Source organism: Streptomyces sp. ISL-66, assembly GCF_018614135.1.
Taxonomy (GTDB): domain Bacteria; phylum Actinomycetota; class Actinomycetes; order Streptomycetales; family Streptomycetaceae; genus Streptomyces.
In genome coordinates this window covers 1-56338 of record NZ_JAGGOW010000038.1, presented here as the reverse complement: position 1 = coordinate 56338, position 56338 = coordinate 1, and the positions used below count along the sequence as shown (strand labels likewise).

The window sequence follows — 56338 nt, the reverse complement described above, 5'->3', positions numbered from 1 at the left end:
GGCGGCGAGGGTCCCGGCGAGCGGGGAGAAGGAAGGGAAGAACAGCGGTCCGAGCACCAGGGCGGCGGCGGTGCCGTAGACGAAGAAGTCGTAGAACTCGATGGCGGTGCCGGCGAGGGAGGCCGAGGCGAGCCGGAGCATCGAGGGCCGCGCGGGGGCGCCGGCCCGGGCCGCGCCCGGGGTGGGGGAGGGGTCGTGTTGCATGGTGCAGCAACTACCCCGCCCCGCACCCTCAGGACAGGCGTTCGGCCATCATCGACCGGAAGGGAGTGCGGTCCGGATCGAGGTTGACGTGTGGCGCCCGCTACCAGCCGCGCTCGCGCCATTCGGCCAGGTGCGGGCGCTCGGCGCCGAGCGTGGTGTCGTTGCCGTGGCCCGGGTACACCCAGGTCTCGTCCGGCAGCACCGCGAAGAGCTTGTGCTCCACGTCGTCGACGAGCCGCGCGAAGGCCTTCGCGTCGCCCCACGTGTTGCCGACGCCGCCCGGGAAGAGGCAGTCGCCCGTGAACACGTGCGGGTGGCCGTGCGGGTCGTCGTAGATGAGCGCGATCGAGCCGGGGGTGTGGCCGACCAGGTGGCGGGCGGTCAGTGTGACCCGTCCGACCGTGATCGTGTCCCCGTCCGCGACGAGCACGTCGGTCGCGACCGGGATGCCCTCCGCGTCGTGGACCCCCGCGTACGTCCGCGCGCCGGTGGCCTCGACCACGGCCTGGAGCGCGCCCCAGTGGTCGCCGTGCCGGTGGGTGGTGACCACCGAGGCGATGCCGCCGTCGCCGATCAGGCTCAGCAGGGTCTGCGGCTCGGCGGCCGCGTCGATCAGCAGCTGCTCGTCGGTGGCCCGGCAGCGCAGTAGGTAGGCGTTGTTGTTCATGCCCCCCACCGCGACCTTGGAGATCATCAGGTCCGAGAGTTCGTGCACGTCGGCCGGACCGCCGACCTTGACCGCTCCGCTGTACGTCATGTCCGCATCCTAGAGCGGGGGGAGCGCGGGCAGGCCGTCGCCCGCCAGGACGGCGAGGTGGGCACCCCGCTGGCCGCGCCCGGCCAGCCAGCCGAGCAGCTCGTCCGCGGGGCCCTCGACGACCACCGGGGTGCCCTGCGTGCCGCCCGTGTGCCAGGTCTTTCCCGTCGTGGTCCGCAGCGTCACCGGCGGTACCTCCGGTCGGCCCGACCAGCGGTCGGCGAGGAAGGCGGTCTCCCGGTCGGTGAAGTCCTCGGAGAGGTCCGCGAGCTCGTAGCCGATGTTCAGGTCGACGTGGTGCAGCTCGACCTCGATCAGGCGCCGGAAGGGGACGCGGGCGGCGACGTCGGTGACGCCGCCCCGCAGCTCGACGACGCGGGTCCAATCCTGCGGGCGCTCGGCCACGGCCTCCCAGCGGGCGGCGGAATTCCGGAGGTCCTCCAGCTGTTCCACAAGGGGCCGGTCGCAGTCGCGCTCGATGTCCGCGTCGCGGGCGTCGCCGCTCTCGTACATCGGGCGGCCCTCGAAGACGTTGACGAGGGCGTCGGCGTTGCGGGCGAGGTGGGCCAGGATGTGGCCCCGGGTCCAGCCGGGCAGACGTGACTCTTCGGCGAGGGCGGCGTTGTCCAGCTTCGCGGCCGCGGTCAGCAGCCGGTCCGTGGCTTCACGTACAGATCGCAGGTCGTGCACATGATCAATCATGCGGCCGAGCCTAGTACTTCAAGGGCCTGCGCCACACGATCGGGTGAAGCGGTCGGCGCAGTGCCCAAAATCGAATGCACGTGCTATACGCTCGGAGTCCAGTCTCCAAGTCCACGGCAGAGGCGCCCCCCAATACCCTGGGACGGGGCCCGTGCCCCCCGCTCTCTCAAGAAAGGTGCGGACCGGCGTGACCGACCGTCTCATCGTTCGTGGCGCTCGCGAGCACAACCTCAAGAACGTCTCGCTCGACCTGCCCCGCGACTCCCTGATCGTCTTCACCGGACTCTCCGGTTCGGGCAAGTCCTCCCTGGCCTTCGACACGATCTTCGCCGAGGGCCAGCGCCGTTATGTCGAGTCGCTCTCGTCGTACGCCCGCCAGTTCCTCGGGCAGATGGACAAGCCCGACGTCGACTTCATCGAGGGCCTCTCCCCGGCCGTCTCCATCGATCAGAAGTCCACGTCGCGCAACCCGCGCTCCACCGTGGGCACCATCACCGAGGTCTACGACTACCTCCGCCTGCTCTTCGCGCGCATCGGCAAGCCCCACTGCCCCGAGTGCCGCCGGCCGATCTCGCGGCAGTCGCCGCAGGCGATCGTCGACAAGGTGCTCGCACTGCCCGAGGGCAGTCGCTTCCAGGTGCTGTCGCCGCTGGTGCGCGAGCGCAAGGGCGAGTTCGTCGACCTCTTCTCCGACCTCCAGACCAAGGGCTACAGCCGTGCCCGGGTGGACGGGGAGACGATGCAGCTCTCCGAGCCGCCGACGCTGAAGAAGCAGGAGAAGCACACCATCGAGGTGGTCATCGACCGCCTCACCGTCAAGGAAGGCGCCAAGCGCCGGCTGACCGACTCCGTCGAGACCGCCCTCGGGCTGTCGGGCGGCATGGTGATCCTGGACTTCGTCGACCTCGCCGAGGACGACCCCGAGCGCGAGCGGATGTACTCCGAGCACCTCTACTGCCCGTACGACGACCTGTCCTTCGAGGAGCTGGAGCCGCGCTCCTTCTCCTTCAACTCGCCCTTCGGCGCCTGCCCCGAGTGCACCGGCATCGGTACGCGCATGGAGGTGGACCCGGAGCTGATCGTCCCGGACGAGGACAAGTCCCTGGACGAGGGCGCGGTCTCGCCGTGGTCGCTCGGCCACACCAAGGACTACTTCCAGCGGCTGATCGGCGCGCTCGCCGCGGAGCTGGGCTTCCGCACCGACATCGCGTGGGCCGGGCTGCCGCTGCGGGCGAAGAAGGCCCTGCTGTACGGCCACAAGACGCAGATCGAGGTCCGCTACCGCAACCGGTACGGCCGCGAGCGGGCCTACACCACCGCCTTCGAGGGCGCCGTCCCGTTCGTCAAGCGACGGCACTCGGAGTCCGAGAGCGACGCCAGCCGCGAGCGCTTCGAGGGCTACATGCGCGAAGTGCCCTGTCCCACCTGCCAGGGCACCCGGCTCAAGCCGATCGTGCTCGCGGTGACGGTGATGGACCGGTCCATCGCCGAGGTCGCCGCGATGTCGATCAGCGAGTGCGCGGACTTCCTCGGGCGGCTGAAGCTCGACGCCCGTGACAAGAAGATCGCCGAGCGGGTCCTCAAGGAGGTCAACGAGCGGCTCCGCTTCCTCGTCGACGTGGGCCTCGACTACCTCTCGCTCAACCGCGCCGCCGGAACCCTGTCGGGCGGTGAGGCCCAGCGCATCCGGCTGGCCACGCAGATCGGCTCCGGCCTCGTCGGCGTGCTCTACGTGCTGGACGAGCCCTCCATCGGCCTGCACCAGCGCGACAACCACCGGCTGATCGAAACGCTCGTGCGGCTGCGGGACATGGGCAACACCCTCATCGTCGTCGAGCACGACGAGGACACCATCAAGGTGGCCGACTGGATCGTGGACATCGGCCCGGGGGCCGGCGAGCACGGCGGCAAGGTCGTGCACAGCGGCTCGCTGAAGGACCTGCTGAAGAACAGCGAGTCCATCACCGGGCAGTACCTGTCCGGCAAGCGCTCCATCCCGCTCCCGGACGTACGCCGTCCCGTGGACCCGGCGCGCAGGCTCACGGTCCACGGCGCCAAGGAGAACAACCTCCAGGACATCGACGTGTCCTTCCCGCTCGGCGTGCTCACGGCCGTGACGGGCGTATCGGGCTCGGGCAAGTCCACGCTGGTCAACGACATCCTGTACACGCACCTGGCGCGCGAGCTCAACGGCGCGCGGTCGGTTCCGGGACGGCACACGCGGGTGGACGGGGACGACCTCGTCGACAAGGTCGTGCACGTCGACCAGTCGCCCATCGGGCGGACCCCGAGGTCCAACCCGGCGACGTACACCGGGGTCTTCGACCACGTCCGCAGGCTCTTCGCGGAGACGATGGAGGCGAAGGTGCGCGGCTACCTGCCGGGCCGCTTCTCCTTCAACGTCAAGGGCGGCCGCTGCGAGAACTGCTCCGGCGACGGCACGATCAAGATCGAGATGAACTTCCTGCCGGACGTGTACGTCCCGTGCGAGGTCTGCCACGGCGCCCGGTACAACCGGGAGACGCTGGAGGTCCACTACAAGGGCAAGTCCATCGCCGAGGTCCTGAACATGCCGATCGAGGAGGCCTCGGAGTTCTTCGAGGCGGTCCCGACGATCGCCCGGCACCTGCGCACGCTGAACGAGGTCGGGCTGGGGTACGTCCGGCTCGGCCAGTCCGCGCCGACGCTGTCGGGCGGTGAGGCGCAGCGCGTGAAGCTGGCTTCGGAGCTCCAGAAGCGGTCGACGGGGCGGACGGTGTACGTCCTGGACGAGCCGACCACGGGTCTGCACTTCGAGGACATCTCGAAGCTGATCAAGGTGCTTTCGGGGCTGGTCGACAAGGGGAACTCGGTGATCGTCATCGAGCACAACCTCGACGTCATCAAGACCGCGGACTGGGTCGTGGACATGGGCCCCGAGGGCGGTTACGGCGGCGGCCTCGTCGTCGCGGAGGGCACTCCGGAGCAGGTCGCCTCGGTGAGCACGAGCCACACCGGCAAGTTCCTGCGGGAGGTCCTGGGGGCGGACCGGGTCTCGGACGCGGTGGCCTCGGAGTCGGTCCGGCCGGCGAAGAAGGCCGTGGCGAAGAAGACGGCCGCGAAGAAGACGGTCGCGAAGAAGGCCGTCGCCAAGAAGGCGGCTCCGGCGAAGAAGGCGGCCGGGGCCTCCCGCACGGCGTAGCCGTGGTCCGGCGCCGCGCCCAGCGCGCGGCGCCGGACCGGGGCGGAGCCCCGGGCGGCTATGTGGCGATGCCGATGGCGTGGCCCGCGGTGGAGGGGTCGCCGAGCGTGGTCAGGAGGGCGTCCGCCACGTCCGCGCGGGGGATGGAGCGCCCGCCCGGCACGTTCCCGTCCACCGCCCGCCGGTAGGTGCCCGTCCGCGGCCGGTTCAGCAGCCGCGGCGGCCGCACCACCGTCCACCCCGTCCGGCTGCCGGCGATCGCCGCCTCCATGACCGCGAGATCGGCGTACACGTCCCGCAGGAGCCGCCGCAGGACGGGAAGGACGACCTTCCGCGCGATCACCCCGTCCGCCGGGGTCACCGGCCCCAGCGGGGCCGCGCTGACCGCCGACAGGCGGGTCACCCCCGCCCGGTCCATCGCCGAGACGACGGCCCGCAGGGCCGGTCCCGCGACCGGGGTCAGCCTGGCCTGCTTGTTGCTCGCCGCGCCCAGCGCCGAGACCACGGCCTCCCGCCCCGCCAGGAGCGGGACCAGCGCGTCCTCGTCCGTCAGGTCGCGCACCACCGCCACCCGGAGCCGGTCGTGCGCGGGCACGCCCAGCCGCGCCGGATCGCGCACGACCGCCGTGACCTCGTGGCCCGCGTCGAGGGCCTGCCGGACGACCTCGCGGCCGACCCCGCCCGTGGCTCCGAACACCGTGAGTTTCATCGTGCTCCCGCGATCGAGAGAGGTGGGTGAGCGTTTACTCACCTCTGCCTCCGTTAGGGTGAGTGAATGCTCACCTCCAAGTCAAGCCGGCCCACTCCCGAGCGCCTGCTGGACGCCGCCGAGACCCTGATGCGCACCAGCGGCCTGGCCAACGCCACCACCAAGGCGATCGCCCGCGAGGCCCGCTGCTCGGAGGCCGCGCTGTACAAGTACTTCGCGAACAAGGAAGAACTGTTCGTACGCGTGCTCATGGAGCGCCGCCCCAACGCCGGCGCGATGATGGCCGCGCTCACCACCGACCCGGGGGAGCAGCCGGTCGAGGAGCGGCTCGCGGTGATAGCCCGCCACGCCTCGCTCTTCTACGCCGATGCCATGCCCCTGGCCGCCTCGCTCTTCGCCGACCCCGTTCTGCTCACCCGCCACCGCGAGGGCGTACGGCAGATCGGCGCGGGCCCGCACGTGGTGCTGGAGGCCCTCCAGGGCCACCTGGTCCGCGAGCTCGAACGGGGCCGGCTGCGCCCGGACGCCGACCCGCGGGCCGCTGCCGCGCTGCTGCTCGGCGCCTGTTTCCAGCGGGCCTTCTTCCTGCACTTCTCCGGCCCCGACACCGTCGAGCCGGTCGAGGAGTTCGCCCCCGCCGTGGCCCGGACCGTCTGGGCCGCTATCCGCTGAGCTCGGACGCGTACGGAGGCTCCGCGCCCGCCCGCGCACAGGTCAGCGCGGCCGCGCGGGCGGCGTAGGACAGCGCCTCGGGCCAGTCCACCGGACCGGCGCCCGCCCCCGCACCGTCCCAAAGCCGGTGCAGCAGGGCCGCGTTCACGGTGTCGCCCGCGCCGATCGTGTCGACCACGCCGACCCGGCACGCGGGTGCCGAGTGCTCCGCGCCCTCCCGCGTCCACACCGTCAGCCCTCCGGCCCCCCGGGTCAGCACCACCGCGGACGGCCCCGCCGCCAGCCAGTCGCCGGCCCGGCCGCCCAGCCAGGCCGCGTCCTCCTCGGACAGCTTCAGGACCGAGACGTACGGGAGCCAGGACCGCAAGCGCTTGCGGTAGGCGTCCGGCTCCGCGATCAGCGCCGGCCTGATGTTGGGGTCGAGGAAGGTGAGCAGGCCGCGCCCGGACTCCCGCCGCAGCAGGGCCTCGTAGGCGCTCGCGCCCGGTTCCAGCACCAAGGAGCAGGTCCCGAGCGCGAGGACCCGTACGTCCCGCGGAAGCGCCTGCGGCAGGCGGAACAGCCGGTCGGCCGTCCCCTCGACGTAGAACCCGTACGCCGCCGAGCCGTCCGGGGCCAGGGAAGGAACGGCCAGGGTGGTCGGCTCCGGCCCGCGCTGGACCAGGGACAGGTCCACGCCGGCCGCCCGCAGCCCGGCGAGCAGGGAGGCGCCGAAACCGTCCCGCGAGACCCGGGAGCAGAAGGCGGCCCGCGCACCCAGCCGGCCCAGGGCGAGCGCGGTGTTGTACGGTCCGCCGCCCGGCCGGGGCAGCAGCGCACCCGGCGGCTCCGCGACGGGCACCAGGTCGATCAGGGCTTCTCCACCGACGACGATCACGCGGGGGAAGGTACCCCATCGGTCGGCGGTATCGTCGGACGGGCCCAGCCGAGCCTGAACCCGGGAGAACCGCATGTCCGCGTCGCAGTCCGCCGCCCGCCGTACCGTGCTCAAGGGCGCCGCCGCGCTCGTCGGGGCCACCGGGGCCGGAGTGACGCTCGGGGCCTGTTCCACCGGGGGCAACAGCGGCGCGGGATCCCCGGCGGTCCCCGACGGGCCCGTGGAGCTGGGCGCCGCGGCCGACGTGCCGGTGGGCGGCGCGAAGCTGTTCCGGGAGCGGAAGGTCGTGGTCAGCTGCGCGGAGGCCGGGCAGTACAAGGCCTTCAGCGCACAGTGCACCCACGCCGGCTGCGTCCTGGACAAGATCGTCGAGGGTGAGGGCAACTGCCCCTGCCACGGCAGCCGCTTCGACGTGACCACGGGCAAGGTGCTGCGCGGCCCGGCCACCGACCCGCTGCCGGAGGTCCCGGTGAAGACCGAGGGCGGCAAGCTCATCGCAGGCTGATCCGCGGGCTGGTCCGCGGCCGGACCTGCGGGCGACCGGCGACCCCGGCGACGCGGCGACCCGGCAGCCGGTCGGCCGGGCCTGCGGGCGACGCGGCGGCCGGACGGCCGTCCGCGGCGGCTCACTCCCAGTCCCAGCCGATCCCCAGGATCCCCCGCCGCACCCCCTGTTCCACCAGGTGCACGGCCCGGTGCGGTCCGCTCGGGGGCAGGTCCGAGAGCTGCCCGCGCGGTGCGCCCGGCCCGCTGCGGGTGAAGCGGCGGCAGCGCACGGGCAGCGCGGCCTCGTCGAAGCGGACCTGGAGCACGTACTGGCCGCCGGTGTAGCTGAAGCCGCGCACGTACTCGGTGCTGCGGCCGGCCGTGCCGTCCTCGAAGCCGTAGCCGAAGACGTAGGTGTCCCCGGCGCGCAGCCGGGCGTCGAAGAGCAGCTCGGCGACGACCACCCCAGACTCGGGATGGCGGCGGATCCGCCCGGTCCGGCAGTTCTCGTCGGCCCGTACCCGCACGCGGGCGGGATCGCACCCCGGGTCGCCGTGATGGACGGCGAGGTACCGGTCGACCCCGTCGCGGTGGGCCCGTACGACGTGCTGCGACTCGCGGCCCAGCAGCTCCCCGGCGGGCCCGATCCGTACCCGCTCGTGGTGCCCGACGGTGTGCAGGCCGCCGTCGGCGGGCAGTTCCATGCCGGCCAGCAGTCCTTCCACGGCCGCGCCCACGCTCAGCAGGGCCCGGTACGAGCGCGCCTGCGGCCGCGGGGTCTCGGCTCCGGCGCCGGGCTCCGGCGCGGCGAGCAGCCGCAGCAGGGCGCCTTCGGGCAGCTCCAGGATCTGCTCCAGGGCCCGTACCGCCTTCAGGGACTCGGTGCGGCGCGGGCGCCGGGCGCCCTGCTGCCAGTAACTGAGGCTGGTCACGCCGAGCTTGATGCCGCGGGCGGCCAGCCGGTTCTGCACCCGGTGCAGGGGGAGTCCGCGCGCGGTGAGGGCCGCGCGGAGCGCGAGGTGGAAGGGCCCGGTGCGCAGGACGTCGGGTAACTCCCGGGCTCCGGCGCGGCCGTCGTCCCGGAATGACCTGATCGCGCTGTCCGCGCTCGACCGCATGACGGCTCCCCCTGTGAACGTTCACGCAACGAGGTGTGGACGGTCCCGCGGGCGACGTCCGAGGTCCTGGTGGGTCCAGGTGGGGTGAGGGCGGACGTTCACACTTCGGCCCCACCGTTCACACCGCGATGTCACGGCGTATTGAAGCGTGTTGACCTGTTCCCGACAACACCTGATGCTCCTCCACAGCGTCCGGACGCGCTCCTCCACCCCCACTCCCCACTTCGGGAGGAACGCGATGCGCAACCCGAACCGGCGGCTTTACCCGGCCGCCCTCATCACCGCCATGCTCTTCGCCCTGCTCACAGGTACCGCCACCGCCACCGCCGCCGATGCCGGTACCGCTCCGGGCACCGCGACCGCCGCGACCACGACCAACACGACCACCGCGACCGCCCCCGTCGCGGCGACCGCCGATGGCGCCGCCCTGGCGTACAAACGGCTGAACATCACCATGCAGGCACAGCAGAAGACCAACTGGTGCTGGGCCGCGGCGGGCAACACCATCGCCACCTGGTTCGGCCGCACTTACAGCCAGAACCAGTTCTGCAACGCCGCCTTCAACCGCCAGCAGGGCTACGACTGCCCGAACAACCAGGCCACCCTGGGCAACGTGCAGACCGCCCTGCGCTGGGCCGGCATCAACTCGGGCTCCTACGTGAACGGCTGGCTCCAGTACTCCACCGTGCAGAACGAGATCAACGCCGACCGCCCGGTCGAGACCCGCATCCAGTGGTCCAACGGCGGCGGCCACATGCACGTCGTCTACGGCTACGACACCGCGAACAGCTGGGTGTACTGGGGCGACCCGTGGCCCTCCAGCGACCGCTACAACTGGGCCTCGCACGCCTGGTACGTGGACAACAGCACCTTCTCCTGGACCCACTCGCTCTACCGGATCGGGGCGTGACCTCATGAACCCTCGCCTCGCCGCGGCCGTGGTCGCCGCGACCGCCGCACTCGCCCTGGCCCCCACCCAGGCGGGCGCGGCCCCGGTGCCGCAGCCCCAGAGCGCCACCGCCGAGAACCGGGCCGCCGCCGCGCAGGCGGCGACCGCCCCCGACACGCTCGCCACCCTGTCCCGCTTCTTCGCCCGTGAGGGCAAGGTCTCGCCGGCCGCCGCACAGCCCCGCATCGAGGGCGAGGCGATCGCGGTGAACCACCTGTCACCGGACTTCGTCGCCGGGAAGGCGGACGCGGGCGTGGCCCGGCTGGAATTCCTCGCCAGCAAGGCCGTCTCCTCGGACGGACAGCAGGCATCGCTGTGGACCGCGAAGACCGAAGCGGGCTGGCAGGTGGTGAACATAGCCACCGGTGACGACGAGTTCCGCTACGCGCAGCTCGGCGCGGCGAAACTCCCGGGCGGGACGGTCTTCCGCGAGCCGCAGATCGACGCCTGGTACGTGGCCCAGGGCGGCAGGGTGCTTCCCCTGGACGAGGACGCGGTGCGGGCGGTCGGCGCGCAGGGCACCAGCCTCGCCGCCTACCGGGCCCGGGTCGTGAAGGCGTACGGGGACAAGCTGCCCGGGTCCGCCTATGCCCGGTCCGGGAAGGCCGGTGGCTTCGCCCCCACGGGAGCCACCACCGCCTCCGGGTCCGCCTCGGGGGCCGCCTCCGGATCCGTCGGGATGCCGGCGGCGGCCGCCGCCGTGGCGCTGGCGCTCGGCGCGGCCGGTGCGCTGGCCGTGCGGCGCTCCCGGCGACAGCGGGTGGTGCGGGCGTAGCCACCCGGGGGTCCGGCCTCCGGCCAGGCGGCCGGACCCCTTGCCCGGCCGCCGCCCCGCGCCGCCCCGCCCCGCCCCGCAGCAGGGGAACGGCTCGGTTGTCGGCGGGCGACAGTAGGGTGGTTGGCATGGCCGACCCTTCCAGCTACCGTCCCCAGCCGGGACAGGTCCCCGACTCCCCGGGGGTATACAAGTTCCGCGACGAGCACCGCCGGGTGATCTACGTCGGGAAGGCCAAGAGCCTGCGCCAGCGGCTGGCCAGCTACTTCCAGGACCTCGCCGGACTGCACCCCCGTACCGCCACGATGGTGACCACGGCGGCCTCCGTCGAGTGGACCGTGGTCTCCACCGAGGTCGAGGCGCTCCAGCTCGAATACTCCTGGATCAAGGAGTTCGACCCCCGGTTCAACGTCAAGTACCGGGACGACAAGAGCTACCCCTCCCTCGCCGTGACGATGAACGAGGAGTACCCCCGGGTCCAGGTCATGCGCGGGCCCAAGAAGAAGGGCGTGCGCTATTTCGGCCCCTACGGGCAGGCCTGGGCCATCCGCGAGACCGTCGACCTGATGCTCCGGGTCTTCCCCGTCCGCACCTGCTCCGCCGGGGTGTTCAAGCGCTCCGCCCAGATCGGCCGCCCCTGCCTCCTCGGCTACATCGGCAAGTGCTCCGCGCCCTGCGTCGGCCGGGTCACCCCCGAGGAGCACCGGGAACTGGCCGAGGACTTCTGTGACTTCATGGCCGGGCGCACGGGCACCTACCTCACCCGCCTCGAGCAGCAGATGCACGAGGCGGCCGAGGAGATGGAGTACGAGAAGGCCGCCCGGCTGCGCGACGACGTGGGGGCCCTGCGCCGGGCCATGGAGAAGAACGCGGTGGTGCTCGCCGACGCGACGGACGCCGACCTTTTCGCGGTCGCCGAGGACGAGCTCGAAGCGGCCGTGCAGATCTTCCACGTGCGCGGCGGCCGGGTCCGCGGGCAGCGCGGCTGGGTCACCGACAAGGTCGAGGCCGTGGACACGGCCGGGCTCGTCGAGCACGCCCTCCAGCAGCTCTACGGCGAGGAGACGGGCGAGGCCGTGCCCAAGGAGGTGCTCGTCCCCGCCCTCCCCGAGGACACCCCGGCCCTGAGCCAGTGGCTCGCCGAGCGGCGCGGGTCGCAGGTCAGCCTGCGCATCCCGCAGCGCGGGGACAAGAAGGCGCTGATGGAGACCGTCCACCGCAACGCCCAGCAGTCCCTCCTCCTGCACAAGACCAAGCGCGCCGCCGACCTCACCACCCGCTCGCGGGCCCTGGAGGAGATCGCCGAGGCGCTGGAGCTGGACGGCGCGCCGCTGCGCATCGAGTGCTTCGACATCTCGCACCTGCAGGGCGACGACGTCGTGGCCTCGATGGTCGTCTTCGAGGACGGGCTGGCGCGCAAGGGCGAGTACCGCAGGTTCCAGATCAAATCGTTCGAGGGGCAGGACGACGTCCGCTCCATGCACGAGGTGGTCTCCCGGCGCTTCCGCCGCTACCTCCACGAGAAGCTGAAGACGGGGGAGTGGTCCCCCGAGACCGGCGAGGTGGAGGCGGACGCGCCCGAGGAGGACGGGCGGCCCAAGCGCTTCGCCTACCCGCCCCAGCTCGTCGTCGTCGACGGCGGACAGCCGCAGGTGGCCGCCGCCAAGCGGGCCCTGGAGGAGCTCGGGATCGACGACGTGGCCGTGTGCGGCCTGGCCAAGCGCCTGGAGGAGGTCTGGCTGCCCGGGCAGGACGACCCGGTGGTGCTGCCCCGGACCAGCGAGGGCCTGTACCTGCTCCAGCGGGTGCGTGACGAAGCCCACCGGTTCGCCATCCAGTACCAGCGCAACAAGCGGGGCAAGCGCCTGAAAGCCGGGCCGCTCGACGAGGTGGCGGGGCTGGGCGAGAGCCGCAAGCTCGCCCTGGTCAAGCACTTCGGTTCGGTGAAGAAGCTCCGGCAGGCCACAATCGATCAGATCTGCGAGGTCCCGGGCATAGGCCGCAAGACGGCCGAGACCGTGGCCGCGGCCCTGGCGCAGGCGGTTCCGGCCGGTCCCGCCGTGAACATGGCGACCGGCGAGATCATTGAGGACGAGGCCCCCGCGACCGCGGGAGCCGCATCCGAACGGGGGACCGGGCAATGACCGAGCACGATTCCGAGCAAACGCACGATTCCGAGCACGACCGAGACGGAGCACAAGTGAGTACGGGCACGACAGCGGATCCCGGAGCGGTCGCCGAGGCGGCCATCCCCGAGCTGGTGATCATCTCCGGAATGTCCGGGGCCGGCCGCAGTACCGCGGCCAAGTGCCTGGAGGACCTCGGCTGGTTCGTCGTCGACAACCTGCCGCCGGCGCTGATCCCCACCATGGTGGAGCTGGGCGCCCGCTCGCAGGGCAACGTGGCGCGCATCGCCGTCGTCGTGGACGTCCGCGGCCGGCAGTTCTTCGACGCCCTGCGCGAATCCCTCTCCGACCTGGAGTCCCGCGGCGTCACCCGGCGGATCGTCTTCCTGGAGTCCTCGGACGACGCGCTCGTACGCCGCTTCGAGTCGGTCCGCCGCCCGCACCCGCTCCAGGGCGACGGCCGCATCGTCGACGGCATCGCCGCCGAGCGCGACCTGCTGCGCGAGCTGCGCGGCGACGCCGACCTGGTCATCGACACCTCCAGCCTGAACGTGCACGAGCTGCGCGCCAAGATGGACGCCCGGTTCGCGGGCGACGAGGAGCCCGAGCTGCGGGCCACCGTGATGTCCTTCGGCTTCAAGTACGGCCTCCCCGTCGACGCCGACCTCGTCGTCGACTGCCGCTTCATCCCCAACCCGCACTGGGTCCCGGAACTGCGCCCCTTCACCGGGCTCAACGAGGAGGTGTCGGGCTACGTCTTCAGCCAGCCCGGCGCCAAGGAGTTCCTCGACCGCTACACCGAGCTGCTCCAGCTCATCGCGACCGGCTACCGGCGCGAGGGCAAGCGGTACGTGACCATCGCCGTCGGCTGCACCGGCGGCAAGCACCGCAGCGTCGCCATGTCCGAGAAGCTCGCCGCCCGCCTCTCCTCCGAAGGAGTCGAGACCGTCGTCGTCCACAGGGACATGGGGCGCGAGTGACCGGACACAGCCTGCGCCTGCGCCGCCTGCGCCGGCTCACCGCCGACAAGGGCGAGGGTGAGGGCGGCGCGGGCCGCAGCCGCGGTCCTCGCCGCGGCGAGGCTTCCAAGGTCGTCGCGCCCAAGGTCGTGGCCCTCGGCGGCGGCAGGGGCCTGTCGGCCTCGCTGACCGCCCTGCGCCGGATCACGGGCGAGCTGACGGCCGTCGTCACCGTCGCCGACGACGGCGGCTCCAGCGGCCGCCTGCGCGAGGAGCTCGGCGTGCTGCCGCCCGGGGACCTGCGCAAGGCGCTGGCCGCGCTCTGCGGAGACGACGAATGGGGCCAGACCTGGTCGCGGGTCATCCAGCACCGCTTCCAGTCCGGCGGCGACCTGCACGAGCACGCGGTCGGCAACCTGCTCATCGTGGCCCTGTGGGAACAGCTCGGCGATCCCGTCCAGGCCCTGGACCTCGTCGGCAAGCTCCTGGGCGCCCAGGGCCGGGTGCTCCCGATGTCGGCGGTCCCGCTCGAACTCCAGGCCCTGGTCAGGGGCCACGATCCGGCGCGCCCGGACGCCGTGGACACCGTACGGGGGCAGGCCACCGTGGCGCTGACCCCCGGCGAGGTGCTCTCCGTCCAGGTGGTGCCGGCCGACCCGCCGGCGGTGCCGGAAGCGGTCGCGGCCGTGCTCGACGCGGACTGGGTGGTGCTCGGTCCGGGCTCCTGGTTCTCCTCCGTGATTCCGCACCTGCTGGTGCCGGAACTGCTCGACGCGCTGGTCGAGACGAAGGCCCGGAAGGTGCTCTCGCTGAACCTCGCGCCACAACCCGGTGAAACAGAGGGCTTCTCTCCGCAGCGTCATTTGGAGGTTTTGGCCCGACACGCCCCTAAACTCGCCCTGGACGTGGTGCTGGCCGATCAGGCCGCCGTGCCCGATCGCGAGTCCCTCGCCGATGCCGCAAAACGGTTCGGCGCGGCGGTCGAGCTGGCGCCGGTGGCCAGGCAGGACGGCTCTCCGAAGCATGATCCGGAGCTGCTCGCCGCCGCGTACGACCGTATTTTTCGGATGCATGGAAGGATCGGCCCATGGCGATGACGCCCGCGGTGAAGGATGAGATCGCCCGCCTGCCCGTCACCCGCACCTGCTGCAGGAAGGCGGAGGTCTCGGCGATCCTTCGGTTCGCGGGCGGGTTGCACCTGGTGAGCGGCCGGATCGTCATCGAGGCGGAACTGGACGCGGGGATCGCGGCCCGCCGCCTGCGCAAAGACATCCTCGAGATCTTCGGGCACTCCTCGGATCTGGTGATCATGGCCCCCGGCGGCCTGCGCCGGGGCAACCGGTACGTGGTCCGCGTGGTCGCCGGCGGCGACCAGCTGGCGCGCCAGACCGGCCTCGTGGACGGCCGCGGCCGCCCGATCAGGGGCCTTCCCCCGCAGGTGGTCTCCGGGGCCACCTGCGACGCCGAGGCGGCCTGGCGCGGGGCCTTCCTGGCCCACGGCTCGCTCACGGAGCCGGGGCGCTCCTCCTCCCTGGAGGTCACCTGCCCCGGTCCGGAGGCGGCCCTGGCCCTGGTGGGCGCCGCACGCCGGCTCTCCATCGCCGCCAAGGCCCGCGAGGTCCGCGGCGTGGACCGGGTCGTCGTACGCGACGGGGACGCCATCGGCGCCCTGCTGACCCGGCTCGGCGCCCACGACTCGGTGCTGGCGTGGGAGGAGCGGCGGATGCGGCGCGAGGTGCGCGCCACCGCCAACCGCCTCGCCAACTTCGACGACGCCAACCTGCGCCGCTCGGCGCGGGCCGCGGTGGCCGCCGGAGCCCGGGTGCAGCGCGCCCTGGAGATCCTCGCCGAGGAGGTCCCCGAGCACCTCGCCGCGGCCGGCCGGCTGCGGATGGAGCACAAGCAGGCCTCCCTGGAGGAGCTGGGCGCGCTCGCCGACCCGCCGCTGACCAAGGACGCGGTCGCGGGCCGGATCCGCCGCCTGCTGGCGATGGCCGACAAGCGGGCCCAGGACCTCGGGATCCCGGGCACCGAGTCGAACCTCGACCTCAGCGACAGCGAGGAGCTGGCCGACAACATGGCCGGCTAGGCGTCGGCCGGGCGGAAGCCGTTGTTCCATCAGGGGTCCGCACGCTCACTCGTGCGGACCCCTTTCCGGTAGGCCCCATTGACATGAGCATGGGCTGGTCGTGAGCCTGTCGTCCGAAGCTTTCGTGGCAGACGACGCCCAGGGGGGCACATGAGGCACCGCGCGAGATCGATCCTCGCCGCAAGCGCACTCGTCTTCGGCACCACACTGGCCGCACTACCCGCGGCGGCCACGGCCCAGGGGCGGGCGGACGCACGGTCCGCGGCCGACGAGGTGCGGGTCTACGACGCCGACATCACCAAGGAACAGGTCCCGCTCGTCCTGGCCGCCGGCCAGGACGCGCACGAGCTCTCCGAACGCGCCCCCGAAACCGGGACCGCCAAGGTGGAGCTGTTCCTCACCGGCGCCCAGGCGAAGGACCTGGCGGCCCAGGGCGTGAAACTCGCCGAGCGCACGGTCGGGGAAAAGGCCGAGGCGCGCTCCCTGGCGGCCGGGGACGGGGTGTTCCGCCCGTACAGCGGCAAGGGCGGGCTCCAGGAGGAGATCCTGCGCACCGCCCAGGAGAATCCCGGCCTCACCAAGGTCGTCTCCATCGGCAAGACCGTCCAGGGCAAGGACATCCTCGCCCTGAAGGTCACCAAGAACGCCAAGAAGACCAAGGACGGCGACAGGCCGTCCGTGCTGTACATGTCCAACCAGCACGCCCGTGAGTGGATCACCCCCGAGATGACCCGGCGGCTGATGCACCACACGCTGGACGCCTACGGCAAGGATCCGCGGATCACCAAGCTGGTGGACTCCACCGAGATGTGGTTCCTGCTCTCCGCCAACCCCGACGGCTACGACTACACCTTCGCCCCCGACGGCCAGCGGCTGTGGCGCAAGAACCTGCACGACAACGACAACGACGGCAAGATCACCACGGGCGACGGCGTCGACCTCAACCGCAACTTCGCCTACAAGTGGGGCTACGACAACGAGGGCTCCTCGCCCAACCCGTCGAGCGAGACCTACCGCGGCCCCAAGGCCTCCTCCGAGCCCGAAACCGTCGCCCTCGACACGTTCCAGAAGCGCATCGGCTTCGCCTACGCCATCAACTACCACTCGGCCGCCGAGCTGCTGCTCTACGGCGTGGGCTGGCAGGTGGCCACCCCGACCCCCGACGACATCGCCTACAAGGCGCTCGCCGGCACCCCGGAGAACTCGGCCGTACCCGGCTACTACCCCCAGGTCTCCTCGGAGCTCTACACCACCAACGGCGAGGCCGACAGCCAGGCCGCCAACGCCAACGGCGTCATGATGTTCACGCCGGAGATGACCACCTGCCAGACGGCCTCCGCGAGCGATCCGAACGACCGGTGGAAGCCCGAGGACTGCGCCTCCGGCTTCAACTTCCCGGACGACGAGAAGCTCATCCAGGCGGAGTTCGCCAAGAACATCCCCTTCGCGCTCTCCGTGGCCGAGAGTGCCGAGCACCCGGACCAGCCGAAGTCCTCCGTGGGCCTCGGCGCCCCCGACTTCACCCTCGACCCCTTCACCACCTCCTACGTGGCCCGCGGCGAGGACCAGACGGTCGCCGTCACGGCCCGCAAGGCGCTGAAGGACAAGGAGCTGAACTTCAGGATCAACGGGGGCCGCACCCACGACGAGGAGCTCAAGGCCTGGAAGGGCGGCGACGTCTACGGCGGCGACGACAACAACTGGTTCGACGAGTACCGGGCGAAGGCCGACGGCGCCAAGCCCGGTGACAAGGTCGAGGTCTGGTTCACCGGCCGCGACCGCACCGGCAAGCAGGTCTCCAGCGAGCACTTCACGTACACGGTGGCCGACCGGCCGCGCGCCGACGTGCTCGTGATCGCGGAGGAGGGCGCCCCCGCCCAGCACGCGAAGGAGTACGCCGACGCCCTGCGCGCCAACGGCAAGAGCGCGGCGGTCTGGGACGTGGCCGTCCAGGGAGCCCCGCACCACCTCGGCGTGCTCTCGCACTTCCGCACGGCTGTCCACTACACGGGGGCCAAGTCCCCGGGCGGCGACACCCAGCTGGCGGTGCGCGACTTCCTGAACGAGGGCGGCAAGCTGATCGAGGCCGGTGAACTGGCCGGCGGCAACGCCCAGGTCGGACGCGCCGTGACCAACGACTTCAGCCAGTACTTCCTCGGCGCCTACGGCCGCGCGAACGTCAGCGGTCCCACCGGCTTCACCGGCGCGGGCTCCCTGAACGGGGCCAAGGGCGCCCTCGGCGGCGCCGCGGACAACCCGCTCGACCGCCCCGGCTCCTACCAGGTCACATCCGACACCCTGCCCGCGGCGCAGTTCCCGCAGTTCAAGAGCGCGCAGGCGGGCCAGTACGCCGGGGTCGTCAACCCGTACGCCCCGTACGCCGGCGCCGCGATGGCCTCGGCCACCCACGCCGACGACGACTGGAAGCGCCTCACCCGCACCATCGACCTCACCGCGGTCACCGCGGCCGACAAGCCGCAGCTCAAGACGGCACTGAACTGGAACACCGAGGAGGGCTACGACCACGCCGTCCTGGAGGCCCGCACCGTCGGCGGCGAAGACTGGACCACGCTGCCCGAGGCCGGCGGCCGGAGCAGCACCACGGTTCCGGAGGAATGCGGAGCCGGGTTCTTCGTCAACGACCACCCGTTCCTGCGCCACTACCTCACCCTGGACGCGGGCGGCTGCGCCCCGCAGGGCACCAGCGGCTCCTGGAACTCCTTCACCGGCTCCTCCAACGGCTGGCAGCAGGTCTCCTTCGACCTGAGCGCGTACGCGGGCAAGAGCATCGAGGTCTCGCTGTCCTACATCACCGACCCGGGCTCGGGCGGACGCGGAGTGTTCGCGGACGAGGCACGGCTCTCGGTCGGCGGCGCCGACCAGGCGGCCGAGGGGTTCGAGGCTTCGCTCGGGGTCTGGACCGCTCAGGGCGCGCCTGCCGGAAGTCCCGATGTTCCGGGCGATTGGGCCCGGTCGGGAGAGCTGTTCAAGTCCTATGCCGCCGTCACTACGCGTAACACCGTGCTCCTGGGCTTCGGCCTGGAGCACGTGCCGGCCGCGGCGGACCGAGCCGTACTCGTCGGTAAGGCCCTCAGGTCGCTGAACCGCTGATCGACGCAAGCCCCGGCGCTCACGGTGAGTGACCGGGGCAAAGGCCCCAGAGGTCCCGTACTTGTCCTGGAGTGCGGGGCCTCGGGGCGTGTCAGACCATGGCCGATGTCACCTCGAAGCTCACGGAGAGGTAGGGTCGTAAGCGGTCGGGGACATCCCATACAGCTCGCCGGCGGACAGGCCGGCGCACCCAACGAGGAGATCGGTTCGTGACGATCCGCGTAGGCATCAACGGTTTTGGCCGAATTGGCCGCAACTACTTCCGTGCGCTCCTGGAGCAGGGAGCGGACATCGAGATCGTCGGTGTCAACGACCTGACTGACAACGCCACCCTGGTTCACCTGCTCAAGTACGACACGATCCTGGGCCGCCTCAAGGCCGAGGTCAGCCACACCGACGACACCATCACCGTCGGCGGCAACACCTTCAAGACCTTCGCCGAGCGCGACCCCGCGAACCTCCCCTGGGGCGAGCTGCGCGCCGACATCGTCATCGAGTCGACCGGCATCTTCACGAAGAAGGCCGACGCCGCCAAGCACATCGCGGCCGGCGCGAAGAAGGTCCTCATCTCGGCCCCGGCCAAGGACGAGGACATCACGATCGTGATGGGCGTCAACCAGGACAAGTACGACGCGGCCAACCACCACGTCATCTCCAACGCCTCCTGCACCACCAACTGCGTGGCGCCGATGGCCAAGGTCCTCCTCGAGAACTTCGGCATCGTCAAGGGCATGATGACGACGGTCCACGCCTACACGAACGACCAGCGCATCCTCGACTTCCCGCACTCGGACCTGCGCCGCGCCCGCGCCGCCGCCGAGAACATCATCCCGACCACCACGGGTGCCGCCAAGGCCACCGCGCTGGTCATCCCGGAGCTGGCGGGCAAGCTCGACGGCATCGCGATGCGCGTCCCGGTCCCGACCGGCTCCGTGACCGACCTGGTCATCGAGCTGGAGCGCGAGGTCACCAAGGACGAGGTCAACGCCGCGTTCCAGAAGGCTTCCGAGGGCCAGCTCAAGGGCATCCTGGACTACACCGAGGACGCGATCGTCTCTTCCGACATCGTGAACTGGCCGTTCTCCTGCACCTTCGACTCCTCCCTGACCATGGTCCAGGGCAAGAGCGTCAAGGTCATCGGCTGGTACGACAACGAGTGGGGCTACTCCAACCGCCTCGTCGACCTGACCGTGTTCGTCGGCGGCCAGCTCTAAGCACCAAGGCAGCAGGCACCACAATGTGAGCACCGGGGCTCGTTCAGCGCGACGAAGCGCTGTACGGGCCCTGTTGTGTGCGTTGCATCTCTCGCCCCGCACGGGTACAGGACCCGGCCGGGGAAAAGGAGTAGAAAAAGCATGAAGACGATCGACGAACTTCTCGCCGAGGGCGTTTCCGGCAAGCGGGTCTTCGTCCGCGCCGACCTCAACGTGCCGCTCGCGCAGAACGGGGGCGTCACCGAGATTTCGGACGACGGCCGCATCCGCGCCGTGCAGCCGACCATCGCGAAGCTCGCCGAGGCCGGCGCCCGCGTGATCGTGGCCTCGCACCTGGGCCGCCCCAAGGGAACCCCGGACCCGGCCTTCTCGCTGGCCCCCGCCGCCGCCCGCCTCGGCGAGCTGCTCGGCGCGGACGTCGCGTTCGCCACCGACACCGTCGGAGCCTCCGCCAAGGAGACCGTCGCCGCCCTCGCCGACGGCCAGGTCGCCGTCATCGAGAACCTCCGCTTCAACGCCGGTGAGACCTCGAAGGACGACGCCGAGCGCGGCGCCTTCGCGGACCAGCTCGCCGAGCTCGCCGACATCTACGTCGGCGACGGCTTCGGCGCTGTCCACCGCAAGCACGCCTCGGTCTTCGACCTCCCCGCGCGCCTCCCGCACGCGGCCGGCTACCTCATCGCCACCGAGGTCGGCGTCCTGAAGAAGCTGACCGCCGACGTCAAGCGCCCCTACGTGGTGATCCTCGGCGGCGCCAAGGTCTCCGACAAGCTCGCCGTCATCGACGAGCTGCTCGGCAAGGCCGACCGCATCCTCATCGGCGGCGGCATGGCGTACACCTTCCTCTACGCCAAGGGGTACGAGGTCGGCATCTCCCTGCTCCAGAAGGACCAGGTGGACATCGTCAGGGAGTACATGGCGCGCGCCGAGAAGAACGGTGTCGAGCTGGTCCTCCCCGTCGACATCCTCGCCTCGAAGGACTTCCCGGACCTGAAGACCATGGCCCCGGCGGAGTTCATCACGGTCGCCGCGGACAAGATCCCCGCCGACCAGGAGGGTCTGGACATCGGTCCCAAGACCCGTGAGCTGTACGCCTCGAAGATCGCCGACGCCGAGACCGTCTTCTGGAACGGCCCCGTGGGCGTCTTCGAGCACCCCGCTTACGCCGAGGGCACCCGCGCCATCGCGCAGGCCCTCGTCGACAGCAGCGCCTTCACCGTCGTCGGCGGTGGCGACTCGGCCGCCGCCGTGCGCACGCTCGGCTTCGACGAGAACGCTTTCGGCCACATTTCGACCGGTGGCGGCGCCTCCCTCGAATACCTCGAGGGCAAGACGCTCCCCGGCCTCGCCGCACTGGAGGTCTGAACCGCATGACCACGCGTACCCCGCTGATGGCGGGCAACTGGAAGATGAACCTCAACCACCTCGAGGCCATCGCCCACGTCCAGAAGCTCGCCTTCGCCCTGACCGACAAGGACTACGACGCCGTCGAGGTCGCGGTCCTGCCGCCCTTCGTCGACCTCCGCTCGGTCCAGACCCTGGTCGACGGCGACAAGCTGAAGATCAAGTACGGCGCCCAGGACATCTCGGCGCACGACTCCGGTGCCTACACCGGTGAGATCTCCGGCCCGATGCTGTCGAAGCTGAAGTGCACGTTCGTCGCCGTCGGCCACAGCGAGCGCCGCCAGTACCACGCCGAGAGCGACGAGATCTGCAACGCCAAGGTCAAGGCCGCCTACAAGCACGGGATCACCCCGATCCTGTGCGTTGGCGAGGGCCTGGACATCCGCAAGGCCGGCCAGCAGGTCCAGTACACGCTGAACCAGCTCGACGGCGGCCTGAAGGACGTTCCGGCCGAGCAGGTCGAGTCGATCGTGATCGCGTACGAACCCGTATGGGCGATCGGCACCGGCGAGGTCGCCACCCCCGAGGACGCCCAGGAGGTCTGCGGTGCCATCCGCGGCCGCCTCGCGGAGCTGTACTCGCAGGAGCTGGCCGACAAGGTCCGCATCCAGTACGGCGGCTCGGTGAAGTCCGGCAACATCGCGGCGATCATGGCCCAGCCCGACGTCGACGGCGCCCTCATCGGCGGCGCGGCGCTGGACACGGACGAGTTCGTCAAGATCGTCCGGTTCCGCGACCAGTAGGACGCGGTCACGGTCGTCGAGCAGCCGATCGTGAGTATGCGGTAGGACGGATCCGTCGTACCCTTGCGGGGGCCAGCGGGCTGACACACCAGCCGCCGGCCCCCGCGCACGTTTCACCATTGCGGGAAAGCCCAGAAAGCCCAGAAAGTAGGAATCAGCCGTGATTATGGGGTTCTCGATCGCCCTGGTCGTCTTCAGCGCCCTGCTGATGCTGCTCGTGCTGATGCACAAGGGCAAGGGCGGCGGCCTTTCCGACATGTTCGGCGGAGGCATGCAGTCCTCGGTCGGAGGGTCCTCGGTCGCGGAGCGCAACCTCGACCGCATCACCGTCGTGATCGGTCTGCTGTGGTTCGCCTGCATCGTCGCGCTCGGCCTGCTCATGAAGTCCAGCGGCAGCTGAGGCGTTCTGGCCATTCCGGCAGTCCGGTCGGCTCCCCCCGGCCTATCATGAGGTCCGGCGTCCCCGTCTGGAATGGGTAACTCCAGTCACTGGACGCGCGTTGGGCCTTACGTAGACTTGGGCGCCCGCGACGGAATCCACTCACGCTTCGCGGCACCATTACGCAGGGAGTTACGACCGTGGCAAGTGGCAACGCGATCCGTGGCAGTCGGGTCGGAGCGGGGCCGATGGGTGAGGCCGAGCGCGGCGAGTCCGCGCCCCGCCTGCGCATCTCCTTCTGGTGCTCGAACGGGCACGAGACGCAGCCGAGCTTCGCCAGTGACGCGCAGGTGCCCGATACTTGGGACTGCCCGCGCTGTGGTTTCCCGGCCGGCCAGGACCGGGACAACCCTCCGGCGCCGCCGCGCACCGAACCGTACAAGACGCACCTGGCGTACGTACGGGAAAGGCGAACGGATGCCGACGGCGAGGCAATTCTCGCCGAAGCGCTCGCCAAGCTGCGCGGCGAGATCTGACGTTCCACCGGTAGACGACCGATGTGACCCGGGCCCGGCCCGCGGGAGACTTCTTCTCTCGCGGGCCGGGCTGCTTTGTGTCGGTTGTGCCGCTTCCTATCCCTTAGGTTGGGGAACGGCGGGGCACGACAGGACGGAAGAAGTGGGTTGATGTCCGAGATGAATGCAGACAGCCGAACGAAGCTCAACCGGACACCGCAGTGGCTGGCGCTCGCCAAACACCGGGACGAGCTGGGACAGACGCATCTGCGGGACTTGTTCGAGACGGATCCGGACCGCGGCGCCGGCTACACCCTGCGCGCCGGGGACCTGCACATCGACTACTCGAAGCACCTCGTGACCGACGAGACGCTGACCCTGTTGCGGGAGTTGGCGCAGGCCACGGGGGTGGCGGAACTGCGCGAGGCGATGTTCCGGGGCGAGAAGATCAACACGACCGAGGACCGGGCGGTCCTGCACACCGCGCTGCGCGCCCCGAAGGGCGCGGTCATCGAGGTGGACGGCGAGAACGTCGTACCCGGCGTGCACGCCGTCCTCGACAAGATGGCGGCCTTCGCCGAGCAGGTCCGCTCGGGGGCCTGGACCGGTTTCACCGGCAAGCGCATCAAGAACGTGGTCAACATCGGCATCGGCGGCTCGGACCTGGGCCCGGCGATGGCGTACGAGGCCCTGCGCGCCTTCTCCGACCGGGGCCTGACCCTGCGCTTCGTGTCCAACGTGGACGGCGCGGACCTGCACGAGGCCGTGCGGGACCTGGACCCGGAGCAGACGCTCTTCATCATCGCGTCGAAGACCTTCACGACGATCGAGACCATCACCAACGCCACTTCCGCGCGCGAGTGGCTGCTCGCCGGCCTCGGCGGCGACCAGGCCGCCGTGGCACGGCACTTCGTGGCGCTGTCGACCAACGCCGAGAAGGTCACCGCGTTCGGCATCGATCCGGCCAACATGTTCGAGTTCTGGGACTGGGTCGGCGGGCGCTACTCCTTCGACTCGGCGATCGGCCTCTCGCTGATGGTGGCGATCGGTCCGGACGCCTTCCGGGAGCTGCTCGACGGGTTCGCGGAGATGGACCACCACTTCCGCACGGCGCCGCCGCAGGAGAACGCGCCGCTCCTGATGGGCCTGTTGGGGATCTGGTACGGGGCGTTCTTCGACGCGCAGTCGCACGCGGTGCTGCCCTACAGCCACTACCTGTCGCGCTTCACCGCCTACTTGCAGCAGCTGGACATGGAGTCCAACGGCAAGTCCGTGGACCGCGAGGGCAATCCGGTGGAATGGCAGACCGGACCGGTGGTCTGGGGCACGCCCGGCACCAACGGGCAGCACGCCTACTACCAGTTGATCCACCAGGGCACGCGGATGATCCCGGCGGACTTCATCGGCTTCGCCCGGCCGCTGGAGGAGCTGCCGCCCTCGCTGGCGGCCCAGCACGACCTGCTGATGGCGAACTTCTTCGCGCAGACGCAGGCGCTGGCCTTCGGCAAGACGGCGGACGAGGTCCGCGCGGAGGGGGTCGCGGAGTCGCTCGTCCCGCACAAGACCTTCGCGGGCAACCACCCCACGACGACGGTCCTGGCGGCCGAGCTCACCCCGGCGGTCCTGGGCCAGCTGATCGCGCTCTACGAGCACAAGGTGTTCGTCCAGGGCGCGGTGTGGAACATCGACTCCTTCGACCAGTGGGGCGTGGAGCTGGGCAAGGTCCTGGCGAAGCGGTTGGAGCCCGCACTCGTCACCGGGGAAGAGGTGGCCGGACTCGACGCCTCCACGCGCGCACTGGTGGCGACGTACCGCTCGCTGCGGGGCCGCTGACCGACCCGTACGCCGACCGGTACGCCGACCGGGCAAGCGAAGGGGCCCGCCCTCCGGATCTTGATGGAGGGCGGGCCCCGTCGGTTCCGCGGGATCAGGAGAAGGCCGGGGGATACATGCCCGACGGGAGTTTCGCGGCGGCCGCGCGGTCCAGGAGCCACAGGGTCCGGGAGCGCCCGTAGGCCGCCGCCGCGGGGGCCTGGACCTGGCCGGCCCCGCCCAGGGCGATGGCCACCGCGGCCGCCTTGTCCTCGCCCGCCGCCAGGAGCCACACCTCGCGCGCGGCCCGGATCGCCGGGAGGGTCAGCGAGATCCGGGTAGGCGGCGGCTTCGGCGCGCCGTGTACGCCGACCACCGTGCGCTCGGTCTCCCGGGCGGCCGGGTGCTCCGGAAAGAGCGAGGCCACGTGGGTGTCCGGTCCGACCCCCAGCATGAGGACGTCGAAGCGGGGGACCGGGCCGTGGTCCTCGGGGCTGGAGGCCTTGCGGAGCTCCTGCGCGTAGGAGGCGGCCGCCGCGTCCACGTCGTCCCCGTAGGGGCCGTCGGAGGCGGGCATGACGTGGACCCGCGCGGGGTCCACCGGGACGGCGTCCAGGAGGGCCTCGCGGGCCTGGGTGTGGTTGCGCTCGGGATCGTCGGCGGGCACGTACCGCTCGTCGCCCCACCACAGGTCCAGCCGGGACCAGTCGATCGCGTCCCGGGCCGGGGCCGCGGCCAGTGCGGTCAGCAGGCCGTTGCCGTTGCGACCGCCGGTGAGGACCACGGAGGCACTGCCGCGGGCCGCCTGCGCGTCCACGATCTTCGTGATCAGCCGGGCCGCCGCGGCCTGGGCCATCAGCTCCTTGTCCCGGTGGACGACGACCTGGGGAGTCGTCATGCCCATGTGCTGCCGCCTTGTCGGTAGTTCGGGTGCGGGTGGGGATGCCGCCGCGCGGGGCCTTCCCCCACCCCGCCCCTTCCCGAAACCGGGGCTCCGCCCCTGACCCCGCGCCTCAAACGCCGGCGAGGCCGGATTTCCGGCCCGGGGAAACGGTGGAAGGGCGGGTAGCGGGTAGGGGGCGGCTCCGCGCAGCGGTCGTGCTACTTGGCCGCGGCCTTCTTGGCCGGCTTCGCCGGAGTCGGCTTCGCGGCCGGAGCCTCGGCCTCGGCCTCGGCCTCGGCCGGGACCGGCTTCGAAGCCTCGGCCTCGGCCGGCGCCGGCTGGGACGAAGCCGTCAGCTTCGCCACGCCGAACCTCAGCGAGGACTCGTAGGTGTTGTCCGGGTCCAGCCGGCGCAGCTCCTCCGCGAGCAGCTCGGCCGTGTCGCGGCGCTTGAGCGCCACCGCGCGGTCGGGCTGGCCCGGCATGCACAGCGTGGCCAGCGCGCCGTCCGCCCGGTCCAGGACGATCGCGCCGCCCTCGGTCTCCAGCCGGACCGCCGTGAGGCCGGGACCCGCCGAGGAGGTGCGCTTGACGGGGACCTGGAGCCGGTCCGCGAGCCACATGGCCAGCAGTTCGCAGCTCGGGTTGTCGTCCTCGCCCTCCACGGTCGCCGAGGCCACCGAGTGGGTCTGCTGGTCCAGCGCGGCCGCCAGCATGGAGCGCCACGGGGTGATCCGGGTCCAGGACAGGTCCGTGTCCCCCGGGGCGTAGGCCTCGGCCCGCGAGCCGAGTGCCTCGATGGGGTTCTCGACCGAGTAGGTGTCCGTGATCCGGCGCTGGCCGAGCGCCCCCAGGGGGTCGCCAGCCAGGTCCTGCGGAGCGCCCTCCGGCCACCAGACGACGACGGGCGCGTCCGGCAGGAGCAGGGGGAGGACCACCGACTGGGCGTGGTCGACCAGTTCGCCGTGCAGGCGTAGAACAACCGTTTCGCCGGTGCCGGAGTCCGTCCCGACGCGGACTTCCGCGTCGAGACGGGCGCCCTGGCGGCTGCGCGGCGAGCGGCTGACCCGCTTGATGACGACGACGATCCGCGAAGGGTGCTCGCGGGACGCGTCGTTCGCCGACTTGAGCGCGTCGTACGCGTTCTCCTCGTCGGTCACGATCACCAGCGTGAGGACCATGCCGATGGCGGGCGTGCCGATGTCCCGGCGCGCCTGCACCAACGCGGCGTTGATCTTGCTGGAGTTGGTCTCCGTGAGGTCGATCTTCATGGCCGGCGCCAGCTCCGTCCGTCTCGTGCGAGCATCTCGTCCGCCTCGACCGGTCCCCAGGTGCCCGACGGGTACTGGGCGGGCTTGCCGTGCGTGTCCCAGTACTTCTCGATCGGGTCGAGGATGTTCCAGGACAGCTCGACCTCCTGGTGGCGCGGGAAGAGGTTCGCGTCGCCGAGCAGGACGTCGAGGATGAGCCGCTCGTAGGCCTCGGGGCTCGACTCGGTGAAGGACTCGCCGTAGGCGAAGTCCATCGTGACGTCCCGCACCTCCATGGAGGTGCCCGGAACCTTGGAGCCGAAGCGCACCGTCACGCCCTCGTCCGGCTGGACCCGGATGACCAGGGCGTTCTGCCCCAGCTCCTCGGTCGCGCCCGACTCGAACGGCAGGTACGGGGCCCGCTTGAAGACGACCGCGATCTCGGTCACCCGGCGGCCCAGGCGCTTGCCGGTCCGCAGGTAGAACGGGACGCCCGCCCAGCGGCGGTTGTTGATCTCCAGGCGGATGGCCGCGTAGGTGTCGGTCTTCGACTTGGGGTTGATCCCGTCCTCTTCGAGGTACCCGACGACCTTCTCGCCGCCCTGCCAGGCCGCCGAGTACTGGCCGCGCACGGTGTGCTTGCCCAGGTCCTCGGGCAGCTCCACGGCGGTCAGCACCTTGAGCTTCTCGGCCACCAGCGCCTTGGGGTGGAAGGAGCCGGGCTCCTCCATCGCGGTGAGCGCCAGCAGCTGGAGCAGGTGGTTCTGGATGACGTCGCGGGCCGCGCCGATGCCGTCGTAGTAGCCGGCCCGGCCGCCGATGCCGATGTCCTCGGCCATGGTGATCTGCACGTGGTCGACGTACGACCGGTTCCAGATCGGCTCGAACATCGTGTTGGCGAAGCGGAGCGCCAGGATGTTCTGGACGGTCTCCTTGCCCAGGTAGTGGTCGATCCGGAAGACCTCGTTGGGCGGGAAGACGTCGTGCACGAGCTGGTTGAGCTCCTGTGCACTGGTCAGGTCGTGCCCGAAGGGCTTCTCGATGACCGCGCGGCGCCAGGAGCCCTCCTTCTGGTCCGCCAGCCCGTGCTTCTTGAGCTGGGCGACGACCTTGGGGAAGAACTTCGGCGGGACGGACAGGTAGAAGGCGAAGTTGCCGCCGGTGCCCTGTGCCTTGTCCAGCTCCTCGATCGTCGACTTCAGCGTCTCGAACGCCTGGTCGTCGTCGAAGTCGCCCTGCACGAAACGGCAGCCCTGTACGAGCTGCTGCCAGACCTCCTCGCGGAAGGGCGTGCGCGCGTGTTCCTTGACCGCGTCGTGGACTTCCTGCGCGAAGTCCTCGTCCTGCCACTCGCGACGGGCGAAACCGATCAGCGAGAAGCCCGGCGGGAGCAGGCCGCGGTTGGCGAGGTCGTAGACGGCAGGCATCAGCTTCTTGCGCGACAGGTCACCCGTAACGCCGAAAATGACCAGGCCGGACGGCCCCGCGATGCGCGGGAGCCGCCGGTCCTGTGCGTCACGAAGCGGGTTCGCTCCGTTTACAGACAAAGTGTTCAGGCCTCCGTGGGGGCGAGGCGCAGGAGCTCCGCCTCGGTCGACTTCAGCAGGTCGTTCCAGGACACCGCGAACTTCTCGACGCCCTCTTCTTCGAGCAGCTGCACCACATCGTCGTACGAAATGCCCAGCTTCGCGACCGCGTCGAGCTCGGCGCGCGCCTGGTCGTAGGTGCCGCGGATGGTGTCGCCGTCGACCACGCCGTGGTCGGCGGTGGCGTCCAGGGTGGCCTCCGGCATGGTGTTGACCGTGCCGGGTGCGACCAGGTCCACCACGTACAGGGTGTCCTTGTACGCCGGGTCCTTGACGCCCGTGGAGGCCCACAGCGGGCGCTGCTTGTTGGCGTGCGCCTTGTCCAGCGCGGCCCAGCGCTCGGTGGAGAACACCTCTTCGTAGGCCTCGTAGGCCAGACGGGCGTTGGCGAGCGCCGCCTTGCCCTTGAGGGCCTTGGCCTCGTCGGTGCCGACGCCGTCGAGGCGCTTGTCGATCTCGGAGTCCACGCGGGACACGAAGAAGGAGGCGACCGAGTGGATCTTGGAGAGGTCCAGGCCGGCGGCCTTCGCCTTCTCCAGACCCGCCAGGTACGCGTCCATGACCTCGCGGTAGCGCTCCAGCGAGAAGATCAGCGTGACGTTGACGCTGATGCCCCTGCCGATGACCTCGGTGATCGCCGGCAGGCCGGCCTTGGTCGCCGGGATCTTGATGAGCGTGTTCGGGCGGTCCACCAGCCAGGCCAGCTGCTTGGCCTCGGCGATGGTCGCCGGGGTGTTGTGGGCCAGACGGGGGTCGACCTCGATGGAGACCCGGCCGTCCTGGCCCTCGGTCGCGTCGTACACCGGGCGCAGGATGTCGGCGGCGTCGCGGACGTCCGCCGTGGTGATCATGCGGATGGCCTCTTCGACGGTGACCCGGCGGGCGGCCAGGTCGGCGAGCTGCTGCTCGTAGCCCTCGCCGCCGCTGATCGCCTTCTGGAAGATCGCCGGGTTGGTGGTGACGCCCACGACGTGCTGCTGGTCGATGAGCTCGGCCAGGTTGCCGGACGTGATGCGCTTGCGGGACAGGTCGTCCAGCCAGATCGCCACGCCCTCGTCGGAAAGGCGCTTCAGTGCGTCTGTCATGGGGATTGCATCTCCTACTGGTCTGGGTACGGGCATCAGCGCGCGGCGGCGGCGAGCGAGTCGCGCGCTGCGGCGGTCACGGCTTCGGCGGTCAGGCCGAACTCGCGGTACAGCACGGCGCCGTCGGCCGAGGCGCCGAAGTGCTCCAGCGAGACGATCCGGCCGGCGTCGCCGACGTAGCGGTGCCAGGTCAGGCCGATGCCGGCCTCCACGGCGACGCGGGCCTTGACCGACGGCGGCAGGACGCTGTCCTTGTACGACTGGTCCTGCTCCTCGAACCACTCGACGGACGGCATCGAGACGACCCGCGCCGGGACGCCCTCGGCCTGCAGCGCCTCGCGGGCGGCGACGGCGAGCTGGACCTCGGAGCCGGTGCCGATGAGGACGACCTGTGCGTCGCCCCCCTCCGCCTCGAAGAGCACGTACCCGCCCTTGGCGGCGTCCTCGTTGCGCTCGTAGGTCGGCACGCCCTGGCGGGTCAGCGCCAGACCGTGCGGGGCGCCCTTGCCGAACACCTTGGTGTGGCGGCGCAGGATCTCGCGCCAGGCGATGGCGGTCTCGTTCGCGTCGGCCGGGCGGACCACGTTCAGGCCCGGGATGGCGCGCAGCGAGGCGACGTGCTCGACCGGCTGGTGCGTCGGGCCGTCCTCGCCGAGGCCGATGGAGTCGTGCGTCCACACGTAGGTGACCGGCACGTGCATCAGGGCGGAGAGGCGCACGGCGTTGCGCATGTAGTCGGAGAACACCAGGAAGGTGCCGCCGTAGATACGGGTGTGGCCGTGCAGGGCGATGCCGTTCATGGCCGCGGCCATGGCGTGCTCGCGGATGCCGAAGTGGATGGTGCGGCCGTACGGGTCGGCCTCCGGCAGCGGGTTGCCCACCGGCAGGAACGACGAGTGCTTGTCGATGGTGGTGTTGTTGGAGCCGGCCAGGTCGGCCGAGCCGCCCCACAGCTCCGGGATGACCGCGCCGAGCGCCTCGAGGACCTTGCCCGAGGCGGCGCGGGTCGCGACGCCCTTGCCGGCCTCGAAGACGGGGAGCTTGTCCTCCCAGCCCGCGGGCAGCTCGTTGGCGTTGATCCGGTCGAACTCGGCCGCGCGCTCCGGGTTGGCGGTGCGCCAGGCGGAGAAGTCCTTCTCCCACGCGGCCTTGGCCTCGCGGCCCCGGTCCAGCGCCTTGCGGGTGTGCTCGATGACCTGGTCGGAGACCTCGAAGGTCTGCTCCGGGTCGAAGCCGACCACGCGCTTGGTGGCGGCGACCTCGTCGTCGCCGAGGGCGGAGCCGTGCGAGGCCTCCGTGCCCTGGGCGTGCGGGGCCGGCCAGGCGATGATCGAGCGCGCGGCGATGAACGAGGGGCGCTCCGTCTCGGCCTTGGCGGCCTGGAAGGCGGCGAACAGCGCCTTCGGGTCGAGGTCGCCGTCGGGCTGCGGGGCCACGCGCTGGACGTGCCAGCCGTACGCCTCGTAGCGCTTCAGGGTGTCCTCGGAGACGGCCGTCTCGGTGTCGCCCTCGATGGAGATGTGGTTGTCGTCCCAGAGGAGCACCAGGTTGCCGAGCTTCTGGTGACCCGCCAGCGCGGACGCCTCGTGGGAGATGCCCTCCTGGAGGCAGCCGTCGCCCGCGATCGCGTAGATCATGTGGTCGAACGGCGAAGTGCCCTGGGCGGCCTCGGGGTCGAACAGGCCGCGCTCGTAGCGGGCGGCCATGGCCATGCCCACCGCGTTGGCGATGCCCTGGCCCAGCGGGCCGGTGGTGGTCTCCACGCCCGCGGTGTGGCCGTACTCCGGGTGGCCCGGGGTCTTGGAGCCCCAAGTGCGGAAGGACTTGAGGTCGTCCAGCTCCAGGCCGAAACCGGCCAGGTAGAGCTGGGTGTAGAGGGTCAGCGACGAGTGACCCGCGGAGAGCACGAAACGGTCGCGACCGACCCACTCCGGATCTGCCGGGTCGTGCCGCATCACCTTCTGGAAGAGGGTGTACGCGGCGGGGGCCAGGCTCATCGCCGTACCGGGGTGGCCGTTACCGACCTTCTGGACCGCGTCCGCGGCCAGGATCCGGGCGGTGTCGACAGCACGCTGGTCCAGTTCGGTCCAGTCGAGCTCTGTGGTCGTCGGCTTGGTGCTCACCGTGGGTCAGGCTCCTCTCCACATGTCTACTCCCGGTGACGAACGGGCACCGGCGCGATTCCGAGCCTACCCCCGCCACAGCGTGCAGCCATTCGAGTACCCGCCGTCCGCCGCGGGACTCCGGGCGCCGATCGGACCAACACGGGGCGACCCCCGCGCAGGGCGGGGTAAGAGCTACGTCTAGAGTGGCGTGGTACGCGCAAGCCTCACCAAACCCCTGTGTATTCACGGGGACGAGGTCCGGGGTTTGCTGGATTCTCTGTCAGGGGTGTGCGTGACGGCCGTCGAATCCCGTCCAGCGGGGGTGCTCGGGACGAGCCCCGGTCACCGGCCGTTCGGGGCCCGGGTCATGGCTTTCGTGGCTTTGACCAAGCCGCGGATCATCGAACTTCTGCTGATCACCACAGTCCCGGTGATGTTCCTCGCCGAGCAGGGCGTGCCGTCGCTGTGGCTGGTCCTCGCCACCTGCTTCGGCGGTTACCTGTCCGCGGGCGGCGCCAACGCGCTGAACATGTACATCGACCGCGACATCGACGCGCTGATGGACCGGACCGCGGGGCGCCCGCTGGTGACCGGCATGGTCAGCCCGGCGGAGTGCCTCGCCTTCGGCATCACGCTCGCCGTGGCCTCCACCCTGTTCTTCGGCCTGCTGATCAACTGGCTGTCGGCGGCGCTCTCGCTCGGCGCGCTCCTCTTCTACGTCGTCGTCTACACGATGCTGCTCAAGCGGCGCACCTCCCAGAACATCGTCTGGGGCGGCATCGCCGGCTGCATGCCGGTGCTCATCGGCTGGTCGGCCGTGAAGAACGAGGTCTCCTGGGCCGCGGTCATCCTCTTCCTCGTCATCTTCTTCTGGACGCCGCCGCACTACTGGCCGCTGTCGATGAAGGTCAAGGACGACTACGCGCGGGTCGGCGTGCCGATGCTGCCGGTCGTGGCGGGCAACAAGGCCGTCGCCCAGCAGATCGTCGTCTACAGCTGGGTGATGGTGGCGGTCTCGCTGCTCCTGACCCCGCTCGGCTACACCGGCTGGTTCTACACCTCGGTCGCGCTGGTCGCGGGCGGCTGGTGGCTGTGGGAGGCGCACGGGCTCAACGCGCGGGCCAAGTCGGGCGTGACGGGCGTGAAGCTCAAGGAGATGCGGCTGTTCCACTGGTCGATCACCTATGTGTCGCTGCTCTTCGTCGCCGTCGCCGTGGATCCCTTCCTCCGTTGATTCTTCCTCTGTTCATTACCGGCCGGTAGCATGGCTTCCATGGCAGAGACCGAGGAGACCGCCGCCACGGCGGACAAGAAGCAGGACCGCACGGCCGCGAAGCTGGCCAAGCAGATCGGCGCGTTCGCCAAGCAGCACCGCGGCGTCGAAGGCCAGCTGGCCCACATCGGCCAGGCGGGCACCCGGATCGTCCTCGTCGCCGCGGACGGCGCCTGGGGCGACCTGGTCGCCCCGACGTACGACACCGCGCGGCTCGCGGCCGAGAAGGCCGGGCTGACCCTCCACGAGGAGTTCGACGGCGAGTTCGCGGCGCGCGTGAGGACCGGGCCGTACGAGTGGACCCGGATGGCCGGAATGCAACTCGGCGGACCGGCGAACCCGTCGAACCCGGCGAACCCGGCGGCCTGAACGGGGCGGCCTGAGCGGATCGGCCTGATCTCGACTGATCATTGGCTTGATGATCACGGTCCCGGGCGTGTCGCCCGCTCGGTCAACAGCCCGAGCAACACCTCACACCCCGCTCACCCGTTAGGACGTGTGGAAGCCCCTTCCTCACGTCCGCAACGGGATGCCCGGATGATCGAAACGCCGCCCCTGGTGGACCAGTACTGCCAGGGAGTGCTCCGCACGGAGCTCGGCCTCGCCACCTTCGAGGCCCAGCTGATCCGCTCGGCCGGCCCGCCCGCGGCCGGCACCACGCTCTTCGACACCCAGACCGGCTTCGCCCTGCGCCGCTGGTGCCCGCCGCTGCTCGGCCTCGAACCGCACTGCGCCCCCGCCCGCTACCTGGCCCGCCGGCGCGAACTGGGCGCCGCCGAGTCGGCCCGCAGGCTGCTGCGCGGCTCCGGGGTCGCCGTCCGGCTGGTCGACACGGGCGTGCCCGGAGACCTCACCGGGCCCAAGGAGCTGGCGCTGGCGGGCGACGGCGAGGCCTTCGAGCTGGCGCGGCTCGAACTGCTGGCCGAACAGGCCGCCGACACCTCCGGTACCGCGGCCGCCTTCCTCGCCAACCTCTCCGAAGCCGTCCACCACGCCGTCGCCGGGGCCGTGGGCTTCACGTGCGGCAGCGAAGCGGGCGCCGGCGCCCCGTCCTGGGCCGACGCCCTCGCGCGCTCGCCGGAGCCACCCGGTCCGGGAGAGGTACGGGGAGCGGCCGGGCGGTGGCTCGCCGGGCGGGCCAAGGGCGGGGCCGTACGGGACCCCGTACTCCTGCGGCACCTGGCGTGGAGCGCGGTGGCCTCGGGGCTGCCGCTCCAACTGCACACCGGCGGGGGAGCGGGGGAGCCGGAGCGGCTGACGGAGTTCGTACGGGCCACCGCGGGGCGGGGCACGCGCCTCGTGCTGCTCGGCGGATATCCGTACCACCGGCAGGCCGCGCGGCTGGCGACGGTCTTCCCGCACGTGTACGCCGAGCTCGGCCCGGCCCCCGGGCAGAGCGGGGCGCGGGCGGCCGGGGTGCTGGCCGAGTCCCTGGAGGGCGCCCCGTTCGGAAAGCTGATGTTCGGCGGCGGCGGCCGACAGCTGGCCGAACTCCACGCTGTGGGCGCGCTGGTCTTCCGCGAGGCGCTGGGCCGGGTCCTGGGCGGCTGGGTCGCCGAGGGCTCCTGGTCCTGGCGGGACGCGGAGCGGGTGGCGGCGATGGTCGCGGCGGGCAACGCCCGGCGTGTCTACCGGCTGGACGAACGGAACTGACGCCCCGCACGGACGGGCGGGAACGGGCGTGGACGGGCGCCGCGCCGGCGGCTCAGACCGTGGTCAGCCGGACGTCGCCCTGGGCCGGGATCCCGGCCTGTTCCGCCGGGCGCTCGCGCAGGCTCAGCACGACCCGGACCACCGCGATCCACACCAGGCAGGAGCCGAGCATGTGGGCGGCCACCAGGGCCTCGGGGACCTTGGTGAAGTACTGGACGTAGCCGATGGCGCCCTGGGAGAGCAGCACGATCAGCAGGTCGCGGGCGCGCGCCCGGGTGTCGACCGGGGCGTCGGCCACCCGCAGCACCAGCCACATCGCGACGGCGAGCGCGCACACCAGCCAGGCGGAGACGGCGTGGACGTGGGCGGCGGCCGACCAGTCGAAGGGCATCCGCTCGATCTCGCTGCTGTCGCCCGCGTGCGGGCCGGAACCGGTGACCACGGTGCCGGCGGCGATCAGTACGACGCTGGCCGCGAGCAGCGCCCACGACAGCTTGTGCACGGGAGCCGGCACGCGCGGGCGGGCGGGGCCGTCGCCCTCGCGGGTGCGCTGCCAGGTGACCGTGGTCACGGTGATCAGCGAGGTGGCGAGCAGGAAGTGCCCGGCCACGCTGTAGGGGTTGAGCCCCGTCAGGACGGTGATGCCGCCGAGGACCGCGTTGCCCATCACGATGGCGAACTGGAGCCAGCCGAGCCGGGTCAGCGAGCGGCGCCACGGCTTGGCGCAGCGGGCGGCGGTGATCGCCCAGCCAACGGCCGCGCAGAGCACGTACGTCAGCATGCGGTTGCCGAACTCGATGGCGCCGTGGAAGCCCTGCTCCTGGGTCACGATCAGGCTGTCGCCCGTGCACTTGGGCCAGGTGTCGCAGCCGAGACCGGATCCGGTCAGCCGCACCGCGCCGCCGGTGACGACGATGGCGATGCTCATGAGCACCGCCGCGAACGCGGCCCGCCGGACGGTCCGGGACGACGGAGTCCAGCGGCGGGAGAGGTAAGCGAGAGGGGTCAACACGGCCCTTATCGTACGCGGACCCTTGTGCAAACTTTCACGAGGGGGTGGCCGTCGCCGCTTCCGGGCCGATGACCAGGCGGAACCGGGCTCCGGCCGGGTCGCCTTCGGTGTGCCACCAGACGCGGATCCGCCAATGGGCGCCCTCGCCCGGGTAGTCGGAGGAGGCCGCGAAGCCCCGTACCAATTCGCTGCCCACGTCCTCAGCTGTCCTGTTCCTCACTTCCACCCCGCTGTGCCAGGGATGCGGCTGTACGTTCCACAGCCCGTCGGAGCCGCGGACCTCGATGCGCCAGACCGCGAGCCAGGGGGTCACCTCGAGCATCGTGCGGACCTGATCGGCCTCCAGCCGCAGCCGGGCGGCGATCTCCGGTTCGGCCACGCCCTGGATCCGGGCGGCCACCACGGCCTGGGGCAGCAGCCGTTCGGGCAGCAGCCCGCGGGCGCGCAGACCCACCAGGGAGTCGAAGGACAGGAAGCGCAGCCGAAGTTCGAGCTGGCGGCCGATGTGGTCCAGGGCTTCCTCGGCCTCCTGGGACCCCTCCGAGCCGGGACCGGCGAGCAGCAGCCGCCGGAAGGAGCCCTCCGCGTCCACCGCCCAGGCCACCGCGTCCTCGGCCAGGCCCAGCTCCGAGAGCCGGTCGCCGAGGAAGACCTTCGCCTGCGCGAGGCCCCGCTGATTGACCGGATCCTCCTGGTCCAGGCCCGCCCAGACCTCTACGGCGCTGCGCGTCAGGTCCAGGGCGCGCTCGCCGGCGGCCCGTTCCATGGCGCTCGGCCCGCTCTCGTAGCCGGACCCCAGGGGGTGCTTGGGCAGCCGCTCCCCGTCGCTGAGCGGCCAGGACAGCCAGACCCCCTGGTTGATCAGACCGCGGGCGTACCAGCGGGCGAATTCGGGACTGTGTCCGGCGGCCCGCTGCGAGAAGCGGAGCCCCTCCTCGATGGCGGCCAGCGCGCCGCCCCGATCGCCGGCCGCGAAGCGGCGGGCCGCCAGATCGCCGAGCCGCAGGCCCAGCCGGGCCGCGCACTCGGCGTCGGTGCGGGCCGGCTCGCGCAGCGCGCCGATCAGCTCGGCCAGCAGGGCGTCGGCCTCCGCGGGCTGCGCGTGCGCGGCGCCCGACCGGATGCGTGACCACTGTTCGTCCAGCCGCAGAACGGCCTCCCGCTGCGCCATGGCCGCCCCCCGGCGTCTGTGGTGCGCTGTCGTGTGGACCGCCCATCCTCCTGCCGGGGCGATGCTCAGGGGAAGGGATTCACTGCCAGCGGAACAGGCGTCCGGCCGCGCCCAGGCCGAGTACGGCCCAGCCGGCGAGGATCGCCGCGTCGCCCCAGGGCAGCGCGGCCCCGTGCTGGAGCACCTCGCGCAGTCCGTCGGAGAGCGCCGAGATCGGCAGCAGGCCGAGGACGGACTGGACCGCGCCCGGGAACTTCTCCAGCGGCACGATCACCCCGCCGCTGACCAGCAGCAGCAGGAACACCAGGTTGGCGGCGGCCAGGGTCGCCTCCGCCCGGAGGGTGCCGGCCATCAGCAGACCGAGCCCGGAGAAGGCGCCGGTGCCGAGCAGGATCAGTACGGCGACGGACAGCGGGTCGCCGTGCGGGGACCAGCCCAGGGCGAGGGCGATGACGGTGAGCAGGGCGATCTGCAGCACCTCGGTGACCAGGACGGACAGCGTCTTGGCGGCCATCAGCGCCCAGCGCGGCAGCGGGGAGGCCCCGAGCCGCTTGAGGACCCCGTAACGGCGGTCGAAGCCGGTGGCGATGGCCTGGCCGGTGAAGGCGGTCGACATCACGGCCAGCGCCAGGATGCCGGGGGCCAGGAAGTCCACGGACTTGCCGGAGCTCCCCTCCCGAACGGGCACGTCGATGATGTCGACCGCGGAGAACAGCACCAGGAGCAGCGACGGGATGATCACCGTCAGCAGCAGCTGCTCGCCGTTGCGCAGCAGCATCCGCGTCTCCAGCGCGGCCTGCGCGAGGATCATGCGGGATACGGGCGCGGCCCCCGGGTTGGGGGTGAACGTACCGGCGCTCATGCGCGCAGCTCCTTACCGGTCAGCTCCAGAAAGACGTCTTCCAGGGTGTGCCGCTCCACCGAGAGGCTGTCCGGCATCACCCCGTGCTGCGCGCACCAGGAGGCGACGGTGGCCAGCAGCTGCGGGTCCACGTCGCCGACGACCCGGTAGACGCCGGAGGTCAGCTCGGCGGCCTGGGTGCCGTCGGGCAGCGCCTTGAGCAGCGAGGGGAGGTCGAGGGCGGGGCGGCCGGTGAAGCGCAGGGTGTTCTCGGCGCCGCCGCGGCACAGCTGCTCGGGGCTGCCGTGGGCGATGACCTTGCCCGCGTCGACGATGGCGACCTCGTCCGCGAGCTGCTCGGCCTCGTCCATGTGGTGGGTGGTGAGGACGACGGACACCCCGTCGGCGCGCAGCTCCCGTACGAGGTCCCAGGTCGCGCGGCGGGCCTGCGGGTCGAGGCCGGCGGTCGGCTCGTCCAGGAAGACCAGCTCGGGGCGGCCGACGACGGCCATGGCGAGCGCGAGGCGCTGCTGCTGGCCGCCGGAGAGCCGGCGGTAGGCGGTGCGGCCGCAGCCGCCGAGGCCGAGGCGTTCCACCAGGGTGGGGACGTCCAGGGGGTCGGCGTAGAGCTTGGCCATGTGGCGCAGCATCTCGACGGCGCGGGCGCCGGAGTAGACGCCGCCGGACTGGAGCATCACGCCGATGCGCGGGCGCAGGGCGTCGGCCTGGGTGACGGGGTCGAGACCGAGGACGCGGACGGTTCCGGCGTCCGGGCGGTGGTAGCCCTCGCAGGTTTCCACTGTGGTCGTCTTGCCCGCGCCGTTGGGGCCGAGGACCGCGGTGACCGAGGCCTTCGGGACGGTGAGGTCGAGGCCGTCCACCGCTGTTTTGGGGCCGTACCGCTTCACCAGTCCGCGGATGTCCACGGCGGGGTCGTTGCTCATGGGGGCCCAGTCTACGGAGCCGCGGAAGGCCGCCGGGGCGGGGTCGTGGGTCCCGCCGCCCCAAGGGTTACGGCGCGTAGGGAGAGCGGAGAGTCGGCTCCCTCTTAACGCTCCGTGGATAAATAAGGTAACCCTTAGTGATGGAGGCCACCAGAGGTGGTTTCCGTCACCGCTTGTCGCCCCCCGGCTATTTACGCAACAATGGCGTTGTGAAATACGGCGAACGGATGAGCGAGGCCCCTCAGGGCGAACTCGCGACCGGCGAGCGGTCAACCCGCAACCGGGTCGCGCGCTCGATCCTGGACCACGGTCCCTCCACCGTCACCGACCTCGCCAAGCGCCTCGGCCTCACCCAGGCCGCCGTGCGCCGCCACCTCGACACGCTCGTCGCCGACGCCGTGGTCGAACCCCGTGAGCAGCGCGTGTACGGCGCGCGCACCCGGGGCCGGCCCGCCAAGGTCTTCGCGCTGACCGACTGCGGCCGCGACGCCTTCGACCAGTCCTACGACGCGCTCGCCGCGGACGCCATGCGCTGGATCGCGCAGGCCGCCGGCGGCGGAGAGCGGGGGGAGGCGGCCGTGACCGCCTTCGCCAGGGCGCGACTGGCGGCGCAGGCGGAGACCTACCGGGAAGCCGTGGAGGCGGTCGCCCCCGCGGACCGGACCGAGGCCCTGGCCAAGGCGTTGACCGCGGACGGGTACGCTGCTACGGCGAAGAGCGCTCCCGGTCCGCACAGCGGTGAACAGCTCTGCCAGCATCACTGCCCGGTCGCGCACGTCGCCGAGCAGTTCCCGCAGCTCTGCGAAGCGGAGACCGAGGTCTTCTCCCGCTTGCTCGGGACCCACGTGCAGAGGCTCGCCACGATCGCCCACGGCGACGGGGTGTGCACGACGTTCATTCCGCGCAGCACGAGCGGCGCCGCGTCCACGGGCGCCACACAGACCGAGACATCAGTATCTGCAAGTACGGCCGGGAGGAACCCCGCATGACCACGGAGACTGCTCACCCTGAGCTCGATGGCCTGGGCACCTACGAATACGGATGGGCCGACTCCGACGCCGCCGGCGCGGTGGCCAAGCGGGGTCTGTCCGAAGAGGTCGTCCGCGACATCTCGGCGAAGAAGTCCGAGTCGGAGTGGATGCTGAACCTCCGCCTCAAGGGCCTGAAGCTCTTCGGCAAGAAGCCCATGCCGAACTGGGGCTCCGACCTCTCGGGCATCGACTTCGACAACATCAAGTACTTCGTGCGCTCCACCGAGAAGCAGGCCGCTTCTTGGGAGGACCTGCCGGAGGACATCAAGAACACGTACGACAAGCTCGGCATCCCCGAGGCGGAGAAGCAGCGCCTCGTCGCCGGTGTCGCGGCCCAGTACGAGTCCGAGGTCGTCTACCACCAGATCCGCGAGGACCTGGAGGAGCAGGGCGTCATCTTCCTCGACACGGACACCGCGCTGAAGCAGTACCCCGAGCTCTTCGAGGAGTACTTCGGCACGGTCATCCCGGTCGGCGACAACAAGTTCGCGTCGCTGAACACCGCCGTGTGGTCGGGCGGCTCGTTCATCTACGTGCCCAAGGGCGTCAAGGTCGACATCCCGCTCCAGGCCTACTTCCGCATCAACACGGAGAACATGGGCCAGTTCGAGCGGACGCTGATCATCGTCGACGAGGACGCCTACGTCCACTACGTCGAGGGCTGCACCGCCCCGATCTACTCCTCGGACTCGCTGCACAGCGCCGTGGTCGAGATCATCGTGAAGAAGGGCGGCCGCTGCCGCTACACGACGATCCAGAACTGGTCGAACAACGTCTACAACCTGGTCACCAAGCGCGCCGTGGCGTACGAGGGCGCGACCATGGAGTGGATCGACGGCAACATCGGTTCCAAGGTCACGATGAAGTACCCGGCCGTCTACCTGATGGGCGAGCACGCCAAGGGCGAGACCCTGTCCATCGCCTTCGCGGGCGAGGGGCAGCACCAGGACGCCGGCTCCAAGATGGTCCACATGGCGCCGAACACCTCCTCCAACATCGTCTCGAAGTCGGTGGCCCGAGGCGGCGGCCGCACCTCGTACCGAGGCCTGGTCGAGATCGGCGAGGGCGCCCACGGCTCGAAGTCCAACGTGCTGTGCGACGCGCTCCTGGTCGACACGATCTCCCGCTCGGACACGTACCCCTACGTGGACGTCCGCGAGGACGACGTGTCGATGGGCCACGAGGCGACCGTCTCCAAGGTCTCCGACGACCAGCTCTTCTACCTGATGAGCCGCGGTCTGACGGAGTTCGAGGCGATGGCCATGATCGTGCGCGGCTTCGTCGAGCCGATCGCCCGTGAGCTCCCGATGGAGTACGCGCTGGAGCTGAACCGGCTGATCGAGCTGCAGATGGAAGGTTCGGTCGGTTAGTCCCGGCCCGCCCGACGTCCCACAGCAGATTCTTTAGGAAGAGAGCAACACGACAGCCATGGCAGAGGCTCAGAACATTCCGGCGGGTTCGACCACCGCCGGCGCGATCGCGGTGGCCGCCGAGTCCACCGTCGCCACCCGGATGAGTGCCCCCCCGTCCTTCGACGTGGCGGACTTTCCCGTGCCCCACGGCCGTGAGGAGGAGTGGCGCTTCACGCCGCTCGCCCGCCTCAAGGGCCTGCACGACGGCACCGCGGTCGCCAACGGCACCATGAAGGCCCAGATCGACGCGCCCGAGGGCGTGAGCGTCGAGTCCGTGGAGCGCGGCGACGCCCGCATCGGCAAGGCCGGCACCCCGGTGGACCGGATCGCCGCCCAGGCGTTCTCGTCCTTCGCCAAGGCCACGGTCGTCACCGTGCCCAAGGAGACCGTCCTGACCGAGCCCGTGCGCGTCTCGCTGCACGGCGAGGGCGGCACGACCTTCGGCCACACCGTCTTCGACGTCCAGGCCTTCGCCGAGGCCGTCATCGTCATCGACCACACCGGTGACGGCGTGCGCGCCGCCAACGTCGACTTCCTCGTCGGCGACGGCGCCAAGCTCACCGTCGTGTCCGTGCAGGACTGGGACGACACCGCCGTCCACTGCTCCCAGCACAACGCGCTGGTCGGCCGCGACGCGACCTTCAAGTCGATCATCGTCACCTTCGGCGGCGACGTGGTCCGCCTGCACCCGCGCGTGAACTACGCGGGCCCCGGCGGCGAGGCCGAGCTCCTCGGCCTCTACTTCACGGACGCCGGCCAGCACCAGGAGCACCGCCTCCTGGTCGACCACAAGGCCCCGCACTGCAAGTCGCACGTCGTCTACAAGGGCGCGCTGCAGGGCGAGGGTGCCCACGCCGTCTGGATCGGTGACGTGCTCATCGAGAAGACCGCCGAGGGCACCGACACCTACGAGATGAACCGCAACCTCGTCCTCACGGACGGCGCGCGGGTCGACTCGGTGCCGAACCTCGAGATCGAGACCGGCGAGATCGTCGGCGCCGGTCACGCCTCCGCCACCGGCCGCTTCGACGACGAGCAGCTCTTCTACCTCCAGTCCCGAGGCATCCCGGCCGGCGAGGCCCGCCGCCTGGTCGTGCGCGGCTTCTTCGCCGAGCTCGTCCAGCACATCGGTGTCGCAGACATCGAGGAGCGCCTGCTCTCCAAGATCGAGACCGAGCTCCAGGGTTCCGTCTGATGAATTACGTCAAGGCCTGTGCGCTGAGCGAGCTGGAGGAGAACACCCCCAAGAGGGTGGAACTCGACGGCACGCCGGTGTCCATCGTCCGCGCCGAGGGGGAGGTGTTCGCGATCAACGACATCTGCTCGCACGCGAACGTCTCGCTCTCGGAGGGCGAGGTCGAAGACTGCATGATCGAGTGCTGGCTGCACGGATCGTCCTTCGACCTGCGCACCGGCAAGCCCTCGGGCCTGCCCGCGACGCGCCCCGTTCCCGTATACCCCGTAAAGATCGAAGGGGACGACGTGCTCGTTTCCCTCACCCAGGAGTCCTGAGGTATCCATGGCAACGCTTGAAATCCACGACCTGCACGTCTCCGTCGAGGCCGAGAACGGCGCCCGCGAGATCCTCAAGGGCGTCGACCTCACCGTCAAGCAGGGTGAGACGCACGCCATCATGGGTCCGAACGGCTCCGGCAAGTCCACGCTGGCGTACTCGCTGGCCGGTCACCCGAAGTACACCATCACCGGTGGAACCGTGACCCTCGACGGCGAAGACGTCCTGGAGATGTCCGTCGACGAGCGCGCCCGCGCCGGCGTCTTCCTCGCCATGCAGTACCCGGTCGAGGTCCCCGGCGTCTCGGTCTCCAACTTCCTGCGCACCTCGGCCACCGCGATCCGCGGCGAGGCGCCCAAGCTGCGCACCTGGGTGAAGGAGGTCAAGTCCGCGATGGAGCAGCTCCAGATGGACCCGGCCTTCGCCGAGCGCAACGTCAACGAGGGCTTCTCCGGCGGTGAGAAGAAGCGCCACGAGATCCTCCAGCTGGAGCTCCTGAAGCCGAAGATCGCGATCCTCGACGAGACCGACTCCGGCCTCGACGTCGACGCGCTGCGTCAGGTCTCCGAGGGCGTCAACCGCGTCCGTGCGACCGGCGAGGTCGGCACGCTGCTGATCACGCACTACACGCGGATCCTCCGCTACATCAAGCCCGACTTCGTCCACGTCTTCTCCGAAGGCCGCATCGTCGAGTCCGGCGGCGCCGAGCTCGCCGACAAGCTGGAGGCGGAAGGCTACGAGTCGTACAGCACGAAGGGTGGCGCGACCGCGTGACACAGCTGCCTGGCCTCCTCGACACCGAGGCGATCCGCAAGGACTTCCCCCTGCTGGATCGTGTGGTCCACGACGGGAAGAAGATCGTTTACCTGGACAACGCGGCGACTTCGCAGAAGCCGCGCCAGGTGCTCGACGCGCTGAACGAGTACTACGAGCAGCACAACGCCAACGTCCACCGCGGCGTGCACGTGCTCGCCGAGGAGGCCACGGCGCTGTACGAGGGCGCGCGCGACAAGGTCGCCGCCTTCATCAACGCTCCGAGCCGCAACGAGGTGATCTTCACCAAGAACGCCTCGGAGTCGCTCAACCTGGTCGCGAACATGCTCGGCTGGGCGGACGAGCCCTACCGGGTCGACAGCGAGACCGAGATCGCCATCACGGAGATGGAGCACCACTCCAACATCGTGCCGTGGCAGCTGCTCTCGCAGCGCACGGGCGCGAAGCTGAAGTGGTTCGGCCTGACCGACGACGGCCGGCTCGACCTGTCCAACATCGAAGAGGTCATCACGGAGAAGACGAAGATCGTCTCCTTCACGCTGGTCTCCAACATCATGGGCACGGTCAACCCGGTCGAGGCGATCGTCCGGCGCGCGCAGGACGTCGGCGCCCTGGTGCTGATCGACGCCTCGCAGGCCGCTCCGCACATGCCGCTCGACGTGCAGGCGCTCGGCGCCGACTTCGTGGCCTTCACCGGCCACAAGATGTGCGGCCCGACCGGCATCGGCGTCCTGTGGGGCCGCCAGGAGCTGCTCGAGGACCTGCCGCCCTTCCTGGGCGGTGGCGAGATGATCGAAACCGTCTCGATGCACTCCTCGACGTACGCCCCCGCTCCCCACAAGTTCGAGGCCGGTACGCCCCCGATCGCCCAGGCCGTCGGCCTCGGCGCGGCCGTGGACTACCTGACCGCGATCGGCATGGACAAGATCGCCGCGCACGAGCACGCGATCACCGAGTACGCGATCAAGCGTCTCCTGGAAGTCCCGGACCTGCGGATCATCGGCCCGACGACGGCCGAGGACCGCGGCGCCGCGATCTCCTTCGTGCTCGGTGACATCCACCCGCACGACGTCGGCCAGGTACTGGACGAGCAGGGCATCGCGGTCCGCGTGGGTCACCACTGCGCCCGCCCGGTCTGCCTCCGGTACGGAATTCCGGCGACGACGCGAGCGTCCTTCTATCTGTACTCCTCTCCCGCCGAGGTCGACGCGCTGGTGGTCGGGCTGGAGAACGTACGGAAATTCTTCGGATAAGACGAAGCGAATCGACGAGGGCGACGAGGGCGCAGTGAAGCTGGAATCGATGTACCAGGAACTGATCCTGGACCACTACAAGCACCCGCGGGGCCGTGGCCTGCGCGACGGCGACGCCGAGGTGCACCACGTCAACCCGACGTGCGGCGATGAGATCACGCTGCGCGTCAAGTACGACGGCGAGACGCTCACCGACATTTCCTACGAGGGCCAGGGCTGCTCCATCAGCCAGGCCGGCGCGTCGATACTGAACGAGCTGCTCGTCGGCAAGCAGCTGGCCGAGGCGCAGAAGATCCAGGCCCTGTTCCTGGAGCTGATGCAGTCCAAGGGCAAGCTGGAGCCCGACGAGGCCATGGAGGAGGTGCTGGAGGACGCGGTCGCGTTCGCCGGCGTCTCCAAGTATCCGGCCCGGGTGAAGTGTGCTCTGCTGAGTTGGATGGCGTGGAAGGACGCGACCGCCCAGGCACTGGGCGACGCCGAGAGGAAGACGGCATGACCGAGAACGCGACGCCCGAGGCGTCCATCAAGCCGGCCACCGAGGAAGAGGTCCGCGAGGCCCTCTACGACGTGGTCGACCCCGAGCTGGGCATCGACGTCGTCAACCTGGGCCTGATCTACGGCATCCACGTAGACGACGCGAACATCGCCACCCTCGACATGACCCTCACCTCGGCGGCCTGCCCGCTGACGGACGTCATCGAGGACCAGGCGAAGTCCGCGACGGACGGCATCGTCAGCGAACTGCGCATCAACTGGGTCTGGATGCCGCCGTGGGGCCCGGACAAGATCACGGACGACGGCCGCGAGCAGCTGCGCGCGCTCGGCTTCAACGTCTGATCCCCGGTTTCAACGTCTGATCTCCGGCTTGAACGCCCGAGACCCGGCTGATCAGGGGGCGCTGCTGCCGCCATCGGCTGAGTGACCACAGGACCCCCGGCACGCCCGTGCCGGGGGTCCTGAGTTTTTTTCCTGCGGGGGTGAGGTCCGCGGAGCTCGCGGGCGGGTCTACGGGGTCCGCGAGCTCGCCGCGCGGACCGTCGCCAGGGCCGAGGCGATGCTCGCCTCGATGTCCCGGATCGGGTACTGGACGTCGAGGACCGTCCGCTCCCGGTCCACCACCAGCGTCAGCCGCTTCAGCCGGCTGACGCCCCCGGCCCGGAACGTCGGCAGCCGCAGCGCCGCCACGAGCTCGAGCTCCGCGTCCGACAGGAGCGGGAAGCGCAGGCCCTCCTTCTCCGCGAACTCCCGTTGTTCGTCCGGGCGTTGTGTGGACACTCCGTGCACCGCCGCGCCCGCGGCCGTGAACTGCGCCAGCTGGTCCCGGTAGGCGCACGACTCCAGGGTGCACCCCTTGGCCCCGGGGATCCCGGCCCATCCGGGCGGGTAGGACTCGGCCCGCGCGAACGCGCCCGGGAAGCAGTACAAGACCGTGAAGGGCGAGTCCGCCACCGGGTCGCGGAGCTCGCCGAAACGGTCCGGCAGGAGCAGCTCCGGCAGCCGGGTGCCGCGCAGCGCGTGCACCCGCGCCGCCTCCCGTGAGGCTTCTTCCGTCGTGGCCGTCATCTCTCCCTCTCGCAGGACCCAGCTGTCGCCCCAGTCCTGGAGGGCGACCAGGACGGGCAGCAGCCCGCGGCCGCGCGGCGTCAGCCGGTAGGCGTGCCGCACGGGGCGCTCCTGGTACGGCTCGCGGGTCAGTACGCCCGTCTCGACCAGCAGTTTCAGGCGCTCCGTCAGCACCTTGCGGGACAGGCCCAGTTCGCGCTGGAACCCCTCGAAGCGGGTCACGCCGCGCGCGGCGTCGCGCACGATCAGCAGCGTCCACCAGTCGCCCACGACGTCGAGGGCCTGGGCGATGGAGCAGTCCGCGTCGTCGAGGTGCGCGCGCTGAGCCATGGGCACTCCTTTTCCTTTGACCCGGGGCTGTCATGCTGACATAGTCCGTTCCCAAAAGGAACTTACTCCGGGGGCGGGCATGCTGCAGGGTTTCAGAGAGGTGCCGAGAGCCGTCTGGCTGCTCTCGGCGGGCGTGTTCGTCAACGCCGTGGCCAGCTTCACGTTCGTCTTCGTCTTCGTCTACCTGACCGGGCCGCGCGGCCTCGGCATCCCCGTGGCAGGCCTGGTCACCGGCATCGGCGGGATCGGCGCGGTCGCCGGCAACTTCACGGGCGGCTGGTACGGCGACCGCTACGGCCACCGCCGCGTGCTGCTCACCGCCTCCGTCCTGGCCGGCACCGCCCTCGCGCTGCTGCCGCTGCTGCCCGCCGCCGCGCTCTACGCCGTCCTGCCGCTGGCCCAGTACGCCCTCGGAGTGGTCCGCTCCGCAAATTCGGCGCTGGTCGCGGTGATCGTCCCCACGGGGGTGCGCCGCCAGGCCTTCGCCGTCGTCCGCTGCGTGTCCAACGGCGGCTTCACCCTCGGAGCCCCGCTCGGCGGCCTGATCGCCACCGGCCTCTCCTACGACTGGCTCTTCGTCGCCGACGGTGTCGGCACCCTCTTCTTCGCCCTGTGGACCGCCCGCGTCGTCCCGGCGCGCGGCGCCGCCCGCACCCCGGCGGACGCCTCGGCCGGGGGCCTGGACGGGGTGTCGGACGGGAGCCCGGACGGGAGCGCGGACGAGGTGTCGGACGGGAGTCCGAGCGGGGCTCGCAGCGGGGCCAGGCGCGGCGGCATCTGGCCTGAGCTCCGGGCCCGGCCCGCGGTGCTCGTCCTGCTGGGCGCGGTCCTGGTCGTCGACATCATCTACCGCCAGCAGTACTCGACCTTCCCGCTCTTCCTCGCCGACCACGGTCTCGCCACCGGTGCGTACGGGCTGATCATCGCCCTCAACGGCGCCGTCATCCTCGTCCTGGAACTGCCGGCCGCCGTCGCCCTGCGCAACCGGCCGCCGCTGCGCGTCGTGGGACTCGGCCTGCTGTTCGTCGGGGCCGGGTACGCGGCGCTGCTGTCCGGTGCCGGGGCGGGAGCGGTCATCTCGATGATGGTCCTGCTGAGCCTCGGCGAGATCTGCTACAAGACCACGGCCATGGCCTACGTGGCCGACCAGGCGCCCTCGCACGCCGTCGGGCGGTTCCAGAGCCTCTACGCGGGCGTCTCCGTCAGTGGCGTCGTACTCGGCGCACCGCTCGGCGGGGCGCTGTACTCCGCCGCGCCCGGGCTGCTGTGGCCGCTGTGCGCGGCGCTGGCCGGTGCGGCGGGCGGGGCGGTGCTGTGGATGTCGGCGAAGCCGGCGCGCCCGGCGAAGCCGGCGGGCCCCGCGCACGGGGCGGCGGGGGGCGGCGGGAACGGCGGGAAGGTCGGGGATGGTGGGAACGTCGGGGACGGTGGGGCCATCGGGGACGGCCGGGACCGTGAGACCGTCGGGAACGGGACGCGACACGAGCAGCGCCCGGCACACGAGCAGCGCCCGGCACATGAGACCGGTTCGCGACCGCGGCCCGTCGCCGGTTAGGTTTCGGATATGACTGCTACGCGTACCACCGGCGCCGTCGCCGCCGGACTTGCCACCATCACCGCCGACGGCACCGTCCTCGACACCTGGTTCCCCGCTCCCCAGCTGGTCGCCGAGCCCGGCCCGGCCGGCACCGAGCGCCTCACCGCCGAACAGGCCGTGGAACTGCTCGGAGCCAGCGCCCCCAAGGCGATCCGCCAGGACGCGGTCCGCGGCGTCGAGGTCGTAGCCGTCCGCACCGTGATCTCCTCCCTCGAGGACAAGCCGCTGGACGCGCACGACGCGTACCTGCGCCTGCACCTGCTCAGCCACCGTCTGGTCAAGCCGCACGGCCAGAACCTGGACGGCGTCTTCGGCCTGCTGGCCAACGTCGCCTGGACCTCGCTCGGCCCGGTCGCCGTCGACCAGGTGGAGACCGTACGGCTGAACGCGCGCGCCGAGGGCCTGCACCTCCAGGTCACCTCGATCGACAAGTTCCCGCGGATGACGGACTACGTCGCCCCCAAGGGCGTGCGCATCGCCGACGCGGACCGGGTCCGCCTGGGTGCGCACCTCGCCGAAGGCACCACCGTCATGCACGAGGGCTTCGTCAACTTCAACGCCGGCACGCTGGGCACCTCCATGGTCGAGGGTCGCATCTCCGCGGGCGTCGTCGTCGGCGACGGCTCCGACATCGGCGGCGGCGCGTCCACGATGGGCACCCTGTCGGGCGGCGGCAAGCAGATCATCTCGATCGGCGAGCGCACCCTCATCGGCGCCGAGGCGGGCGTGGGCATCGCGCTGGGCGACGAGTGCGTCGTCGAGGCAGGGCTGTACGTGACCGCGGGCACCCGCGTCACCCTCCCGAGCGGCCAGATCGTCAAGGCCCTGGAGCTCTCGGGCGCCAACAACATCCTGTTCCGCCGCAACTCGGTCACCGGCACCGTCGAAGCCCGCCCGTACAAGGCGGCGTGGGGCGGCCTGAACGAGATCCTGCACAGCCACAACTGACGCCCGGACCTCTCGGTCCCGGCGTGACAGCCCCATGACGGCGCCCTCCCCACCCGAGCGGGGGAGGGCGCTGTGCTGCGCGGGCCGGGAGGGGCTCGGTCAGTGCAGGGGGATCGTGCGGATCAGGCCCGCGAAGGCCTGCTGTTCCGCCTCGGTCAGTTCCACCGTTTCCAGCGGGTGCGCGAAGGTGCCGCGCTGGGCCGGGATGACCGCGAGGCCCTCGAAGGCGCCTGGCTCCGACTGGTGGAAACGGCTGTCCCACAGCATGTGGCCCAGGCCGATGACCCAGACGAGAGCTGCCACGAGCAGGACGGCGATGCCGATTTCCTGGGCGAGGGAGATGGAGGGGAACACGCGTTCCTCCCAAGGAGTGCGGTACAAGATCGGGCGTGGGGACACTCAACACCACGAGCGCCCGAATGGGTAGGGATGTGCCGAGCGTCACGCCAGGGCCAAAGGTCCCGGCCTCCCTCCGTCGGCGGCCCCCCCGACCCGCCCGCCGAACCCTAGACCAGCGGCAGCTTGAAGCCCTCGTGGCTCCGGGTGAAGCCCAGTCGCTCGTAGAAGCGGTGCGCGGCACCGCGCCGCTTGTTGCTGGTGAGCTGCATCAGGCCGCAGCCCCGCTCGCGGGCCCGCTCCACCGCCCGCTCCATCAGCCCGGCCCCCAGGCCGCCGCCCCGCCGGTCCGCGCGGATCCGTACGGCCTCCACGAGCGCCCGGTCCTGTCCGCCCTGCCCGAGTCCCGGGATGTACGTGAGCTGTAGGCAGCCGAGGACGGTTCCGTCCTCCACGAGGACCAGCATCTCGTTGCGCGGGTCCGCCTCGATCGCGGCGAAGGACCGCTCATGGGCCTCCGTGACCTCGACGGGGACCGCGGCTCCGGCTCCGGAGCCAACCGGCTCCGCCTCATCCTGCGCCAGCAGCCCGAGTACGGCGGGCAGGTCCTGACGCGTTGCGGTACGGAAGATCATGCCCGGATCATGCCGGAGGGGCCGGGCGGCGGTGCCGGCCGGCCCCTCCGGAACGGCGCCGTTACGGGCGGAAACGGATGACCTGCGGGTCGTGGTCGCTGTTCTGGGCAGCGAACTCCGCGTTGATGTGCACGCTGTCGTACGTGAACTGCTTGATCGACGGGCTCGTCAGGATCTGGTCCAGGACCTGCGCGTTGCCCTGGTACACGTAGGAGTACCGCTCCGCCTTCGGCAGGGACTTGATCCCCGCGTACAGCGCCCCGCCGTCCTCCAGCGCCTGCGTCGTGCCCGAGAACTCGAAGTCGTTGATGTCGCCGACCACGAGGACCGCGGCCTTCTTCTCCACCGCGAGGATGTCCTTCACGAAGCCGTTCACGGCCTGCGCCTGGAGCAGCCGCTTGGCCTCGGAGGAGCGGACCGGGGGCTGGTGCACGGAGGTCAGGCCCTCGTCGCCGCCCTTGGAACCGAAGTGGTTGGCGATCACGAAGACCGTCTTGCCGCGGAAGACGAACTCGCCGGCCAGCGGCTTGCGGCTGTCGGTCCACGCCGGGTTGGCCGGGTCGATGCGGCCGGGGGAGTGGGTCAGGGCGGCCTTGCCGTTCTCCTTGGTCACACCGGTCGCCGTCACCGCGTCGCCCGGGGCGCGCTCGGTGAAGGAGACCCGCGCCGGGTTGAAGAGGAACACCTGGCGGATGTTGCCGCCGGGCTCGCCGCCGTCCTTGTTGTTCTGCGGGTCGACGGTCCGCCACTGGTAGGCCGGGCCGCCCGCGGCGGCGATCGCCGCCGTGAACTTCGTCAGCGTGGCCTCGGCCGAGACGGTGCCGTCGTTCTTGGCGCCGTTGTCGTCCTGGATCTCCTCCAGGGCCACGACATCGGGGGAGGCGAGGCTCTCGACGACGGCCTTCGCCAGGTTGTCGAACTTCTCCTGCGGGTCGCTCGGGTCGAGGTTCTCGACGTTGTACGTGGCCACGGCCAGCTCGTGCGCGGCCTGCGCCTTGGTCTTCTCGGGGGCGAGCGTGCCCGCCGTGACCGTGCCGAGGGTACGGGCCACCAGCGTGTAGCCGCCGAACTGGTTGAAGTCCATCGGGCCTTCGGTGACGCCGACCAGCTTGTCGCCGACGTTGGCCACCGGGAACGGCTGCTGCGCGAGGGGCGCGAGCTGCTGGATCTGCAGGCGGCCGGTGTTCTGGGACTCGTACGAACCGTAGATCGTGCCACCGCGCTTGGCGGCGTTCTCCCAGCCCTTCACCGTGACCCACAGCTCCGCGTGCGCGTCGGTGGCGCCGACCACGCGGGAGGTGCCGATCTTGACGTTCATGCCCTCCAGCGCCTCGTAGTGGTCGAGGGCGTAGCGCGACGGCTCCAGGGTCAGGCCGTTGATGCTGCCGGCGGCGGCCGGGTCGCCGGCCGGGGCGTACTCGCTCGGGACGGAGTACTCGTTGACGGCGGTGGCCTCGGGCAGCGCGTTGCCCGAGGAGACCACGGTCACGACCGGCTTGGAGATCTGGGTGACCGACTGGTTCCCGGAGGAGACGCCGCCGGGGACGTACTCGCCGACCAGGCCGGAGACCTTGACGGCGTCGCCGACGGCGACGGTCGGGACCGAGCTGGTGAAGACGAACACGCCTTCGCTGGTGGCGTCGTTGTCGTCGGCGTCCGGGTCCTGGATCCAGAAACCGCGCGAGCCGTACGTACGGACGCCGGTGACGATGCCCTCGACATCGGTGACCTGCTTGCCGGCGAGCGGGGATATCCGGGTGGTGCCCTGGATGTCGTGGATGCGTATCGGATCGGCGGACGCGGCGCCTTCGGCCGCCTCGGCGGTACCCGCGATCAGGCCGGTGGCCAGGGCGGTGGCGACGAGGGCCGCGACGGCGGCGGAACGGGGATGCGAGGAGCGCATGGGCAGGAACTCCGGTGTGAGGAGGAAAATGCAAAGATCTACGCGCGTCAATTTCCTTCTTGGTCAGCAAAGTTGTCAAGCCCTCCAGTCAATACGGCAGCGGTCTGTGGGATGAACCAAAAGGGTTCGCCGGCCGGGAGCGCCCGAAATGCGTCTACGCTGGTGCGCCGTACGGCCCGCACCGCCCGGGCTGCCCGAGCCGCTTGAGCTGCCGGAGCCGCCCGCACACCCCGAACCATCCGTGCCCGCGAGGAGAACCGCCCCCATGTCCGCAGACTCGCACCCCACGCTGCCGCCGGTACGGCTGCTCCCCGACGCGGAACTGGCCCGCGACGCCCTGGCGGCCCCGCTGTTCGCCCGCGCCGTCCGTCTCGCCCGCTGGGCCGGACCGGACACGCGCGTGGACGTCGGCGGCGAACTCGTCGCCGCGCAGCTGCCCGAGGCCGTCGCCGTGCTCGGCCTCGACGACGCCGACGAGGACTCAGCCGCGCACGCGAGCCAGGCCTGGCGCGTGGCCGTGGACACCGGTCTGGTCGACGTCACCGAGCCGGAGGAGGGCTCAGGCTCCGGTTCAGGCGCCGGCTCCGGCGAACCGGCCGACGGAGCGGACGAGTTCGGGACCGCCGAGCCCGGCGAAGACCTGGCGCTGGTGACCGGCGGCGCCCCCGGCGACGTGCTCGACCTGTGGCTGGCCGCCCTGGACACCGTCCTCGCCGACGCGGCGGTGCCCGCGCTCGACGACCTCGTGGACGCCCTCGACGCGGGCGGCGAGATCGACTTCGACCAGCTGGACTGGAACCCGCGCCGCGAGGCCGACTTCCTCGACGGCGTCCTCGCCAACCTGTACCTGCTCACCGTCGCCGAGGGTGGCGCGGCCGAGGAGCCGGTCCCGCTGCCCGTCCTCGCCGCCTCGATGGTCGTCCCGCAGGACATGGGCGACCCGACCGACGCCGTACTGGAGCAGGTCTCGGACGCGATGATGCGCCTCGACGACCAGTTCCGGCAGCTGGAGCCGATCGGGCTGGTGGAGTTCCGTCCCGTCGACGAGGCGCTGATGGCGGAGGCCGACGACGAGGAGCTCGCGGCGGGCGCCAGGCCGGCCCCGGGCCACGCCGGTCCGGTGGACGAGGAGGACGTCGCCCGCTACGGGATGGTCCGGCTGACCCCGCTCGGCCTGTACGGGATCCGCGCGCGGATGCTGGAAGCCGGGGTCGAGGCCCCGGCCCTCGGCGAACTGGCCGACAAGGGCGCCGACGTGCTGCTGGAGGTGGTCTCCCACTATTCCGAGACCGCGGCCCAGGCCGAGATCGAGCACTGGCTGGCCGGCCGCCCGGTGTCCACCGCGGTCGAGGAGCTGCTCGCCGCGGCCCGCGGCGCCGACGAGAACGCCCCGCTGCGCCGGCTGCGCTGCCAGCAGGCCCTCGCGCCGACGGGGGAGCAGGCCGAACCGGCGGTCCGGGCGGTGCTCGACGACCCGGAGCTCGGCGGGCTCGCCCGGGTGTGGCTGGCCGAGCGCGGGGCCGCCGACGTACCGGCTCCGGGCGAGACGATGGTGTTCTGGCTGACGGTCGACACCATCGCGGCGCAGCTCGCCGCGGACGGGGAGGCCGAGGCGCTGGAACTGCCCTTCCTGATCGAGTCGCTGACGGCCCATCACACCGGTTTCTTCGACCAGGCCTGGCGGGTGGACCATCCGGCGACGGCCGACGTCCTGGAGGCCATGGGGCGGCTGCACCCCGACAAGAAGGCCGCGAAGGAGGCCCGGAAGGCCGCCTTCAAGGCGCGTTCTCGCGCCGCGTGAGGCGGCGGTAACCAGCCGTTCCCGAAGTGGACTCGGCCATCGAGGGCACCGGGAAGGGGTCGGTTCGATTTCCCGGGTAGTTCAGTCGGCGTTCACGTGCGGGCGGGAGCGTGTGCGCCGACGACCGCACGACAGGCGCACCACCTCCCCACCCCTGGAGACCAGATGCCGCTCAGCCGCAGAGACTTCACCGCCCGCACCGTCCTCGCCGGTGCGGGAGTCGCACTGACGGGGACGGTCGGCGCACTCGCCACCGCCCCCGGCGCCCTCGCCGCCGACGACGGTGCGCCGCAGGGCGGCCACGGCCATTCCCGCGGCCCCGGCTACGGCCCGCTCGTCCCCGACCCGGCCGGCATCCTGGCCCTTCCCGCGGGGTTCTCCTACCGGGTGATCACCCACAGTGGGGTCACGAAGCTCGACTCCGGCGAGCTCACTCCGTCCAACCACGACGGTACGGCCGCCTTCGAGGGCCACCGGGGAGTCACCCTCCTGGTCAACAACCACGAGCTGAAGGGCCCGCGCTCGGGCTGGGCGCACCCCGTCCCGCTCACCGAGGGCCTCGTCTACGACCCGGCCGCGGCCGGCGGCTGCACGGTCGTCGAGGTCCGGCGCGGCGGCGAAGTCGCCGAATGGGTCGGCGTCGCCGGTACGTCGACCAACTGCGCGGGCGGCGCGACGCCCTGGGACACCTGGCTGACCTGCGAGGAGACCGAGGACCTCGCCGGCAAGAACGGGATGACCAAGGACCACGGGTACGTCTTCGAGGTGGACCCGCACGACCGCCGCGCGAACCGCGCGCCGAAGCCCGTGAAGGCCTTCGGGCGGTACGCGCACGAGGCCGTGGTCATCGACCCGCGCCAGGGCCACGCCTACCTGACCGAGGACGCCTCCGGCCCCAACGGGCTGCTCTACCGCTGGGCCCCGCCGAGCGGCTTCCGGCACGGGCGCGGCAAGCTCCGTACGCTCGCCGACGACGCCGGCGTGCTGGCGGCCGCCAAGTGCTTCGACAGCTCCGGCCGCTTCGTCGACGACCTCTCGCGGGCGACGAAGATCGGCACCACGTACGGGGTCGACTGGGTGCCGGTCGCGGACCGCGACGCGCGCACCGTGCCGGTGCGCAAGCAGTTCGGGGCCTCGGCCGTGACCCGCGGCCGCAAGCTTGAGGGCATGTGGTGGGCCGACGGCGGGGCGTACTTCGTCTCCTCCTACGCCCGTGAGGAGAGCCCGGGCGCGGCGCACGACGGCCAGGTGTGGTTCTACGACGCCAAGCGGCGCACGGTCCGGCTGATGGTCCTGATCGGGGTGAACGCCGACACGACGGTGGACGGCGGCTACGACGGCCCCGACAACATCACGGTCTCCCCGTACGGCGGTCTGATCATCGCGGAGGACGGCTCGGGCTTGCAGCACCTGTTCGGCGCGACCGAGTCGGGGCGCACCTACCCGCTGGCCCGCAACGAGATGAACCTGGGCACGGCCGAGGAGCCGGAGTACTCGGAGTTCACCGGGGTCTGCTTCTCGCCGGACGAGCGGACGCTGTTCGCCAACCTCCAGGACCCGGGCATCATGCTGGCCATCACGGGCCCGTGGCGGCGCGCGCACTGAACCGGCGGGGCCCGAGCCCCGACACGGGAGAGCCGCCGGGGCCACGGGCCCCGGCGGCTCTCTTCGCGTCGTTCGTTCTCAGTGGATGATCAGACCGGGCGGGACGGTCCCGCGGGTCTGGCTACGGGGAGTCTTCGGCGTGGCTGGCCGCGGCCCACTCTTCGAGGAGGAACTCGTACGCCTCGGAGGGCCACTCGCCGTCCACCCGGCTCTCGACGAGCCGCCGTATCGCCTCGTTCGCCTCGGCGGCGGACGGGCGGGCGGGTCCCGCGGGCTGGAGTGTCTGGTGCATGGTTCCAAGGCTACGGGCGGGCACTGACAGAGGCCTCCGCTTTAAGGGTGGAATCGCTCACCCGGTACGCTCCGGCGGCCGGGCGCCGTAGCTCCATGTGCCCGCCCACCTGCTCAGAGTGCCTGCGCGGCCGGTTTGACCATGCCCCGTACTGTGCGCGACTTCACAAACTCGCCGATGGCAGTCATCTCCCATTCGCCGGAGAACTGCTTGACCAATTTGGCCATCATGACGCCCGTCTGCGGCTCGGCGCCGGTGAGGTCGAAGCGCACCAGCTCCTCGCCGCTCGCCGCGTCGATCAGGCGGCAGTAGGCCTTGGCCACCTCGGTGAACTTCTGCCCGGAGAAGGAGTTGACCGTGAAGACCAGGCCCGTGGCGTCGGCGGGGAGCCGGCCGAGGTCCACGACGATCACCTCGTCGTCGCCCGCGCCCTCGCCGGTGAGGTTGTCGCCGGAGTGCTTGACGGAGCCGCCGAGGATGGACAGCTTGCCGAAGTAGCAGCTGTCGATGTGGTTGCGCTGCGGGCCGTACGCGATGACGGAGGCGTCGAGGTCGATGTCCCGGCCGCGGAAGGCCGGCTCCCAGCCGAGGCCCATCTTGACCTGGGAGAGCAGCGGGCGGCCGCCCTTGACCAGGGAGACGGTCTGGTTCTTCTGGAGGTTCACCCGGCCCTTGTCGAGGTTGATCTTCCCGGCGCCGGGGGCGGCGGCCTGCGGCGCGGTGGCGTGGACGGGGGCCGGGGCGGGCGCCGGGGCCGCCG

Annotated in this window: 52 protein-coding genes (1 of these 52 cut by a window edge); 31 read left to right on the top strand and 21 right to left on the bottom strand. The window is 71.1% G+C overall.

Going from position 1 to position 56338, the window contains the following annotated elements; genetic code table 11:
• The 3 genes from J7E97_RS08750 to J7E97_RS08740 form a co-directional block, all read right to left on the bottom strand.
• Positions 1-141, bottom strand: partial view of an MFS transporter gene (locus J7E97_RS08750; protein ID WP_215024178.1) — the start only. 1176 nt of this gene lie to the left of the window's left edge; only the first 141 of its 1317 coding nucleotides appear in the window; the start codon lies at positions 139-141; its stop codon lies beyond the left edge, outside the window.
• Between the two features lie 163 nt (positions 142-304).
• A complete protein-coding gene (locus J7E97_RS08745) occupies positions 305-961 on the bottom strand; it encodes an MBL fold metallo-hydrolase (protein ID WP_215024136.1) in 657 nt (218 codons plus the stop codon).
• A 9-nt stretch (positions 962-970) separates the two neighbouring features.
• Positions 971-1663 (bottom strand): maleylpyruvate isomerase family mycothiol-dependent enzyme, encoded by a 693-nt coding sequence (locus J7E97_RS08740; RefSeq protein WP_215024134.1) that lies wholly within the window; start codon positions 1661-1663, stop codon positions 971-973.
• A gap of 175 nt (positions 1664-1838) precedes the next feature.
• Here J7E97_RS08740 and uvrA point away from each other — a divergent pair, with 175 nt between their 5' ends.
• On the top strand, positions 1839-4844 hold the full coding sequence (gene uvrA, locus J7E97_RS08735) for an excinuclease ABC subunit UvrA (RefSeq protein ID WP_215024176.1): 3006 nt from the start codon (positions 1839-1841) through the stop codon (positions 4842-4844).
• A gap of 58 nt (positions 4845-4902) precedes the next feature.
• On the opposite strand, the gene J7E97_RS08730 is transcribed toward uvrA, so the two are convergent.
• Positions 4903-5553 (bottom strand): NAD(P)-dependent oxidoreductase, encoded by a 651-nt coding sequence (locus J7E97_RS08730; RefSeq protein WP_215024132.1) that lies wholly within the window; start codon positions 5551-5553, stop codon positions 4903-4905.
• A 66-nt stretch (positions 5554-5619) separates the two neighbouring features.
• Here J7E97_RS08730 and J7E97_RS08725 point away from each other — a divergent pair, with 66 nt between their 5' ends.
• Positions 5620-6225 (top strand): TetR/AcrR family transcriptional regulator, encoded by a 606-nt coding sequence (locus J7E97_RS08725; RefSeq protein ID WP_215024130.1) that lies wholly within the window; start codon positions 5620-5622, stop codon positions 6223-6225.
• On the opposite strand, the gene J7E97_RS08720 is transcribed toward J7E97_RS08725, so the two are convergent.
• Positions 6215-7102, bottom strand: a complete 888-nt coding sequence (locus J7E97_RS08720; RefSeq protein ID WP_215024128.1) for a carbohydrate kinase — start codon at positions 7100-7102, stop codon at positions 6215-6217. The genes J7E97_RS08725 and J7E97_RS08720 overlap by 11 nt on opposite strands.
• 73 nt (positions 7103-7175) lie before the next feature.
• Here J7E97_RS08720 and J7E97_RS08715 point away from each other — a divergent pair, with 73 nt between their 5' ends.
• Positions 7176-7607: a Rieske (2Fe-2S) protein gene (locus J7E97_RS08715; protein WP_215024126.1), complete on the top strand. Its 432-nt coding sequence runs from the start codon at positions 7176-7178 to the stop codon at positions 7605-7607.
• A 121-nt stretch (positions 7608-7728) separates the two neighbouring features.
• Here the strand turns inward: J7E97_RS08715 and J7E97_RS08710 are convergent, their stop codons facing one another.
• Positions 7729-8706: a hypothetical protein gene (locus tag J7E97_RS08710; protein WP_251054096.1), complete on the bottom strand. Its 978-nt coding sequence runs from the start codon at positions 8704-8706 to the stop codon at positions 7729-7731.
• A gap of 238 nt (positions 8707-8944) precedes the next feature.
• Between J7E97_RS08710 and J7E97_RS08705 the strand changes: the two genes are divergently transcribed.
• The 13 genes from J7E97_RS08705 (at position 8945) to pgi (ending at position 24803) form a co-directional block, all read left to right on the top strand.
• Positions 8945-9616 carry a papain-like cysteine protease family protein gene (locus J7E97_RS08705; protein ID WP_215024124.1) on the top strand — a complete coding sequence of 224 codons (672 nt, stop codon included), beginning with the start codon at positions 8945-8947 and terminating at the stop codon, positions 9614-9616.
• 4 nt (positions 9617-9620) lie between these two features.
• Positions 9621-10430 carry a hypothetical protein gene (locus tag J7E97_RS08700; protein ID WP_215024122.1) on the top strand — a complete coding sequence of 270 codons (810 nt, stop codon included), beginning with the start codon at positions 9621-9623 and terminating at the stop codon, positions 10428-10430.
• 128 nt (positions 10431-10558) lie between these two features.
• Positions 10559-12574, top strand: a complete 2016-nt coding sequence (gene uvrC / locus J7E97_RS08695; protein ID WP_215024120.1) for an excinuclease ABC subunit UvrC — start codon at positions 10559-10561, stop codon at positions 12572-12574.
• Positions 12571-13536, top strand: coding sequence for an RNase adapter RapZ (gene rapZ / locus J7E97_RS08690; protein ID WP_215024118.1), 966 nt, complete (start codon positions 12571-12573; stop codon positions 13534-13536). The genes uvrC and rapZ overlap by 4 nt, the downstream gene beginning before the upstream one ends.
• Positions 13533-14612: a uridine diphosphate-N-acetylglucosamine-binding protein YvcK gene (yvcK, locus tag J7E97_RS08685; protein ID WP_215024116.1), complete on the top strand. Its 1080-nt coding sequence runs from the start codon at positions 13533-13535 to the stop codon at positions 14610-14612. Before rapZ ends, yvcK begins: the two co-directional genes overlap by 4 nt.
• Positions 14603-15604 (top strand): DNA-binding protein WhiA, encoded by a 1002-nt coding sequence (gene whiA / locus J7E97_RS08680; RefSeq protein WP_112449750.1) that lies wholly within the window; start codon positions 14603-14605, stop codon positions 15602-15604. The genes yvcK and whiA overlap by 10 nt, the downstream gene beginning before the upstream one ends.
• A 150-nt stretch (positions 15605-15754) precedes the next feature.
• Positions 15755-18715 carry a M14 family metallopeptidase gene (locus J7E97_RS08675; RefSeq protein ID WP_215024114.1) on the top strand — a complete coding sequence of 987 codons (2961 nt, stop codon included), beginning with the start codon at positions 15755-15757 and terminating at the stop codon, positions 18713-18715.
• A gap of 209 nt (positions 18716-18924) precedes the next feature.
• Entirely contained in the window at positions 18925-19929 is a 1005-nt protein-coding gene (gene gap / locus J7E97_RS08670; protein ID WP_215024112.1) for a type I glyceraldehyde-3-phosphate dehydrogenase, read from the top strand.
• A 141-nt stretch (positions 19930-20070) separates the two neighbouring features.
• Entirely contained in the window at positions 20071-21294 is a 1224-nt protein-coding gene (gene pgk / locus J7E97_RS08665; RefSeq protein ID WP_215024110.1) for a phosphoglycerate kinase, read from the top strand.
• A gap of 5 nt (positions 21295-21299) precedes the next feature.
• Positions 21300-22076 (top strand): triose-phosphate isomerase, encoded by a 777-nt coding sequence (tpiA, locus tag J7E97_RS08660; RefSeq protein ID WP_215024108.1) that lies wholly within the window; start codon positions 21300-21302, stop codon positions 22074-22076.
• A gap of 166 nt (positions 22077-22242) precedes the next feature.
• Positions 22243-22476 carry a preprotein translocase subunit SecG gene (gene secG, locus J7E97_RS08655; protein WP_215024172.1) on the top strand — a complete coding sequence of 78 codons (234 nt, stop codon included), beginning with the start codon at positions 22243-22245 and terminating at the stop codon, positions 22474-22476.
• Between the two features lie 179 nt (positions 22477-22655).
• Entirely contained in the window at positions 22656-22991 is a 336-nt protein-coding gene (locus J7E97_RS08650; RefSeq protein ID WP_007263454.1) for an RNA polymerase-binding protein RbpA, read from the top strand.
• Between the two features lie 159 nt (positions 22992-23150).
• Entirely contained in the window at positions 23151-24803 is a 1653-nt protein-coding gene (gene pgi / locus J7E97_RS08645; RefSeq protein ID WP_215024171.1) for a glucose-6-phosphate isomerase, read from the top strand.
• Positions 24804-24897: 94 nt separating this feature from the next.
• Here pgi and pgl read toward each other — a convergent pair whose 3' ends face one another.
• The 5 genes from pgl to tkt all read right to left on the bottom strand — a co-directional run bounded on the left by pgl (position 24898) and on the right by tkt (position 31709).
• Positions 24898-25680 (bottom strand): 6-phosphogluconolactonase, encoded by a 783-nt coding sequence (gene pgl / locus J7E97_RS08640; RefSeq protein ID WP_215024106.1) that lies wholly within the window; start codon positions 25678-25680, stop codon positions 24898-24900.
• Between the two features lie 203 nt (positions 25681-25883).
• Positions 25884-26936, bottom strand: coding sequence for a glucose-6-phosphate dehydrogenase assembly protein OpcA (opcA, locus tag J7E97_RS08635; protein WP_215024104.1), 1053 nt, complete (start codon positions 26934-26936; stop codon positions 25884-25886).
• The gene (zwf, locus tag J7E97_RS08630) at positions 26933-28462 is read right to left on the bottom strand and encodes a glucose-6-phosphate dehydrogenase (protein WP_215024102.1); all 1530 of its coding nucleotides are present in this window, start codon (positions 28460-28462) and stop codon (positions 26933-26935) included. The genes opcA and zwf overlap by 4 nt, the downstream gene beginning before the upstream one ends.
• A 5-nt stretch (positions 28463-28467) precedes the next feature.
• Complete coding sequence (gene tal / locus J7E97_RS08625) at positions 28468-29586, bottom strand: transaldolase (RefSeq protein ID WP_215024100.1); 1119 nt, start codon at positions 29584-29586, stop codon at positions 28468-28470.
• 35 nt (positions 29587-29621) lie between these two features.
• Positions 29622-31709 carry a transketolase gene (tkt, locus tag J7E97_RS08620; RefSeq protein ID WP_215024098.1) on the bottom strand — a complete coding sequence of 696 codons (2088 nt, stop codon included), beginning with the start codon at positions 31707-31709 and terminating at the stop codon, positions 29622-29624.
• Between the two features lie 268 nt (positions 31710-31977).
• Here tkt and J7E97_RS08615 point away from each other — a divergent pair, with 268 nt between their 5' ends.
• From J7E97_RS08615 to J7E97_RS08605, 3 genes are all read left to right on the top strand, one after another.
• Positions 31978-32925, top strand: a complete 948-nt coding sequence (locus J7E97_RS08615) for a heme o synthase (RefSeq protein ID WP_215024169.1) — start codon at positions 31978-31980, stop codon at positions 32923-32925.
• A 30-nt stretch (positions 32926-32955) separates the two neighbouring features.
• Positions 32956-33333 carry a hypothetical protein gene (locus J7E97_RS08610; RefSeq protein WP_215024096.1) on the top strand — a complete coding sequence of 126 codons (378 nt, stop codon included), beginning with the start codon at positions 32956-32958 and terminating at the stop codon, positions 33331-33333.
• 168 nt (positions 33334-33501) lie between these two features.
• On the top strand, positions 33502-34617 hold the full coding sequence (locus tag J7E97_RS08605; RefSeq protein ID WP_215024094.1) for an amidohydrolase: 1116 nt from the start codon (positions 33502-33504) through the stop codon (positions 34615-34617).
• 52 nt (positions 34618-34669) lie between these two features.
• Here the strand turns inward: J7E97_RS08605 and J7E97_RS08600 are convergent, their stop codons facing one another.
• The 4 genes from J7E97_RS08600 to J7E97_RS08585 all read right to left on the bottom strand — a co-directional run bounded on the left by J7E97_RS08600 (position 34670) and on the right by J7E97_RS08585 (position 38585).
• On the bottom strand, positions 34670-35659 hold the full coding sequence (locus J7E97_RS08600; RefSeq protein WP_215024092.1) for a COX15/CtaA family protein: 990 nt from the start codon (positions 35657-35659) through the stop codon (positions 34670-34672).
• A 4-nt stretch (positions 35660-35663) separates the two neighbouring features.
• Complete coding sequence (locus J7E97_RS08595) at positions 35664-36800, bottom strand: hypothetical protein (RefSeq protein WP_215024090.1); 1137 nt, start codon at positions 36798-36800, stop codon at positions 35664-35666.
• Positions 36801-36879: 79 nt separating this feature from the next.
• Positions 36880-37662: an ABC transporter permease gene (locus tag J7E97_RS08590; RefSeq protein WP_215024088.1), complete on the bottom strand. Its 783-nt coding sequence runs from the start codon at positions 37660-37662 to the stop codon at positions 36880-36882.
• Positions 37659-38585 (bottom strand): ABC transporter ATP-binding protein, encoded by a 927-nt coding sequence (locus J7E97_RS08585; protein ID WP_215024086.1) that lies wholly within the window; start codon positions 38583-38585, stop codon positions 37659-37661. The genes J7E97_RS08590 and J7E97_RS08585 overlap by 4 nt, the downstream gene beginning before the upstream one ends.
• A 227-nt stretch (positions 38586-38812) precedes the next feature.
• On the opposite strand from J7E97_RS08585, the gene J7E97_RS08580 reads away from it, so the two are divergent.
• The 8 genes from J7E97_RS08580 to J7E97_RS08545 are packed head-to-tail and all read left to right on the top strand — an operon-like array spanning position 38813 to position 45405.
• Entirely contained in the window at positions 38813-39574 is a 762-nt protein-coding gene (locus J7E97_RS08580; protein WP_215024083.1) for a metalloregulator ArsR/SmtB family transcription factor, read from the top strand.
• Positions 39571-40986 carry a Fe-S cluster assembly protein SufB gene (sufB, locus tag J7E97_RS08575; protein WP_215024081.1) on the top strand — a complete coding sequence of 472 codons (1416 nt, stop codon included), beginning with the start codon at positions 39571-39573 and terminating at the stop codon, positions 40984-40986. Before J7E97_RS08580 ends, sufB begins: the two co-directional genes overlap by 4 nt.
• Before the next feature lie 58 nt (positions 40987-41044).
• Complete coding sequence (sufD, locus tag J7E97_RS08570) at positions 41045-42223, top strand: Fe-S cluster assembly protein SufD (RefSeq protein WP_215024079.1); 1179 nt, start codon at positions 41045-41047, stop codon at positions 42221-42223.
• Positions 42223-42540, top strand: a complete 318-nt coding sequence (locus J7E97_RS08565; protein ID WP_215024077.1) for a bifunctional 3-phenylpropionate/cinnamic acid dioxygenase ferredoxin subunit — start codon at positions 42223-42225, stop codon at positions 42538-42540. Before sufD ends, J7E97_RS08565 begins: the two co-directional genes overlap by 1 nt.
• 7 nt (positions 42541-42547) lie before the next feature.
• Positions 42548-43315, top strand: coding sequence for a Fe-S cluster assembly ATPase SufC (gene sufC, locus J7E97_RS08560; protein ID WP_007263436.1), 768 nt, complete (start codon positions 42548-42550; stop codon positions 43313-43315).
• Positions 43312-44568 (top strand): cysteine desulfurase, encoded by a 1257-nt coding sequence (locus J7E97_RS08555; protein WP_215024075.1) that lies wholly within the window; start codon positions 43312-43314, stop codon positions 44566-44568. Before sufC ends, J7E97_RS08555 begins: the two co-directional genes overlap by 4 nt.
• Positions 44569-44602: 34 nt before the next feature.
• Positions 44603-45064: a Fe-S cluster assembly sulfur transfer protein SufU gene (gene sufU / locus J7E97_RS08550; RefSeq protein ID WP_215024073.1), complete on the top strand. Its 462-nt coding sequence runs from the start codon at positions 44603-44605 to the stop codon at positions 45062-45064.
• Complete coding sequence (locus tag J7E97_RS08545) at positions 45061-45405, top strand: metal-sulfur cluster assembly factor (RefSeq protein WP_073913993.1); 345 nt, start codon at positions 45061-45063, stop codon at positions 45403-45405. Before sufU ends, J7E97_RS08545 begins: the two co-directional genes overlap by 4 nt.
• 168 nt (positions 45406-45573) lie before the next feature.
• Here the strand turns inward: J7E97_RS08545 and J7E97_RS08540 are convergent, their stop codons facing one another.
• Complete coding sequence (locus J7E97_RS08540; protein WP_215024071.1) at positions 45574-46461, bottom strand: winged helix-turn-helix transcriptional regulator; 888 nt, start codon at positions 46459-46461, stop codon at positions 45574-45576.
• Positions 46462-46540: 79 nt separating this feature from the next.
• Here J7E97_RS08540 and J7E97_RS08535 point away from each other — a divergent pair, with 79 nt between their 5' ends.
• Entirely contained in the window at positions 46541-48016 is a 1476-nt protein-coding gene (locus J7E97_RS08535; protein WP_215024069.1) for an MFS transporter, read from the top strand.
• Positions 48017-48025: 9 nt separating this feature from the next.
• Positions 48026-49006 carry a 2,3,4,5-tetrahydropyridine-2,6-dicarboxylate N-succinyltransferase gene (gene dapD, locus J7E97_RS08530; protein ID WP_215024067.1) on the top strand — a complete coding sequence of 327 codons (981 nt, stop codon included), beginning with the start codon at positions 48026-48028 and terminating at the stop codon, positions 49004-49006.
• Positions 49007-49105: 99 nt separating this feature from the next.
• On the opposite strand, the gene J7E97_RS08525 is transcribed toward dapD, so the two are convergent.
• The 3 genes from J7E97_RS08525 to J7E97_RS08515 form a co-directional block, all read right to left on the bottom strand.
• Positions 49106-49360, bottom strand: coding sequence for a hypothetical protein (locus J7E97_RS08525; RefSeq protein ID WP_215024065.1), 255 nt, complete (start codon positions 49358-49360; stop codon positions 49106-49108).
• Positions 49361-49512: 152 nt separating this feature from the next.
• Complete coding sequence (locus J7E97_RS08520) at positions 49513-49977, bottom strand: GNAT family N-acetyltransferase (RefSeq protein WP_215024063.1); 465 nt, start codon at positions 49975-49977, stop codon at positions 49513-49515.
• Positions 49978-50038: 61 nt separating this feature from the next.
• A complete protein-coding gene (locus J7E97_RS08515; protein WP_215024061.1) occupies positions 50039-51880 on the bottom strand; it encodes an endonuclease/exonuclease/phosphatase family protein in 1842 nt (613 codons plus the stop codon).
• Between the two features lie 265 nt (positions 51881-52145).
• Here J7E97_RS08515 and J7E97_RS08510 point away from each other — a divergent pair, with 265 nt between their 5' ends.
• Positions 52146-53681, top strand: a complete 1536-nt coding sequence (locus J7E97_RS08510; protein ID WP_215024059.1) for a hypothetical protein — start codon at positions 52146-52148, stop codon at positions 53679-53681.
• Positions 53682-53846: 165 nt separating this feature from the next.
• Positions 53847-55286 (top strand): alkaline phosphatase PhoX, encoded by a 1440-nt coding sequence (locus tag J7E97_RS08505; protein WP_215024057.1) that lies wholly within the window; start codon positions 53847-53849, stop codon positions 55284-55286.
• Between the two features lie 121 nt (positions 55287-55407).
• Here the strand turns inward: J7E97_RS08505 and J7E97_RS08500 are convergent, their stop codons facing one another.
• Positions 55408-55578 carry a hypothetical protein gene (locus J7E97_RS08500; protein ID WP_215024055.1) on the bottom strand — a complete coding sequence of 57 codons (171 nt, stop codon included), beginning with the start codon at positions 55576-55578 and terminating at the stop codon, positions 55408-55410.
• A 113-nt stretch (positions 55579-55691) separates the two neighbouring features.
• Positions 55692-56338 (bottom strand): TerD family protein (locus J7E97_RS08495; protein WP_215024053.1); only part of this gene is annotated, 647 nt, incomplete at its 5' end.

Bases quoted from the DNA above. Each gene is read 5' to 3' on its own strand.
- J7E97_RS08745 (WP_215024136.1), bottom strand. From the start codon at position 961: ATGACGTACAGCGGAGCGGTCAAGGTCGGCGGTCCGGCCGACGTGCAC.
- J7E97_RS08740 (WP_215024134.1), bottom strand. From the start codon at position 1,663: ATGATTGATCATGTGCACGACCTGCGATCTGTACGTGAAGCCACGGAC.
- J7E97_RS08730 (WP_215024132.1), bottom strand. From the start codon at position 5,553: ATGAAACTCACGGTGTTCGGAGCCACGGGCGGGGTCGGCCGCGAGGTC.
- J7E97_RS08725 (WP_215024130.1), top strand. From the start codon at position 5,620: ATGCTCACCTCCAAGTCAAGCCGGCCCACTCCCGAGCGCCTGCTGGAC.
- J7E97_RS08715 (WP_215024126.1), top strand. From the start codon at position 7,176: ATGTCCGCGTCGCAGTCCGCCGCCCGCCGTACCGTGCTCAAGGGCGCC.
- J7E97_RS08710 (WP_251054096.1), bottom strand. From the start codon at position 8,706: ATGCGGTCGAGCGCGGACAGCGCGATCAGGTCATTCCGGGACGACGGC.
- J7E97_RS08705 (WP_215024124.1), top strand. From the start codon at position 8,945: ATGCGCAACCCGAACCGGCGGCTTTACCCGGCCGCCCTCATCACCGCC.
- J7E97_RS08700 (WP_215024122.1), top strand. From the start codon at position 9,621: ATGAACCCTCGCCTCGCCGCGGCCGTGGTCGCCGCGACCGCCGCACTC.
- uvrC (WP_215024120.1), top strand. From the start codon at position 10,559: ATGGCCGACCCTTCCAGCTACCGTCCCCAGCCGGGACAGGTCCCCGAC.
- rapZ (WP_215024118.1), top strand. From the start codon at position 12,571: ATGACCGAGCACGATTCCGAGCAAACGCACGATTCCGAGCACGACCGA.
- whiA (WP_112449750.1), top strand. From the start codon at position 14,603: ATGGCGATGACGCCCGCGGTGAAGGATGAGATCGCCCGCCTGCCCGTC.
- J7E97_RS08675 (WP_215024114.1), top strand. From the start codon at position 15,755: ATGAGGCACCGCGCGAGATCGATCCTCGCCGCAAGCGCACTCGTCTTC.
- pgk (WP_215024110.1), top strand. From the start codon at position 20,071: ATGAAGACGATCGACGAACTTCTCGCCGAGGGCGTTTCCGGCAAGCGG.
- tpiA (WP_215024108.1), top strand. From the start codon at position 21,300: ATGACCACGCGTACCCCGCTGATGGCGGGCAACTGGAAGATGAACCTC.
- secG (WP_215024172.1), top strand. From the start codon at position 22,243: ATGGGGTTCTCGATCGCCCTGGTCGTCTTCAGCGCCCTGCTGATGCTG.
- pgi (WP_215024171.1), top strand. From the start codon at position 23,151: ATGAATGCAGACAGCCGAACGAAGCTCAACCGGACACCGCAGTGGCTG.
- pgl (WP_215024106.1), bottom strand. From the start codon at position 25,680: ATGACGACTCCCCAGGTCGTCGTCCACCGGGACAAGGAGCTGATGGCC.
- opcA (WP_215024104.1), bottom strand. From the start codon at position 26,936: ATGAAGATCGACCTCACGGAGACCAACTCCAGCAAGATCAACGCCGCG.
- tal (WP_215024100.1), bottom strand. From the start codon at position 29,586: ATGACAGACGCACTGAAGCGCCTTTCCGACGAGGGCGTGGCGATCTGG.
- J7E97_RS08610 (WP_215024096.1), top strand. From the start codon at position 32,956: ATGGCTTCCATGGCAGAGACCGAGGAGACCGCCGCCACGGCGGACAAG.
- J7E97_RS08605 (WP_215024094.1), top strand. From the start codon at position 33,502: ATGATCGAAACGCCGCCCCTGGTGGACCAGTACTGCCAGGGAGTGCTC.
- J7E97_RS08595 (WP_215024090.1), bottom strand. From the start codon at position 36,800: ATGGCGCAGCGGGAGGCCGTTCTGCGGCTGGACGAACAGTGGTCACGC.
- J7E97_RS08590 (WP_215024088.1), bottom strand. From the start codon at position 37,662: ATGAGCGCCGGTACGTTCACCCCCAACCCGGGGGCCGCGCCCGTATCC.
- J7E97_RS08585 (WP_215024086.1), bottom strand. From the start codon at position 38,585: ATGAGCAACGACCCCGCCGTGGACATCCGCGGACTGGTGAAGCGGTAC.
- J7E97_RS08580 (WP_215024083.1), top strand. From the start codon at position 38,813: ATGAGCGAGGCCCCTCAGGGCGAACTCGCGACCGGCGAGCGGTCAACC.
- sufB (WP_215024081.1), top strand. From the start codon at position 39,571: ATGACCACGGAGACTGCTCACCCTGAGCTCGATGGCCTGGGCACCTAC.
- sufD (WP_215024079.1), top strand. From the start codon at position 41,045: ATGGCAGAGGCTCAGAACATTCCGGCGGGTTCGACCACCGCCGGCGCG.
- J7E97_RS08565 (WP_215024077.1), top strand. From the start codon at position 42,223: ATGAATTACGTCAAGGCCTGTGCGCTGAGCGAGCTGGAGGAGAACACC.
- sufC (WP_007263436.1), top strand. From the start codon at position 42,548: ATGGCAACGCTTGAAATCCACGACCTGCACGTCTCCGTCGAGGCCGAG.
- J7E97_RS08545 (WP_073913993.1), top strand. From the start codon at position 45,061: ATGACCGAGAACGCGACGCCCGAGGCGTCCATCAAGCCGGCCACCGAG.
- J7E97_RS08540 (WP_215024071.1), bottom strand. From the start codon at position 46,461: ATGGCTCAGCGCGCGCACCTCGACGACGCGGACTGCTCCATCGCCCAG.
- J7E97_RS08535 (WP_215024069.1), top strand. From the start codon at position 46,541: ATGCTGCAGGGTTTCAGAGAGGTGCCGAGAGCCGTCTGGCTGCTCTCG.
- dapD (WP_215024067.1), top strand. From the start codon at position 48,026: ATGACTGCTACGCGTACCACCGGCGCCGTCGCCGCCGGACTTGCCACC.
- J7E97_RS08520 (WP_215024063.1), bottom strand. From the start codon at position 49,977: ATGATCTTCCGTACCGCAACGCGTCAGGACCTGCCCGCCGTACTCGGG.
- J7E97_RS08515 (WP_215024061.1), bottom strand. From the start codon at position 51,880: ATGCGCTCCTCGCATCCCCGTTCCGCCGCCGTCGCGGCCCTCGTCGCC.
- J7E97_RS08510 (WP_215024059.1), top strand. From the start codon at position 52,146: ATGTCCGCAGACTCGCACCCCACGCTGCCGCCGGTACGGCTGCTCCCC.
- J7E97_RS08505 (WP_215024057.1), top strand. From the start codon at position 53,847: ATGCCGCTCAGCCGCAGAGACTTCACCGCCCGCACCGTCCTCGCCGGT.
- J7E97_RS08500 (WP_215024055.1), bottom strand. From the start codon at position 55,578: ATGCACCAGACACTCCAGCCCGCGGGACCCGCCCGCCCGTCCGCCGCC.